The organism is Photorhabdus noenieputensis (assembly GCF_018448935.1).
In the GTDB taxonomy this organism is placed as follows: domain Bacteria; phylum Pseudomonadota; class Gammaproteobacteria; order Enterobacterales; family Enterobacteriaceae; genus Photorhabdus; species Photorhabdus noenieputensis.
On sequence record NZ_RCWC01000008.1, the window covers coordinates 115344 to 158149 of the forward strand.

General features: G+C 42.6%; 45 protein-coding genes and 2 pseudogenes (1 of these 47 only partly in view). 19 read left to right on the forward strand and 28 right to left on the reverse strand.

Translation table 11 applies throughout. The features are described 5' to 3' along the window. Window positions 1-1528, reverse strand: partial view of a YdbH family protein gene (locus EAE91_RS08370; RefSeq protein WP_214088087.1) — the 5' portion only. The gene continues 1100 nt to the left of window position 1, outside the view; only the first 1528 of its 2628 coding nucleotides appear in the window; its start codon is at window positions 1526-1528; its stop codon lies off the left edge, out of view. Between the two features lie 241 nt (window positions 1529-1769). Between EAE91_RS08370 and EAE91_RS08375 the strand changes: the two genes are divergently transcribed. The 3 genes from EAE91_RS08375 to EAE91_RS08385 all read left to right on the forward strand — a co-directional run bounded on the left by EAE91_RS08375 (window position 1770) and on the right by EAE91_RS08385 (window position 4160). Continuing rightward, window positions 1770-2774, forward strand: coding sequence for a 2-hydroxyacid dehydrogenase (locus tag EAE91_RS08375; protein ID WP_214088088.1), 1005 nt, complete (start codon window positions 1770-1772; stop codon window positions 2772-2774). A 21-nt stretch (window positions 2775-2795) separates the two neighbouring features. Then, window positions 2796-3212 carry a heat shock protein HslJ gene (hslJ, locus tag EAE91_RS08380; RefSeq protein WP_214088089.1) on the forward strand — a complete coding sequence of 139 codons (417 nt, stop codon included), beginning with the start codon at window positions 2796-2798 and terminating at the stop codon, window positions 3210-3212. A 327-nt stretch (window positions 3213-3539) separates the two neighbouring features. Beyond that, window positions 3540-4160, forward strand: coding sequence for a hypothetical protein (locus tag EAE91_RS08385; protein ID WP_214088090.1), 621 nt, complete (start codon window positions 3540-3542; stop codon window positions 4158-4160). A 68-nt stretch (window positions 4161-4228) separates the two neighbouring features. Here the strand turns inward: EAE91_RS08385 and EAE91_RS08390 are convergent, their stop codons facing one another. From EAE91_RS08390 to EAE91_RS08405, 4 genes are all read right to left on the reverse strand, one after another. Next, window positions 4229-4870 (reverse strand): hypothetical protein, encoded by a 642-nt coding sequence (locus EAE91_RS08390; protein ID WP_214088091.1) that lies wholly within the window; start codon window positions 4868-4870, stop codon window positions 4229-4231. Window positions 4871-5050: 180 nt separating this feature from the next. Next, window positions 5051-5482, reverse strand: a complete 432-nt coding sequence (locus EAE91_RS08395) for a YcgN family cysteine cluster protein (RefSeq protein ID WP_214088092.1) — start codon at window positions 5480-5482, stop codon at window positions 5051-5053. A gap of 24 nt (window positions 5483-5506) precedes the next feature. Further along, entirely contained in the window at window positions 5507-6163 is a 657-nt protein-coding gene (locus tag EAE91_RS08400) for a fumarylacetoacetate hydrolase family protein (RefSeq protein ID WP_214088093.1), read from the reverse strand. A 263-nt stretch (window positions 6164-6426) separates the two neighbouring features. Beyond that, window positions 6427-6699: a YcgL domain-containing protein gene (locus EAE91_RS08405; protein ID WP_214088094.1), complete on the reverse strand. Its 273-nt coding sequence runs from the start codon at window positions 6697-6699 to the stop codon at window positions 6427-6429. A gap of 140 nt (window positions 6700-6839) precedes the next feature. Between EAE91_RS08405 and minC the strand changes: the two genes are divergently transcribed. From minC to minE, 3 genes are read left to right on the forward strand one after another with little or no spacing between them, the layout of a single operon-like run. After that, window positions 6840-7523, forward strand: coding sequence for a septum site-determining protein MinC (gene minC, locus EAE91_RS08410; RefSeq protein ID WP_214088095.1), 684 nt, complete (start codon window positions 6840-6842; stop codon window positions 7521-7523). A gap of 23 nt (window positions 7524-7546) precedes the next feature. Beyond that, on the forward strand, window positions 7547-8359 hold the full coding sequence (gene minD, locus EAE91_RS08415) for a septum site-determining protein MinD (RefSeq protein ID WP_214088096.1): 813 nt from the start codon (window positions 7547-7549) through the stop codon (window positions 8357-8359). A gap of 3 nt (window positions 8360-8362) precedes the next feature. Next, entirely contained in the window at window positions 8363-8632 is a 270-nt protein-coding gene (minE, locus tag EAE91_RS08420) for a cell division topological specificity factor MinE (RefSeq protein WP_036775580.1), read from the forward strand. Window positions 8633-8771: 139 nt separating this feature from the next. Here the strand turns inward: minE and rnd are convergent, their stop codons facing one another. Further along, entirely contained in the window at window positions 8772-9899 is a 1128-nt protein-coding gene (gene rnd / locus EAE91_RS08425; RefSeq protein WP_214088131.1) for a ribonuclease D, read from the reverse strand. A gap of 91 nt (window positions 9900-9990) precedes the next feature. Next, entirely contained in the window at window positions 9991-11679 is a 1689-nt protein-coding gene (gene fadD / locus EAE91_RS08430) for a long-chain-fatty-acid--CoA ligase FadD (protein ID WP_214088097.1), read from the reverse strand. 353 nt (window positions 11680-12032) lie between these two features. Between fadD and EAE91_RS08435 the strand changes: the two genes are divergently transcribed. Continuing rightward, window positions 12033-12566 carry a GNAT family N-acetyltransferase gene (locus EAE91_RS08435; protein ID WP_214088098.1) on the forward strand — a complete coding sequence of 178 codons (534 nt, stop codon included), beginning with the start codon at window positions 12033-12035 and terminating at the stop codon, window positions 12564-12566. 76 nt (window positions 12567-12642) lie between these two features. Here EAE91_RS08435 and EAE91_RS08440 read toward each other — a convergent pair whose 3' ends face one another. The 3 genes from EAE91_RS08440 to yoaA all read right to left on the reverse strand — a co-directional run bounded on the left by EAE91_RS08440 (window position 12643) and on the right by yoaA (window position 15993). Next, on the reverse strand, window positions 12643-13224 hold the full coding sequence (locus EAE91_RS08440; protein ID WP_214088099.1) for a Slp family lipoprotein: 582 nt from the start codon (window positions 13222-13224) through the stop codon (window positions 12643-12645). A gap of 95 nt (window positions 13225-13319) precedes the next feature. Then, window positions 13320-14015 (reverse strand): tRNA (adenosine(37)-N6)-threonylcarbamoyltransferase complex dimerization subunit type 1 TsaB, encoded by a 696-nt coding sequence (gene tsaB / locus EAE91_RS08445; RefSeq protein WP_214088100.1) that lies wholly within the window; start codon window positions 14013-14015, stop codon window positions 13320-13322. Window positions 14016-14082: 67 nt separating this feature from the next. Then, entirely contained in the window at window positions 14083-15993 is a 1911-nt protein-coding gene (yoaA, locus tag EAE91_RS08450; RefSeq protein WP_214088101.1) for a DNA repair helicase YoaA, read from the reverse strand. Window positions 15994-16093: 100 nt separating this feature from the next. Here yoaA and EAE91_RS08455 point away from each other — a divergent pair, with 100 nt between their 5' ends. Beyond that, window positions 16094-16438, forward strand: coding sequence for a RidA family protein (locus EAE91_RS08455; RefSeq protein WP_040150513.1), 345 nt, complete (start codon window positions 16094-16096; stop codon window positions 16436-16438). A 676-nt stretch (window positions 16439-17114) separates the two neighbouring features. After that, entirely contained in the window at window positions 17115-17351 is a 237-nt protein-coding gene (locus EAE91_RS08460; RefSeq protein ID WP_214088102.1) for a hypothetical protein, read from the forward strand. A gap of 274 nt (window positions 17352-17625) precedes the next feature. Here EAE91_RS08460 and mdtI read toward each other — a convergent pair whose 3' ends face one another. The 3 genes from mdtI to zwf all read right to left on the reverse strand — a co-directional run bounded on the left by mdtI (window position 17626) and on the right by zwf (window position 20475). Next, a complete protein-coding gene (mdtI, locus tag EAE91_RS08465; protein ID WP_280520273.1) occupies window positions 17626-17958 on the reverse strand; it encodes a multidrug/spermidine efflux SMR transporter subunit MdtI in 333 nt (110 codons plus the stop codon). A 1-nt stretch (window position 17959) separates the two neighbouring features. Next, the gene (gene mdtJ / locus EAE91_RS08470; RefSeq protein ID WP_214088103.1) at window positions 17960-18376 is read right to left on the reverse strand and encodes a multidrug/spermidine efflux SMR transporter subunit MdtJ; all 417 of its coding nucleotides are present in this window, start codon (window positions 18374-18376) and stop codon (window positions 17960-17962) included. 623 nt (window positions 18377-18999) lie between these two features. Further along, a complete protein-coding gene (gene zwf, locus EAE91_RS08475; RefSeq protein ID WP_214053727.1) occupies window positions 19000-20475 on the reverse strand; it encodes a glucose-6-phosphate dehydrogenase in 1476 nt (491 codons plus the stop codon). A gap of 343 nt (window positions 20476-20818) precedes the next feature. Between zwf and EAE91_RS08480 the strand changes: the two genes are divergently transcribed. The 3 genes from EAE91_RS08480 (at window position 20819) to pyk (ending at window position 25191) form a co-directional block, all read left to right on the forward strand. After that, window positions 20819-21679 carry a MurR/RpiR family transcriptional regulator gene (locus tag EAE91_RS08480; RefSeq protein ID WP_214088104.1) on the forward strand — a complete coding sequence of 287 codons (861 nt, stop codon included), beginning with the start codon at window positions 20819-20821 and terminating at the stop codon, window positions 21677-21679. A 467-nt stretch (window positions 21680-22146) separates the two neighbouring features. Continuing rightward, entirely contained in the window at window positions 22147-23160 is a 1014-nt protein-coding gene (locus EAE91_RS08485) for a tail fiber protein (RefSeq protein ID WP_214088105.1), read from the forward strand. A gap of 588 nt (window positions 23161-23748) precedes the next feature. Beyond that, window positions 23749-25191, forward strand: coding sequence for a pyruvate kinase (pyk, locus tag EAE91_RS08490; protein WP_214088106.1), 1443 nt, complete (start codon window positions 23749-23751; stop codon window positions 25189-25191). 643 nt (window positions 25192-25834) lie between these two features. On the opposite strand, the gene lpxM is transcribed toward pyk, so the two are convergent. The 3 genes from lpxM to znuA form a co-directional block, all read right to left on the reverse strand. Next, the gene (lpxM, locus tag EAE91_RS08495) at window positions 25835-26803 is read right to left on the reverse strand and encodes a lauroyl-Kdo(2)-lipid IV(A) myristoyltransferase (protein WP_214088107.1); all 969 of its coding nucleotides are present in this window, start codon (window positions 26801-26803) and stop codon (window positions 25835-25837) included. Between the two features lie 145 nt (window positions 26804-26948). Beyond that, window positions 26949-28259, reverse strand: coding sequence for a murein DD-endopeptidase MepM (gene mepM / locus EAE91_RS08500; RefSeq protein WP_214088108.1), 1311 nt, complete (start codon window positions 28257-28259; stop codon window positions 26949-26951). 20 nt (window positions 28260-28279) lie between these two features. After that, window positions 28280-29227 (reverse strand): zinc ABC transporter substrate-binding protein ZnuA, encoded by a 948-nt coding sequence (gene znuA / locus EAE91_RS08505; protein WP_214088109.1) that lies wholly within the window; start codon window positions 29225-29227, stop codon window positions 28280-28282. Between the two features lie 76 nt (window positions 29228-29303). Between znuA and znuC the strand changes: the two genes are divergently transcribed. Both znuC and znuB read left to right on the forward strand, forming a co-directional pair. Continuing rightward, window positions 29304-30068: a zinc ABC transporter ATP-binding protein ZnuC gene (gene znuC, locus EAE91_RS08510; RefSeq protein ID WP_214088110.1), complete on the forward strand. Its 765-nt coding sequence runs from the start codon at window positions 29304-29306 to the stop codon at window positions 30066-30068. After that, window positions 30065-30850 (forward strand): zinc ABC transporter permease subunit ZnuB, encoded by a 786-nt coding sequence (znuB, locus tag EAE91_RS08515; protein WP_214088111.1) that lies wholly within the window; start codon window positions 30065-30067, stop codon window positions 30848-30850. Before znuC ends, znuB begins: the two co-directional genes overlap by 4 nt. A gap of 81 nt (window positions 30851-30931) precedes the next feature. Here znuB and ruvB read toward each other — a convergent pair whose 3' ends face one another. The 6 genes from ruvB to aspS form a co-directional block, all read right to left on the reverse strand. After that, window positions 30932-31939, reverse strand: coding sequence for a Holliday junction branch migration DNA helicase RuvB (gene ruvB, locus EAE91_RS08520; protein ID WP_214088112.1), 1008 nt, complete (start codon window positions 31937-31939; stop codon window positions 30932-30934). A 16-nt stretch (window positions 31940-31955) separates the two neighbouring features. Next, on the reverse strand, window positions 31956-32573 hold the full coding sequence (gene ruvA, locus EAE91_RS08525; protein WP_214088113.1) for a Holliday junction branch migration protein RuvA: 618 nt from the start codon (window positions 32571-32573) through the stop codon (window positions 31956-31958). Window positions 32574-32651: 78 nt separating this feature from the next. Beyond that, window positions 32652-33173, reverse strand: a complete 522-nt coding sequence (gene ruvC / locus EAE91_RS08530) for a crossover junction endodeoxyribonuclease RuvC (protein ID WP_214088114.1) — start codon at window positions 33171-33173, stop codon at window positions 32652-32654. A gap of 143 nt (window positions 33174-33316) precedes the next feature. Continuing rightward, on the reverse strand, window positions 33317-34060 hold the full coding sequence (locus EAE91_RS08535; RefSeq protein ID WP_162120258.1) for a YebC/PmpR family DNA-binding transcriptional regulator: 744 nt from the start codon (window positions 34058-34060) through the stop codon (window positions 33317-33319). Between the two features lie 29 nt (window positions 34061-34089). After that, window positions 34090-34527, reverse strand: a complete 438-nt coding sequence (nudB, locus tag EAE91_RS08540; protein ID WP_214088115.1) for a dihydroneopterin triphosphate diphosphatase — start codon at window positions 34525-34527, stop codon at window positions 34090-34092. Then, window positions 34527-36299, reverse strand: a complete 1773-nt coding sequence (gene aspS, locus EAE91_RS08545) for an aspartate--tRNA ligase (protein ID WP_214088116.1) — start codon at window positions 36297-36299, stop codon at window positions 34527-34529. The genes nudB and aspS overlap by 1 nt, the downstream gene beginning before the upstream one ends. 231 nt (window positions 36300-36530) lie before the next feature. On the opposite strand from aspS, the gene EAE91_RS08550 reads away from it, so the two are divergent. After that, window positions 36531-36926 carry an MAPEG family protein gene (locus EAE91_RS08550; RefSeq protein ID WP_214088117.1) on the forward strand — a complete coding sequence of 132 codons (396 nt, stop codon included), beginning with the start codon at window positions 36531-36533 and terminating at the stop codon, window positions 36924-36926. Window positions 36927-37057: 131 nt separating this feature from the next. On the opposite strand, the gene EAE91_RS08555 is transcribed toward EAE91_RS08550, so the two are convergent. Continuing rightward, window positions 37058-37309 (reverse strand): type II toxin-antitoxin system Phd/YefM family antitoxin, encoded by a 252-nt coding sequence (locus EAE91_RS08555; protein WP_214088118.1) that lies wholly within the window; start codon window positions 37307-37309, stop codon window positions 37058-37060. A gap of 181 nt (window positions 37310-37490) precedes the next feature. On the opposite strand from EAE91_RS08555, the gene cmoA reads away from it, so the two are divergent. Next, a complete protein-coding gene (gene cmoA / locus EAE91_RS08560; protein WP_214088119.1) occupies window positions 37491-38249 on the forward strand; it encodes a carboxy-S-adenosyl-L-methionine synthase CmoA in 759 nt (252 codons plus the stop codon). Further along, the gene (gene cmoB / locus EAE91_RS08565) at window positions 38246-39217 is read left to right on the forward strand and encodes a tRNA 5-methoxyuridine(34)/uridine 5-oxyacetic acid(34) synthase CmoB (protein ID WP_214088120.1); all 972 of its coding nucleotides are present in this window, start codon (window positions 38246-38248) and stop codon (window positions 39215-39217) included. The genes cmoA and cmoB overlap by 4 nt, the downstream gene beginning before the upstream one ends. 28 nt (window positions 39218-39245) lie before the next feature. Here the strand turns inward: cmoB and cutC are convergent, their stop codons facing one another. Next, window positions 39246-39992 carry a copper homeostasis protein CutC gene (cutC, locus tag EAE91_RS08570; protein ID WP_214088121.1) on the reverse strand — a complete coding sequence of 249 codons (747 nt, stop codon included), beginning with the start codon at window positions 39990-39992 and terminating at the stop codon, window positions 39246-39248. A 137-nt stretch (window positions 39993-40129) separates the two neighbouring features. Continuing rightward, window positions 40130-40288: pseudogene (locus EAE91_RS08575) on the reverse strand (VOC family protein); the annotation flags it as partial. Window positions 40289-40341: 53 nt separating this feature from the next. Between EAE91_RS08575 and EAE91_RS08580 the strand changes: the two are divergent. Further along, window positions 40342-40518: a hypothetical protein gene (locus tag EAE91_RS08580; RefSeq protein WP_376744759.1), complete on the forward strand. Its 177-nt coding sequence runs from the start codon at window positions 40342-40344 to the stop codon at window positions 40516-40518. After that, the gene (locus tag EAE91_RS08585) at window positions 40519-40833 is read left to right on the forward strand and encodes a helix-turn-helix domain-containing protein (RefSeq protein WP_214088122.1); all 315 of its coding nucleotides are present in this window, start codon (window positions 40519-40521) and stop codon (window positions 40831-40833) included. Window positions 40834-40848: 15 nt separating this feature from the next. On the opposite strand, the gene EAE91_RS08590 is transcribed toward EAE91_RS08585, so the two are convergent. The 3 genes and pseudogenes from EAE91_RS08590 to EAE91_RS08600 form a co-directional block, all read right to left on the reverse strand. Beyond that, a complete protein-coding gene (locus EAE91_RS08590) occupies window positions 40849-41412 on the reverse strand; it encodes a VOC family protein (protein WP_214088123.1) in 564 nt (187 codons plus the stop codon). A gap of 187 nt (window positions 41413-41599) precedes the next feature. Next, entirely contained in the window at window positions 41600-42379 is a 780-nt protein-coding gene (locus EAE91_RS08595) for a DUF4123 domain-containing protein (protein WP_214088124.1), read from the reverse strand. Beyond that, window positions 42376-42806: pseudogene (locus EAE91_RS08600) on the reverse strand (DUF2345 domain-containing protein); the annotation flags it as partial. The pseudogene EAE91_RS08600 and the gene EAE91_RS08595, both read right to left, overlap by 4 nt.

The window sequence follows — 42806 nt, forward strand, 5'->3', positions numbered from 1 at the left end:
TAAAGGTGGGAGATTTCTCTGAACGTTGCCACTCCAATGGTTTTGTTAACTGTAAACGCGGCGTATCCACCCGAATCATACCGTGTTTAATAACATTAAAGCCGGTAGCCATTTCGTTGATGCTAATCAATGTGTCACGCCAGCGCCCTTTTCCGACAATATCCCATTTAGCCTGTAGTGACGGCAAATCGCCATCTCCCCAATAGTTCCAACGCCAATAGCCTCTATCCGGCATAAAATTCTCGGCATGACCATCAAGATGCAAACGGAATTTTCCCCAGTCACGGTGTTGTGCATTAACAATTGCTTGTAACCGACCAGTAAAACCTTCACGTGTCAGATAAGTTCCCGCTAACGGTGATCGGACATCTTTAATAATCAACTCATCAGACAAACGTCCCCAAGCCCGAAACAACGAACCTGACAGGAAAGTCATTTTCGGATTAACCAGCGGACCATTAATTACCGCAGGCAATGACATAGCCATCATCATATCATGTACATTAATCTGACCGGTTAATTGAAAAGGAAGTTGCGTATTTAACGAGCTTATCCGACCCGGTTTTATCGTTAACACAATATTGGCTTTACCACGTTTGCCCTGCGTGACCAAATTTATACGCCCACTAATTAGCAGGTTATCCAATCCTTGTTGCCAATGAGCAATCTTAATATTCACTCCACCCGCAAGAGGTTGTTCCGCACTCGTCCAGTGCCATTTACCATCAGTAATATCAAACTGGTCTTGGTTAAACTGCCAAGGCAATTCAGCCAAAGGTACTGTTGTCCCCTCTTCGCTGATAATAAGTTTGCCGGATTTCTCTTGCCAACCTAACTTGATATTTATCGGACGCACATATTGCCTGGCAATAATTTTACCTTTTACTTCACCATGAGGAGGCAGTTTGTCCACATTAAGTGGTAAAGTCATTTCACCATTAAGGCTGATTTCCTGTTCTGGTAATTTAATTGCCAGTTGGTCAATAATTAGCGATTCCTTACCATAAATATGTGCTGACAATTTAACATTCTTTCCCTGATAACTCAGTTTTTGCCCCTGAGGAGAGGAACTGAATTTTAGTTTTCCGGCAAAATCTTGCCAGGGATAGAAAGAAAGATTTTCCACGGACAAACTTCCTTGTGGAATAAGCGCTAAAATATCAGCAACAGACAATGGAGCAAGGCCCTGAGTAGATTCGGGTAACTGATTTAGACAATTGATATCTCCATTAATATCTGCTGCATTTAATTGCCAATGATAACTGTTATCTATCTCTGAATATGGATAACTAACAGATAATCGAGATACACGAATAAGCCTGCATCCCTTCACTTGTAATGAAATATCAGCCAGTTGCAACGCCCCATTTTTCCATTCTGGTTGTTTCAATGAAACAACCATACCTGGAGGTAACCAGCGACCGGTGACCTTAGGTAACCAATGAGGAATAGAAAACCATCCCGCCGCTATCAGCAATACCAACAACATTAGTACGGTAATGAATATTTTTAACCCTTTGGCTATCAACTCCTTGCCTCTCCTTATTAAGCCTTAGATCGGTTACTTCTATTGTTATTCCATAATTTAGCAGACACACCTTAAACTAAGACATTGATTATTAAGCAAATTATGTAGAACATATAGGGGAACAACAAGCAATACACTTATAGAGTTAATTAATTTATTGGTTTATTTAACCCTTTACGTCAGCAATAATTTAAGCCTAAAACAATTTATTAGCTACTTAAATTATAGCGGAGATAATCCCATGAAATTAGTCGTTTACAGTACCAAACAGTATGACCATAAACATCTGGAGCAGGTCAATAAAAAGCTCGGTTTTGGTTACGATTTCGAATTTTTCGATTTCCCTCTCAGTTCAAAAACTGCCAAAAACGCTATTGGTGCAGATGCTGTTTGTATTTTCGTCAACGATAATGCTGACCGTGAAGTGCTTGAAGAATTAGCTGGAATGAATATAAAAATCCTCGCATTACGTTGTGCAGGTTTTAATAATGTTGATCTAGATGCGGCCGAAGAATTAGGTATTCAGGTTGTACGGGTTCCAGCCTATTCTCCTGAAGCTGTTGCTGAACATGCCATCGGATTAATGTTGTGCTTAAACCGCCGTATTCACCGAGCTTATCAACGTACCCGTGACGCCAATTTCTCTCTTGAAGGCTTAATTGGTTTCAATATGCACAACCGTACAGTAGGAATTATCGGAACCGGTAAGATTGGTATTGCTACCTTACGTATTCTTAACGGATTTGGTATGCGTCTTCTAGCTCATGATCCCTACCCCAATCAAGCTGTTTTGGATCTCGGTGCTGAATATGTCGATTTGGATACGCTGTATGCACAATCCGATGTCATATCTCTTCATTGTCCGTTAACACCAGAAAACCATCATCTACTGAATGAAGTTGCTTTCAGCAAAATGAAAAACGGCGTAATGATCATCAATACTAGCCGAGGAGCCCTAATTGATTCCGTGGCAGCCATTAATGCATTAAAACAACAAAAGATTGGCGCTCTGGGTATGGATGTTTACGAGAATGAACGCGATCTCTTCTTTGAAGACAAATCTAATGACGTAATTCAGGATGATATTTTTCGTCGCTTGTCTTCATGTCATAACGTGCTGTTTACCGGTCATCAGGCATTTCTGACAGAAGAAGCCTTAACCAGTATCAGTGAAATTACGCTGGGAAATATCCAGCAATTATTCAACGGGGAAAATTGCCCGAACATTGTTAGTAAGTACCCTTAAAATAATATATAGGAGATAAACATGAAAAAAATACTACCTTTGGCAACAGCAACTTTATTGTTAGCCACATTCCAAGCTTCAGCGACGGAGAACGTGTCAGTTGATGATTTACAACATCACAAATTTGTCCTGGTGAGCGTTAACGGCGAAGGCACGCAAAATCAAGATGGCCGCGTACCAACTCTTGAATTCGGTGAGAAAATGCATATTTCTGGTTCCATGTGTAATCTCTTTATGGGTCAAGGCAAACTGAAAAATGGTGTACTAACTGTTAAAAACCTGGCCAGCACTCAGATGCTTTGTGCTGATGATAAGTTGAATCAATGGGATTACCTGATTGGTAAAGTATTAGCTGATGGCGTTAAAGTGAAGTTGAAAGGTCAAAAACTGACACTATCTCACACCGATAATACATTGGTTTATAAACTGAAAGATTAAGTTCAGTAATTAAAAAACTCATTTATAAAGTTAGCATTAAACATTTAGCAGAGTGAAATTCCTTGAATGGACTCAAGATTAAACTCTGTTTGTCCAAGTGTTTTATTTAGGTGCCGGAAAATACTTTTCGGCACCTTTAGATATAAGATTTAAGCAATAAATTTATCACTGACATTAAACTTTTAAATATTATAGGAGAGCCAAATCGACATAAATAGATACAGGTAATGTAATTTATTTTTAACTTATTTCTTCCAATTTAAATAAAGAGTTATGCACTTTTACATTTAATAAATAGTTTACTAACTAAATAAAAGGAAATAATTTATGTCTAATATTACATCGACAGATATTAAATTTATCGACCTCATGAACGAAATGCGTCAACACGCAAAACGTGTGTTAAATGATTCTAAAACTGAACAATTCGTGCCATCGACACCTGAACTCCAGGCATACGCAAATATGCTTGGGGAACAATACGAAAGTATAGATATTATCGAAAATAAGGAAGTAGATGGTATTATTAATCAATTGAAAGATTCAGTGAAATCTGGTGCTAATTCAACAACAAACGTTTCCAAGGCAAGTGTAACTGATAGCACACAGAAATATCAGGAAGCAATTGCCGCTGATCCAGACAACGCAGACCAAGACTGGATCGATAACATGAATAAATCTCGTCAAAGAACCAAAGATGAGAACAACAGACAAATTGATGTAAGTTACGATAAAGCTATTCAATTTGGGTTACAATTTCCTAACGCCAGAGCAGCAATCCAAAGTTTTATGGAAAAAACTAATGCATTCTTCTCCAGTTTGTTTGGCAGACTTTCAAATTTTATACTTGATGCAGCCAGGCAGCTCTCTGAATGGATAAGCAGAGCATGGGAATCAATTAAATCGTTCTATGATAAAATTAATGCTTGGGTTTCAGGTGCTTTGTAATTAATTAATAATGGTTCGAGTTAGTTCGAACCATTATATTCATGCCAGATATAACCTGGCAAAATTAATTACTTATTAGGTAGTTTGATCCTGGAAATAATCGCCAGTCTATCCATGTAATATTCCGCATTACCCCACAACCAACTCTGCTCTTTACCGACATCATCTTCAACTAAAATATTTCTTAACTCACAGGTCATAACATCATAACCGTAAACATAAAGCCCAAATTGTAAAGCCTCATACATTCTGGCTTGCCAAAAAGAGGTGCCTTCTATTATTTGACTTATATTTGAAGCGACAACATCATAGGTTTTAATCAGATAATGGAAAAAGATTTTAGCGGCCAAATCACCTAATGCCGCTTTATGTTGTGGCTTCCTCGTTCGCCACACAAGTATCTGCGAAGCAGGACGACAGTTAAGCACCAAGTCACTTATTACAATCACTTTGTTGTAATAAACCACCTCTTTTGTTTCGTCACTAAGTAACGCTAATTCAAAGTAGGGCTCATCTATATCATCCAAATCTAACCTGTTATCAACCCTGATCAACCGGTAACTTGGCGGAAAAATGAGTTCATCCACATCATGCACAATGCTAGTACCAGAGGAATCAAGAGCATCATACAGAACACGATTGAACTCTAATTCACTCAATTGGATGAAATCATTGGTAATCTTTTCTATGTTTCCCACATGTATTGGCATACTTTATGCCTCCTATAATAGACCACAGGTTCAATTACCTAATGGTAATAGTATAGATGCAATTATATACAATCAACCTTTAGTTTATTCTTGGCGGATACCCCCGTTGGATAGCTTAGCTCTGGAGCAAGCTCCAACGGGGGAAACACAGAAAATAAATTATAGTTAGTTAAATCATTATCAAGGTTTATTAATAATATGATCTTCCCATTCCACAACATCAATTTCCCGTACAGCGATATGCCTAACTGAAATTCTTTCGCTATGCATTGCTAATTTGGAACCTTTAATCAGAGGATGCCACGGTAACAATGACTTCCCTTCTTCAAGCAAACGATATGCACAAGTCTTTGGCAACCATTCGAAAGTCGGCAAATTATAACGGGTTAACTTGATACAATCTGGCTCATATCTGAAACGATCTTCGTAATTTTTGCATTGGCACGTTTTTATATTGAGTTGATTGCAAGCAACATTAGTAAAATAAATTTCATCGGTATCATCATCCATCAATTTATGTAAGCAACACTGCCCACAACCATCACATAATGACTCCCATTCTTCATCTGTCATCTGATCGAGGGTTTTTACCTGCCAGAAAGGTTGAGACATAACTTCTACTATTCCTTATATTCTTCAAATTACCCTGGTAGCGAGTGAATTATCATTCAGAGTAACCTTTAACACATCACCGGCTTCCAGTGCTCCAACACCTTCCGGTGTGCCAGTGAGAATCACATCTCCCGGCCGCAAAGTGAAAAAGTGCGACATATGGCTGATCAGAGGAACGATCGGTGTCAACATATCACTGCTATTACCGTTCTGCCATAGCTCATCATTGACTGTCAGTGAAAACTGGACATTCTGCGGATCACCAAAATGACTTATTTGAATAAACCCAGATATCGGGCAAGAGCCATCAAACGCCTTACTTTTTTCCCACGGTTGACCCGCTTGCTTGAATTTAGATTGCAAATCACGCAAAGTGAGATCCAATGCAACAGCAAAACCGGCGATAGCGGCACTAACTCGCTCTTCACTTGCCTGTTTCAACGGTGTACCAATCAGCACAGCCAGTTCAATTTCATGGTGAACGGCACCAAAATCTTTTGGAATTGCAATTGGCTGATGTATATCACACAGTGCAGTTTCCGGCTTAATAAAAACGACCGGCTCTTCCGCTGGCTGAGCTCCCATCTCTTTAATATGTTTAGCGTAATTACTACCAACGCAAACCACTTTATTGACAGGAAGATCCAGTAATGCCCCCTGCCAGTCTCTGTGTTGATACATATTCGTTCCTCACTCTGGTTTATTAGGCAACACACTTTAATTATAGCACTTATTGCCACATCTCATCGGCCACCACGCCAAGGCTAATCGCCAAATAAGAAGCCTAGGAAATGGAAAGAGGTTACAGTCATTCAAAGGAAATTTTTCCTCTGAGATGCAAACCTGATTGTTTTCCCTTAAAAGCACAACTCACTGTGAATATTGTGGTGGTTAATAAAACCGCGATAACGGTTAATTTTGCCCATCGAGTTCTTGGATTCCTCTTATTTTTCCATCTGGCTCAGATGCGCATTCATTAAGTTTTCAACCGGAGGCGGGATTTGCAGGTAAAAACCCTGCTCAATTAACGATATTTTTACCTTTTCTATATCGGCACCTGCCAGCTTCTTTCTGTCTGCCAGAGAGATCATCATTGTATATTGAGGCTGACCAAAACTTTTCAGTAACTCTTCGGGAACACGAGAGAAATTATCTCTTTTTTCAACATAAAGATATGTTTGTTCTCTTTTCGGGCTTCTGTAGATCGCACAAATCATTATAATAAACTCTTTTAAATTCAGGTCACAACTTGCTTGAATAATTCAGTAATTATAACATGTTTATTGTATTTCAAAATATCGTATCCCAGAGGTTGTTCTGGGGTGATCTCAAATTTGCTGAATCTGAGTCAGGATAGATGTCACAGTCGCCAATTGAGCTAAAAGGCAGTAATTTTACGCTTTCGGTTGTTCATTTACACAGTGACCAACCAGAAATCATTCTACAGGCCCTACAGGAAAAAGTGGAACAGGCACCGGATTTCCTGAAAAATGCGCCTGTTGTCATTAATATTTCCGCTCTGCCGACAGACGCTGATCTGAAAGCGCTGCATCACGCTATTGATTCAGCAGGATTCCGTATTGTCGGAATGAGCGGTTGTCGCGATGAGCAACAACGCAGAGCAGTAATAAAAGCCTCCTTACCACTACTAAGTGAAGGCAAAAAACAAAAAGCCTCGGTAAAGGAAAGTAAACCGGCAGAACCCGAGATTAAAAGAACCCGCGTAATTAATTTACCTGTTCGCTCAGGTCAAAGAATTTATGCCCAAGGCAGTGATCTTATTGTTACCAGCAATGTAAGCGCCGGTGCCGAATTGATTGCCGACGGCAATATTCACATCTACGGTATGATGCGTGGTCGGGCATTAGCCGGTGCATCCGGTGATCAGGAATGTCTGGTTTTTTGCACCCATTTAAATGCAGAACTTGTCTCTATCGCAGGGCAATATTGGCTCGGCGATAAAATCCCGACTGAATTAGCAGGAAAAGCCGCGAAACTTAGCCTGGTAAATAATGAATTAACTATTGAACCTTTAATCTAGCCCTTTTAATAAGGAATCACTTCATGGCACGCATTATTGTTGTTACATCAGGTAAAGGTGGCGTTGGCAAAACCACTTCAAGCGCGGCCATTGCTACCGGCCTTGCTCAAAGAGGTAAAAAGACCGTCGTTATCGATTTTGATATCGGCCTGCGTAACCTCGATCTGATTATGGGATGTGAACGCCGCGTAGTTTATGACTTCGTGAACGTTATTCAAGGTGACGTCTCGCTTAATCAGGCATTAATTAAAGACAAACGTACTGAGAATCTTTATATCCTGCCTGCATCACAAACCCGCGATAAAGACGCTCTCACCTCTGAAGGCGTTGAGAAAGTTTTGGTTGATCTGGATAAACAAGGTTTCGATTTTATTATCTGCGACTCCCCGGCCGGGATTGAAAGTGGCGCATTGATAGCACTCTATTTTGCTGACGAAGCGATCATCACAACCAATCCTGAGGTCTCTTCCGTACGTGATTCGGACCGAATTCTGGGTATTCTGGCTTCTAAATCTCGACGAGCTGAACGGGGGGAAGATCCCATTAAAGAACACCTGCTATTAACTCGCTATAACCCAGGCCGTGTAAGTCGTGGTGATATGCTAAGCATGGAAGACGTTCTGGAAATTTTATGCATTCCTTTAATCGGTGTTATTCCAGAAGATCAATCTGTACTGCGTTCATCTAACCAGGGAGAGCCAGTTATTCTGGATACAGAATCCGACGCAGGAAAAGCGTATGCAGACACTGTTGAACGTTTATTAGGAGAAGAACGTCCTTTCCGTTTCATTGAAGAAGAGAAAAAGGGCTTCTTAAAACGCCTATTTGGGGGGTAAAACATGGCCTTGTTAGATTTCTTTCTGTCGAGAAAAAAAACGACAGCAAATATCGCTAAAGAGCGGTTGCAAATCATCGTGGCAGAGCGTCGCCGCGGTGATTCTGAGCCTGCTTATCTGCCTGATATGAAACGAGATATTTTGGCGGTAATCTGTAAGTACATACAGGTAGATCCAGATATGCTCTCTGTGCAATTTGAACAGAAAGGTGATGATATTTCCGTACTAGAGCTTAATATAACATTACCTGAGACAGAAGAAGCTCAAAAATAATACAGATAGACAGGCTGTTTTATCATTACCGCCATCAAAGTAACCAAGCTCATTATATGGCAGTCTGAGATGGGGTAACCCTAACGGGAACCCCTTTCTCGTGCTTTAGCCTGACGCCAGGCTAAGGCTCTGATATGGATTAATCAGGATAGTTCGCCAGAATCTCTGCAACAGGTTCAGCCAACAACTCTCCCCGCCATCCACTAAGCAGCTCAGGTTTGCCATTTAATTGTTTTAATTTCCAATGAACACTAAGTAATTGATTAATCTGACGACGAGATGCCAATAATTCAGAATTAAATCTATGCTGCTCACTTACCTGATGGATCAGTGCCTTAATATCCTTAAACGCTTTACGATAACCAGGTTGATCAATCAAGTTCGTCACTGGCGGCGGACATTCGTTTTCAGGGATATTTCCACTTTCAGCGACCATTGCCAATAGACGACGACCATGACAACGGATCTCCTGCCCACTTAACCCTAACGCATCCAACTCTGCCAAAGAAGTTGGCATATAACGCGCTACCTGCCATAGGTTTTCTTCACGAATGACGAAGTTCACAGCTAAATCGCGTTCTCTGGCTTGATTCAAACGCCATGCAGCCAGCTTTTTCAAACACGCAAGCTGTTGGGGACGTAATTGACAGAGATTGCCTATCTGTTTATAAGCAGATTCTGGTTCTAATATCTCTTTACGGCGTCGGCTGATAAGCTGACACTCACCCATCGCAGCCTCCATATATCCGGCCTGCGCTGTCGCAGTCATCAGGATATCCGCCAAAGGCAACAGATAATACACATCCGCTGCCGCATATTCGCACTGTTTTTCACTTAATGGGCGGGCCAGCCAATCAGTTCGGGATTCACTTTTATCCAGCTCGACATGAATATATTCAGCCACCAGCGCGGCAAAGCCACATGAAAGCGGATGGCCAATAAAAGCCGCCAGAACCTGAGTATCAATCATCGGTTCCGGCAAGCATTGAAAAGCATTCAAAAAAACTTCCAAATCTTCACTGCCAGCATGCAACAGCTTCAATACTTGAGGACAAGTAATTAACTCGCGGAAAGGTTGCCAGTTGGTGATATTAAGCGGATCAATCAGAGAAAGTTGTTCGCCATCATACAGTTGTATCAAACCTAATTGTGGGTAATACGTCCGTGTGCGTACAAATTCAGTATCCAATGCTACTTTTGAGTATTTTTTTGCCCTTTCGCAAACCTGTTGCAACTGGGCATCTGTGGTGATCAACTGATAATTCAAAACAATAGTTCTCTTAGCCATTCATGGAATAAGCACGACAACGCCGGCTGATACCGGCGTTGTCGTGCTTATCAATATTATGAAGAGGATCTCAGGCTACAGCTACATTCCTGACCTTTTCCTCTTCATCACGCAGTTCCCTGCGAAGAATTTTACCTACATTAGACTTAGGCAATTCATCCCGGAACTCAATGATCTTCGGTACTTTATACCCGGTTAGATAACGACGGCAATGGGTTCTAAGCTCATCCTCGGTCAAACTAGGATCTATCCGAACCACAAACACTTTGACAGTTTCACCGGAACTTTCGCTTGATACACCTATTGCTGCTGACTCTAGCACTTTAGGGTGAGCTGATACAACATCTTCAACTTCATTAGGATACACATTGAAACCAGAAACCAAAATCATATCTTTTTTACGATCTACGATATGAATGGAACCTTGTTCATTAACATTCGCAATATCCCCCGTTGCTACCCAACCATCTTGCAATACTTCTTCTGTTGCATCAGGGCGATTCCAATAACCAACCATCACCTGTGGACCACGTATCCACAATTCCCCCTGCTGGCCCATCTCTACCTCATTACCATCATCATCCACAAGTTTGATTTCTGTTGAAGAGACCGGGAAACCAATACTACCAGTATAATGTTTCGAGTTATAAGGATTACAGGAAACCAAAGGTGAACATTCCGTCAGACCATAACCTTCAAGCAGATTGGTACCTGTCACTTTTGCCCATTTCTCAGCAACCGCTTTCTGTACCGGCATACCACCACCAACAACCAGACGCAGCGTAGAAAAATCAAGCTTCTTAAATTCTTCATTATTCAACCAGGCGTTAAACAACGTATTTACCCCAGTGACAGAAGTGAACGGATAACGACCTAATTCTTTAGCTGTACCCGTAATATCACGCGGGTTAGTGATCAGAAGATTGCACCCACCCAAGTAAATAAGTAACAAGCAATTCACCATTAACGCAAATATGTGATAGAGAGGCAACGCCGTAACAATCAGCTCTTGGCCTGCACGTAATAATGGAGAATAAACCGCTTTTGCCTGTTCAAGATTTGCCAATATATTACGGTGAGTTAGCATAGCTCCCTTAGCCACGCCGGTAGTGCCGCCGGTATATTGCAGAAAAGCCAAATCATTACCGTTAATCTCTGGTTTTACATATTGCATGCGATAACCCTTCTGTATCGCACAACGGAATGAAATAGCATCAGGCAAATTATACTTCGGTACCAACCGCTTAATATATTTCACCGCGAAATCAACCAACGTACCTTTAGGACGAGATAGTTGGTCACCCATGCGCGTCAAAATAACATGCTTAACTTTAGTATTAAAAACGATCTTTTCCAATGTATGGGCAAAATTGGAGACGATCACAATAGCGGAAGTGCCGCTATCATTAAGCTGATGTTCAAGCTCGCGTGGCGTATACAGCGGGTTTACATTTACGACAATCATACCTGCACGCAGAGCGCCAAACAGTGCAACGGGATATTGCAGCAGGTTTGGCATCATCAGCGCAACGCGATCTCCTTTACTTAATCCCAAACTATTTTGCAAATATGCTGCAAATGCCCGACTACGCTCTTCCAACTTACGGAAGGTCATAATCTCACCCATATTGATAAATGCAGGTTGATCTGCGTAGTGCGCTACGGCATTTTCAAACATCTCAACCAATGATGCATAACGATCCGGGTCAATTTCCGCAGGAACATCCGCCGGATAGTGTTTTAGCCAGACTTTCTCCAAGGTAGTACTCCTGAAATTTTAATTGCTATGTTATCACTCGCCTAATAAATAACGCACGCCTTGATTTAACAAATTATTAACTCAGCGTACCAGTTTAAAAAAGAAACATTGTTCAGGTTGAGATACACATCACTAATTTCATGTTAATCCTTATACATAAAAACAAAGAGAATTGTGTCGTCTGTGAATTATTTTTAATTATCAGTATATTATTGCTATAGTTAATATTTAACTTAGTAGCTATTGGTTATACATTGACCTACTTATTTTTTGCTTAAGATAGCATTTTTGAAATAGCATTTATTGCTTTCGTCTATTCCAATACGCTATTAAAAATATAATGGTAATAAAAAATGGTTATAAATAACATTACAGTCAGAAGGGCAACCTATGAAGATATCGCAATCATCAGCGATATAGAACGCCAAGCAGCTTCTCTTTTTCCGGAAAAACTCTTACCAAAAGTACTCGGTGACCAAACCCTACCCACATATGAAATTGAATCAGGTATTCAGAAACAGCAACTTTGGATCGCTGAAAGTGATCAAAAGTTGGTTGGATTTGCGCTAATCCGCCGTTTAAATCAATTAATGCTGCTAGCTGAGATTGATGTGTTGCCAAAATATCATGGCCAAGGTATTGCCAGTACCCTACTGAGCTTAATCATTGAGCAATTAGAGCAGAACAGGGAAACCACTCTTTATCTCACAACTTTTCGTGATTTTATGCCAAGCCGTAAATTATATGACAAATTCGGTTTCGTCATACTGCAATCGGATGATATTCCTGATGAACTACGGAAAATTCTGGCAGAAGAGATGGCTGCGGGTTTAGGTGCAAGAATTGCAATGAAATTAACGATTAATCCAAAGATAGATAGGAAATAATAGATAAATTACCGCCACATATTATTGCGGCGGCCCAAGCTGGAAATAAAGTTACAATGTCACAAAGTAGATAACTCTATCTGGTCAAAATAGTCTCAACCGGTGCGGGGTCAGGGTAATACCAATTCCATCCCCAACCTGAATAATATGGATAACCATAATAATTCCAAGGCCCCGGGCCATAAGGCATCAATACTCGCTGAACAACTTTCCAGCGTTGATAGCCCATCGCATTAATCACAACATAATCGTAATCCGCACAACCAATTTTTCCCTTTTTCAATCCCACTATCGGACCTACGACAGTGACGTAATTTCCTTTAAAATCGGCAGGATCAAGGAAATCATTAATATAAACATAGATACGGCCAAGGGAAGGCTCATCTAATTCTGGACTGGCATCCGATGCTAATGGCAATGACGATATTTCCAGACGAGTACGGTGATTTTCATTCACAACACCAAGTACCTTGCCGCCGAATCGTCCTTCCTGACCGATAAACAACTCAGGCGTACTCTTAACAGCAAGCAGATCTTGAACAGGCGTTGGTGACGTTCCTTTTACTGAATCAGGAACGGTGATACAGCCTGTAAGCATTACTGCACCTAACAAGATTAGCGCTTTAACACTCGTCCGGTAGTTTATTACTCTTAACATAACCACCTTCTCCTGAAAATTGTCCCAATCATTATCTTTAACATAACTCTGTCTATTTGATACTTTCTTTTACTACAAGTTTCATCAATAGATACTTAACGGCCTGGTAATTTTTTCCAAGTAACTTCATTACGCAAGTATACCGGTTCAGCATGTTCTACAGCCGTCACCTCACCGTTTTGCCACATCTGTATCGCCATAGGTAACATATCTTCAGCATGAGGTAATGTGATGCTACTATCAGTTAGCGTTAAATGACTTGCCATCAACTGAGGATAAGCCTGCCAACCAGTGCCAGCAACTACCCAATCGCCACTCAATGAAGCCATGAATGCCTGTACCTGTTCCGGCTTCAACACAGCTTCTGTTTCACTTCCTTGCCATTCACCTTGTTGATTACGGATATATTGCCCCCAGTAAACCTCGCCCATCCGGGCATCAATGGCGGTTAATACCTGAGTTACACCTAACAGACGAAAAACACCTTGAGCCATTGCATTGAGCGTTGACACACCTATCACCGGCAGTTCAGCCCCCAAAGCCAAACCCTGAGCAATACCAACACCAATACGCACACCGGTAAAACTACCCGGCCCACGGCCAAAAGCTAAAGCATCAAGCTGCTGTAAACTCATCCCGGCTTCTGCCAGAACAGATTGAACCATAGGTAAAATACGTTGCGTGTGTTCACGTGGAGAAATTTCAAACTGTGCCAAAACGGCACCATCATTCCAAAGAGCAACAGAACAGGCTTCCGTTGCAGTATCAATAGCCAGAATTCGTACAGGCATGCCTTAAGCACCTCGGCAAGAAATATAATCCAAAATAAGGCGCTATTTTATCATAGCCCAGTCGATTTTACCCAGATTGCCGGGCTTGCAGGAAAGCGACCGCTTTCGTTAAATCTCGGGTTCGTGGTGAAGGTGGCAAACTATTCAAAAACACTTCACCATATGGACGCATCACTAAACGATTATCACAAATGACAACAACGCCATAATCATCAATATCACGAATAAGCCGCCCGACACCTTGTTTTAAGCTAATAACCGCGTCCGGCAACTGAACTTCATTAAATGCATCACCACCTCTCAGTTGGCAATCTTCAATACGGGCTTTTAGCAAGGGATCATCCGGTGCCGTAAAGGGCAATTTATCGATAATGACACAGGAAAGCGCCTCGCCGCGCACATCGACACCTTCCCAAAAACTGCTGGTTGCCACCAATAAAGCGTTGCCGGCAGCAATAAATTGCGAAAGTAACTGACCTTTGCTGGTTTCACCCTGAACCAAAACCGGCAATGTCATGTTGGCACGGAACGCTTCCGCCAGATTGCGCATCATTTGGTGTGAAGTACATAAAAAGAAACATCGACCTTTATTGGCTTCAATGAGTGGCTTGAGCATCTCTGCCAACCATTTTGCACTACCAAGCTGATTTGGTGATGGTAAATGACGAGGAACACAAAGTAGTGTCTGACTTTGATAATCAAATGGACTTGGCAGTAATAAGGTTTTCGCCTCTTTTAAACCTAGCCGTTCAGTGAAATGGGAAAGTTGCTCGTTAACAGAGAGTGTCGCTGAGGTGAACACCCAACAACCTGATTGCTCATTAATTATCTCACTAAATTTATCGGCAACAGACAGCGGTGTGAGTGCTAAAAGAAAATGGCGACCATAACTTTCAAACCAATAGCTATAACCGGGGATAGTCACCTCTTTCAAGCGTTTAAGACGATTACGATACATTGTTGCCCTTTCAAACGCCGCATCCAACATGACTGAACGCCCTAAAGATAATTTCATCACGTCATAACAAAGCTCAAGCGCATCATCAAGCAATACCAATGCCCGCTGCACTTGTGGATTCTGCAATAACTGCCGCAAATTACCCCGATAACCGTTCTCTCCCAACGCTAGCCGGAAATCTTGTGTACTCTGGCTTAAACGATCTGCGCTCTTTTGTAATTGAACTTGATCCCGGATTTCCGTGCGATACGCCATAGTGATGTCTCTGGAGAGATCCATCAGTTGGCGGCTACTTAATTGCTGACCAAAATATTGACTGGCAATATCAGGGATTTGATGTGCCTCATCAAATATTTTGACTTCCGCTTGCGGGATCAACTCACCAAATCCTGTTTCTTTCACTACCATATCCGCCATAAACAGGTGATGGTTAACAACAATAACATCCGCCTCCATTGCTCGACGGCGAGCTTTGAGAACAAAACATTCCTGATAACGCGGACAATCACTACCCAGGCAGTTATCGTTCGTACTAGTGACCAACGGCCAAACCTGGCTATCTTCCGCCACTTGGTGACAAGTACTGATATCACCCTCTTCAGTTTGTGAAGACCAGCCTCTTAGCCGAACAATATCTGACAAAATTTCTGCTTCCAATTGTCCGCCCCCAAAAGAGTGCTGTTCCAACCGTTCCAAGCACAGATAATTTGCACGGCCTTTCAACAACGCCAATTTACCGGTGAAATTAATTGCGTCAGCGACTGTCGGTAAATCACGATTATAGAGCTGATCCTGTAATGCCTTAGAACCTGTGGAAATGATAACTTTCTGCCCAGAACGCAACGCGGGTGCTAAATAGGCAAATGTCTTACCTGTTCCCGTGCCTGCTTCTACGACCAATTGTTGATGGTTTTTAATCGCACACTCAATAGCCATTGCCATTTCTCTTTGAGCATCACGGGGTTTAAAACCTGTTATTGCTTTAGCAAGGGCACCATTTTTCGCAAAATCGTCTGACACAAACCGTCTCTTTCAATAGAATGGATGGAGATTATGCCAATAGTATGTTCTGATCACCACCCAAAATCAGGCAGATAATCATTCACAGGAAGGAGTATCCATGACAATTGAACGTATTGATCCTCAAGATCGCTGGTCCGAAGCGGTGGTTTACAATAAAACCATTTACTACACCGCCGTACCGGAAAATCTGGATGGTGATATTACTGAGCAAACAGCGAATACACTGGCTGCTATTGATATTATGTTACAGCGTCTCGGTTCTGATAAAAGCAAAATTATCGATGCCACTATTTTTCTGGCTGATGGAAAAGAGTTTGCTGGCATGAATGCCGCCTGGGATGCATGGGTTGTTGCAGGAAATGCCCCAGTACGCTGCACCGTTGAAGCTAAGCTAATGAACCCCAAATACAAAGTCGAAATAAAAATTATCGCAGGTATTTAATATTAATTTTGGGATATTCTCTATCGCCTGCATTTATATTTTAATTAATATGGCGGTTATTCAGAATATCCCAATATACCCGTTATCTTTCAAGTTGCTTCTTTGTTGGCTGCACTCGCTCACCCCGGTCACATAGTTTGCTATGCTCCCGGGGATTCACTCCCTTGCCGTCGCGATGTACCTTGAAATCCATATATTAATAATCCAAGATAATTGGAAAAATATCTGTGAAGAAGCTGAATTAAGTAAAATAGATAAAAAGTTGTTCTGGCATAGACAATTTTTAAATCCATTCTCCATAATTTTTTGAGAACTTTAAAACCTGGACATAAACTTATTGTAAACCCATCTTATGGGCCAAAATACCTATTCTATTTCAGCAATGGCCCTTAATAATTCATTTTAGAAATATATGTTATGTTTGAACCGCTGATAATACTCTGATGATCAATGTAAATAAAATAATTTCCAATATTGCTTATCACAAACAGCGTTAATTTCATCTGGTAGAGTTAACTTACCAAATGGATTTTCTATTATTTACCTGTTTAATGTTGAATTATACTTATACGTAGTCCATACTTTCTAATAAGCACATCAGTGTTTGGCCACTGTTTAGTGAATATAAACATGGCCTAATCTTCAATAACTTTTATCACTTGGTATGGAGCATTCTATGGATGTTTGTTCAGGTTGTCATGAGCCCCTTCATGATTCCGTTGTTGCGGAAGTAGAAGGCAAGATCTATAAAAGTTGCCCATCTTGTTCCTCCTCAATGGGTCAACATGTTTTTTATCGTTATAAAGACTTTGACATGAAGGAGATGGGGAATGGCCGCTATATTGTTCAGTCTTGTTGTCCTGGTTGTTGCGTGAAAGATGGTCATAAACCAGACGTCTGTTTTACCTGTTAAAAGTCACTTTTATTCATATCTGCTGGTTATTATGCAAAACAGTTGCATGCCAGCAGATAATATAAGAAATAAACAATAAAATTCGTTATTTAAAAACCTAAACGCTAATAATGCATCTTTATCCTGATTTTCAAAGTTAAAGCGGGAGAAGTTATACAGTATTTAATCAAAATACCTGAGCAGAGAAAAAAAATAGTTATAAGTGCATCAGGAACGCCAAAATTAAAACAATCTCTGTGAATCATACTTCCCCCAGATTGGGCTACTCCACGGCTTAAGCCATCTTGATCATCACCATGCCCAACAGCAACAAGGCAATTCCACCCCAACCTTTACAATTCAAACGCTGATTAAACATAACCCAGCCAGCAGCAACCGTCGCGATAATACCGAAAGCGCCCCATAAGGCATAAGCAATGGAAAGCTCAATGCCCTTCACTGCCTGAGCAAGCGCACTGAACGCCCCAAGGACGGCAATAAGCGAGAGAATACTCATCCAAGGACGTCTAAAACCATTAGAAAGTTTCAGTAAAATATTCGCTAAAATATCCAACGTGACAGCAAGGAATAAGAACGCCGCATGCCACCATTCAAATTGCTGCAACATGTTACGCCTCCTTTATTTTACTGTTTTTAGTTGCTGCGACACTGACAGCCTTATTTGCCATCTGTTTCACCACCTCTGCCGATTTTTTAACTGCCGCTTTTCTAGTACCGGATTTAATCAACATAATTCCTGTTATCAGCAGAGCTAAACCACCTACTTTCATCAATGACAATGATTCATCAAACCACATGACACTAAAAACAGTAATAAATAGAATGCCAATCCCTTCCCACAAAGCATACGCAACGCCCAAGGCAACCTTTTTCACCGCCATTGCCAGCAAAATATAGGATATGGCGATCATAATGTACATAACGGCCATGCCAACTACACCACCGGAAACGCTGGCATGTTTCATCGATAAGGTACCGATAACTTCGGTAACAATTGCCATTGCAAGGAATAACCAATAAATCATTTTCTTTCTCCTGACCACGTAAATACGCACGTCAAGACGCAAGCTAATAATCGATCTAACCCACCTATAATATGAGATGAGAAATAATAACCTGACGTTTTGACGAAATAGAAACACCGGTTGAGAACCGGTTAACAGGAGTCAGACGCTATAATGCACCGCACCAGTAATGCTCACTGGATAAAATGGCAGAAAGGAAAAGCACATGGGTGGAACTTTGAAACTTGACGCTTTTGGCGCTGTTCATGATATCTCATTCTTTCATCGCACTGATATTCCGCGCGATATACTAAGAATCCTCATAAATAGTGTTAATGTTTCTATTACTTCTACCATACGAAATAATAGAAAGCAACCACTCAATTTTGCTTATTTTTCATCTGATCAACAGAGTTGAATCAAAAAAACAGAATTGATATCAATATATACCTTATAGATTTCAAGATGCATCGCGACGGCAGAGGAGCGAATCCCCGGAAGCATAGCAAACGATGTGACCGGGGTGAGTGAGCGCAGCCAACAAAGAGGCAACTTGAAAGATGACGGGTATAAGCTGATACCTTGTTGATAACAACCCAAGCCGCTTACAACGCGGCTTGAGCCTCAACAGAAAAGTTTGTTAATTATTCAAATTCATTCCACGAACGACCATCTCGGGTAATCATAGCAACAGAAGCGACCGGCCCCCACGTTCCCGCCTGATAAGGCTTAGGCGCATCATTATCCGCCGCCCATGCATTCATAATAGAATCAACCCATTTCCAAGCTTCTTCCACCTCATCACGACGAACGAATAGCGCCTGAATACCCCTCATAGCTTCCAGCAACAATCTCTCATAAGCATCTGCTAATGGAATATGGTTAAACGTTTCAGAGAAACTCAGATCCAACTTAGTCGTTTGCAGACGATGCTTGTGTTCCAGTCCTGGGGCTTTATTCAGAACTTCAATATCAATACCTTCATCCGGTTGCAGACGAATCGTCAGTTTGTTCTGCGGTAGTTGTTGATAAGATTCAGAGAACAAATTCAGCGCCGGCTTTTTGAAATAAACTACCACCTCGGAACATTTCGTTGGCAGACGTTTACCGGTTCTCAGATAGAAAGGAACCCCGGCCCAACGCCAGTCATCAATATCCACACGAATAGAGACAAAAGTTTCCGTCCGGCTGGATTGGTTCGCCCCCTCTTCTTCCAGATACCCCGGTACCTTATGCCCCTGAACAAAACCAGCCGTGTATTGACCGCGTACTGTTTTCTCCCGCACATTCGTGTGGTCAATACGACGCAGAGAACGCAATACTTTTACTTTTTCATCACGGATACGGTCTGTTGTCAGATCTGCCGGAGGAGACATAGCAATCATGGTCAATATTTGCAATAGGTGATTCTGAATCATATCGCGCATTTGACCGGCTTGGTCAAAATAACCCCAACGGCCTTCAATACCGACTTCTTCAGCTACTGTAATTTGTACATGATCAATTGTCCGGTGATCCCAGTTATTGACAAACAGGGAGTTGGCAAACCGCAGCGCTAATAGATTCAATACAGTTTCTTTACCCAGATAATGATCGATACGATAAACCTGACGCTCATTGAAATATTTTGCCACTTCATCATTAATCGTTCTGGATGATTCAAGATCGGTGCCTAAAGGTTTTTCCATCACAACCCGGTTTGGCTCCTTATTTAACCCGGCAAGGCCCAACCCATGACAAACCGAGCCAAAAGTACTTGGCGGCATCGCAAAATAGTGAATTGCAGGCTGATGCTCCTGCTTAAGAATTGCCTTTAATTTGGCAAAATCTTCCTTTTGATTAACATCCAGATTGCAAAACGCCAAACGCTCACTCAATGTCTTCCATAGCTTTGGATCTAATTTTTCCGGCAAAAACGTATTTAAAGCTTCTTCAACAACCTTGGTATAAGCTTTTTTATCCCAATCAGCCCGGCCAACACCGATAATCCGGGTTTCTGGGTGGATATAACCCGCTTTCTCAAGCTGATAAAGGGAAGGCAACAATTTCCGGCGTGCCAAATCCCCTTTAGCGCCAAAAATGACTAAATCACAAGCCTGAGCTGTAGAAGCAACCGCCATATGTCTCTCCTCATTGCGGGATATTGTAATTTTGTTACAGCATTAACCAATAATGTACTCTTTTGGCTATGGCGCGTAAACAGTGATAACGAATAACCATGACCTTTTGTTGGCAATATGTTTTATTTCTGATAATAATGTGATAAATTTATGTAATTTTACAACGTTTATGAAAGATAATTACCAATATGAAAGTTAGACACTTGTCATACTTTTATGAAAAACATTAAATTATTGTGACTTCCTACTGCCAGCTTCAATTTGCTAATAGTATATTTTCATAAAAATTTATATAGATTTCTTCTCTGAATGAAATCGTCAAAACCACAGGTAACTGCGTTTTATGAATACACTGGAACGGGTACAAAACAGTATCGAATTTTTGAGTAAGTCAGAAAAAAAAGTGGCGCAGACAATCCTGGCTTCACCGCAAACTGCGATTCATGCCAGTATCGCAACGCTGGCGAAAATGGCGGAAGTTAGTGAACCTACGGTTAACCGTTTTTGCCGCCGTCTGGATACTAAAGGTTTTCCCGATTTCAAACTCCATCTAGCCCAAAGTCTTGCCAATGGCACGCCTTATGTAAATCGCAATGTTGAAGAAAGTGATACAGTTAGTGCCTACACCAATAAGATATTTGAATCGGTAATGGCAACTCTAGATACCGTCAAAAACAATTTGGATATTACAGCCATTAACCGAGCTGTTGATTTACTAACTCAAGCCCGGAAAATCTCATTTTTTGGCTTAGGGGCTTCTGCTGCTGTCGCCCATGACGCAATGAATAAATTTTTCCGGTTCAACATCCCCGTTATCTATTTTGATGACATTGTGATGCAACGGATGAGCTGTATTAACAGTGCCGAAGGTGATGTCGTCGTACTCATTTCCCATACCGGCAGGACTAAAAGTTTGGTTGAAGCAGCACAACTTGCGCGAGAAAATGATGCGGCAGTTATCGCAATTACCTCCCAAGATTCTCCCCTCGCCCACGAAGCAACACTCGCTATTCTTCTGGACGTCCCGGAAGATACAGATATTTATATGCCAATGGTCTCAAGAATCGCTCAATTAACTGTTATTGATGTTTTAGCTACGGGTTTTACCCTGCGCCGTGGTTCAACATTCAGAGATAACTTGAAAAGAGTCAAAGAAGCACTACGAAATTCACGCTTTGATAAAATTGACTTTCCCTCAACCTGAAAATAGTCCTCTCACTATTAGGCTGACTCGCAACCATTGCGTAGTCAGCGATCGTCTATAACTCATTGAGCATCGATGAATAATCTGTGCCAGCCAAGATAAGCGAAGAATTATTGAATTATGCCAAGAAATTCCCATATTATTTAGTTAACTCAATAAAATAATGAATTTTTTAAAATTAAAACACAGGATATTATATAAAAGAATTACCAAAAGAAATAGAAATCAGGAAGATAAAATAACTTTCAAATATTAAATATAAATTGTTTAGATATTTACCCGATCAACAGTTTCACATTTATTATTTCCACCCATTATACAAAAACCATTATCCCTCTAAGCCATAAGAATATTTTATCATATTTTTTTCAAGCTAAACTATTATTGACATATATTGTATAGAATGACTTTTATAATAATTCAACATATTGACTACAAAATCAAATTATTTAATTCCAGGAGAGAACATGAGTAAAAAAAATGATTTTAAAGCCTTTTCCATTAGTAGTAATGCTAATGTAATTAGCCAAGAAAGATATGAACAAGATCAGGGTTTGAAGACTGGGTTTCCACCAGAAAATATTACTACTCATTTGCTAAATAAGGTATTACGTCAGTCATCAACCATATCCTCTGTTATCGCTGATTTTATCGCGACCCAATCTGGTAATGATGTTTTAGATGATGGAGATATAGCTAAACTCACCACCCAATTAAATAGAGCGTTAGAGCAAAAAATCACAACAAAAGTACCAAGCGCCTCATTGACACAACAAGGTGTTATTCAACTCACAGACCAAACAGGCGACAGTAATACCCTTGCGGCAACGCAGAAGCTTGTTTCTGATGTCAATCAGAATGCAAATAACCGTCTGGAAAAAAACCAAAACGGCGCAGACATTCCTGATAAAAATACGTTTGTGAAGAATCTTGGCTTAATAGAAACCATTATTAATACCCAATATCCTGTAGGAATTGTGATTTGGTTCGCTCAAAATAAAAACCCCAATGTGCTATTTCCGGGTACTACATGGGAATATATTGGTGAAAATAAAACCATTCGATTAGCTAGCGCCAATGGCTCCGATATTTTATCAACCGGTGGCAATGATTTGATAAGCCTGACAGCGGCACAAATGCCAGCACATAATCATACATTTTTTGGGACAACGAGCACATTTGATTATGGTACCAAAACCACCAATATCGCCGGAGAGCATTATCATGATAGTGGGTGGGGTGAAACTACTGGTGGGCGTTATGGTCATTTCGACGGTTCTAAGAACAATCAGGGATCAAAATCTACAGATTGGAACAATGCCAAATTTAACACTAGCACTAATGGTGCCCACTCTCATACGGTACCAATAGGGTCACACAACCATACAGTTTCAGGTAATACCGGAGATTCTGGAGCCAATGCCGCGATTACAATTACTAATTCATATGTTAAGTTGATGGGATGGTATCGAAAAGCATAAGACCCCTGCCTCCCCCAGACTGCTCACAAACCTTACACAAATAAATAACTGTCTCTTGAGCATAAGTCTGACTTAAGAGACAGTTCCAACTCTTCCTTCCCAAAGAGAACTTATCATTTGTATACTTTCCAGCCCTCAAGTGTTGCTAAATCCCAGTAAATTTCAGGTTACGGATAAAACCATTTTAAAAATGAGAGATGCCTTCGCCTCATTGAAAATTTCAGAAGGTTTGCATCAGACTCGCACGGTAAGATGGGGAACAGTCACATTATTGATAAATCGGGAACAAATCGTGGTAGGATAGAAATACGGCAATAAATATCCGTTAAAAAGGGTTAGCTGATTCGCTAGGGCATAGCGATTGTGTAAAACGTTCCCCCTGTCGTTCCCCTATAGCTGACACTGGCCGATAGGCACTACAGCGAAAAGTATCATGATAAGTTGATATGGGTCACAAAAGTAATCTATAAACAGCCTTGATAGTTGGATTGCCGAAGAGTTTTTTTACTCGTTTTATAGGATAATTAATAGATTATTGATTATTTTTATATAACCAATACCAATACTCACAGGTCAACGGAGTAACACATGTCCAGACGGCTCAGAAGAACTAAGATTGTTACTACACTTGGTCCGGCTACTGACCGCGATAATAATCTTGAAAAGATTATTGCTGCGGGTGCAAACGTAGTCCGCCTTAACTTTTCCCACGGTACCACCGAAGATCATCTCCAGCGCGCCAACAAAGTCCGCGAGATCGCAGCCCGCCTGGGATGCCATGTCGCTATTCTTGGCGATCTTCAAGGACCTAAAATCCGCGTATCAACGTTTAAAGAGGGCAAAATTTTCCTGAATGTCGGAGATAAATTTCTACTTGATGCCAATCTTGGTAAAGGCGAAGGCGACAAGGAGAAAGTCGGTATCGATTACAAAGGATTACCCACGGATGTTATACCGGGCGATATTTTGTTGCTGGATGACGGACGTGTTCAACTCAAAGTATTAGACGTTCAGGGAATGAAAGTCTTCACAGAAGTCACTGTAGGCGGCCCGCTATCTAACAATAAGGGCATTAACAAACTGGGTGGTGGATTATCCGCGGAAGCCCTAACTGAAAAAGATAAAGAAGATATTATTACGGCGGCCAGAATCGGCGTTGATTATCTTGCCGTCTCTTTCCCTCGCACCGGTGAAGATCTTAACTATGCTCGCCGTCTGGCGCGAGACGCGGGTTGTGAAACGCAGATCGTGGCAAAAGTTGAACGCGCAGAAGCCGTTAGCAGTGATAAAACCATTGATGAAATCATTCTGGCTTCTGATGTCGTCATGGTTGCCCGTGGTGACCTTGGCGTAGAAATCGGCGATCCAGAGTTAGTTGGCGTTCAGAAAAAATTAATTCGCCGTGCCCGCCAGCTAAATCGTGTAGTTATTACCGCGACCCAGATGATGGAATCTATGATCACCAATCCAATGCCCACCCGTGCAGAAGTGATGGATGTGGCAAATGCCGTTCTCGACGGTACTGACGCCGTAATGCTCTCCGCTGAAACCGCAGCGGGCCAATACCCTGCCGAAACGGTTGCCGCAATGGCACGAGTCTGCCTCGGAGCAGAAAAAATGCCTGGTCTCAACGTATCAAAACATCGGCTAGACACAATTTTTGACAGTATTGAAGAAGCCATTGCGATGTCTACCATGTACGCGGCAAACCACCTAAATGGGGTTAAAGCCATTATTGCAATGACCGAATCAGGCCGCACCACTCGCATCATGTCTCGCATCAGTTCCGGTCTCCCTATATTCTCTATGTCTCGCCATGAAAAAACCTTAAACCAAACGGCACTTTACCGTGGCGTTACACCGGTTTATTGCAGTAGTCATACTGACGGCATTACAGCGGCTAATGAAGCGGTCAATCGTCTGCGTGATAAAGGTTATCTAGTTTCTGGTGACCTTGTGCTGGTTACTCAGGGCGATCAGATGGGGACCATTGGCAGCACTAACACTTGCCGTATTCTTGAAGTGGAATAAACATTACAACATTTTAGCGCCAAGTTTTCGATAATCAGGTAAATAAGAAGACTGGCGCGTTTCACTTATCCAACAGCAACCCGACGGTAAAAATAAATTCTTACCGTCTCTTATTTCACTCAACTGATTGGTTAATAAGGATTGAATAAAATGATTAGTATGATGAATATCTGTAAATCATATATACCCGTTATGCTTCAAGTTGCCTCTTTGTTGGCTGCGCTCACTCACCCGGTCATATAGTTATCTATGCTCCCAGGGATTCACTCCCTTGCCGTCGCGATCCATCTTGAAATCCATAGTATAGATAAAGGTGAATGTATCTCCTCCACAACAGCCCATCTGGGTATTGGCATGTTTGACACGATCAATAGCGGTCAATTCACACTGAACAAGTGTAATATTTTAACCATGAAATATTCCGAAAAAATATCATTAAAATAATAATTTATTGGATATATTTTTCAATCATTCAATTTATTACCCAATCTAATTGTATTTAAAAATATAGAACCGCCATTGAACTAATATATCAAAGCACAAGTAATATGTTTTTTCACACAACCCCCTAATATGCTCAATATTAGGGGGACAATACAAACTTTCAAACCGTGATAATAACTCTACATCTTTGCAACGAAAATCACAGGTCTTCTCTCTCATATGGCCCAATATCACCCGCTTTCCGAGTCTTAAGTAATTTAAGTATCCAGGTATATTGTTCAGGGTTAGGTCGTACCAATTGCTCCAACTCTTCATTCATCCGGCGAGCAATAAAAGCATCATCTTTGCCATCAATATCATCCATTGGTGGACGAATATAAATATCAAGCTGATGAGTACGGTAATTATAAACCGGAAACAGTGGCACAATAGCGGCACGACAAACCTTCATCAATCGCCCAATGGCTGGCAATGTCGCTTTATAAGTTGCGAAAAAATCAACAAACTCACTGTGTTCCTCACCATGATCTTGATCAGGCAGATAATATCCCCAGAAACCCTGGCGAACAGTAGCAATAAACGGTTTAATTCCCGCATCACGGGAATGTAAACGACCACCAAAGTAATGGCGAACTTTATTCCACAGATAATCTGAAACCGGGTTTTTCTGGTGATGGAACATGGCTGATATTTTCTGTCCACCCTCAGACAGTAATATCGCTGGAATATCCACAGCCCAACCATGAGGCACCATAAAAATAACGTTTTTCCCCTGAGCTTTCAGTTGAAGAATAATCTCTTCCCCATGCCACTGCGTCCGGCTTAACGTTGATTTTGTACCACGTAAACAAAGTTCTGCCAACATAACAAAAGGTTGAGGTGCGGTAGAAAACATCTCATCAATCAATGCTTCACGCTGTTGCTCCGTCAGTTCCGGCATACAGTAACATAGATTTATCCTTGCTCTGCGACGTGCCCCTTTCGCAAGCTTACCCGCCAAGCAGCCTATTTTAGCCAGCAAAGGATCTCGCACTTTAACCGGCAGGTAAGCCAGCCCGGTCAATACACCAACACCTAACCATAATCCCCAGTAACGAGGATGCAAGTAGGATTTATGAAATGTCGGTATATAACCAACTTTACTGTCTGTATCTGTTTCTTTATACATGAGTTAACTCTTCAAAACAAAAGATCATTGTTCATTTCACATGTACAGGGGGCTATATCAACGCACCTTTTTCTGAACATAGACAAAACGACAGCGGATGATAGCAATCATCCGCTTTAAAGTCTGTATTAATGAACAAGTAAACTCAATCTAACAGAAGCTGAGGCGTTACCTCTTTTACCGTTGCCAGGAATTCTGAGCGTTCTTTACCACTCAAACCACCAGAACGCGGCAATTTCGCCGTTAATGGGTTTACCGCCTGCTGATTGATCCAGAATTCATAATGCAAATGTGGGCCCGTAGAACGACCGGAGCTACCGGACAGCGCGATACGATCACCCCGTTTTATCTTCTGCCCTGGTTTTACCAACAGCTTTCTCAGGTGCATATAACGCGTGGTATATTGGCGGCCATGACGAATGGCGATAAAGTTACCTGCTGCTCCGTTATATTTGGAAACAATCACCTCACCGTCACCCACCGCCAAAACAGGCGTTCCCACAGGCATAGCAAAATCTACCCCTTTGTGTGGCGCAACCCGACCGGTGACTGGATTCACACGCCGAGGATTAAATTGGGAAGATACCCGAAATTGCTTGGTAGTTGGAAAGCGCAAAAATCCGCGCTCCAGACCGGAACCTTGACGATCATAAAAACGCCCATCCTCTGCCCGGATAGCATAATAATCTTTACCACCACTATTTAGGCGAACACCAAGCAATTGGCTCTGTTCACTGTGACCATCCAACATTTCACGAGACAGTAATACAGAGAAACGATCACCTTCATGTAATTTACGCAAATCAATTTGCCATTGCAGTGCCTTGGTAACTTCACGTGCTTCACTGCTGGTTAAACCGGCATTTAAAGCACTGCTGGTAAAGTTACTATCAACAACGCCAACGACGACACTGTTTTTCCACTCCCCTTTCTGAAACTCTTTTGTTTCTTTAAACAGATCGCCTTCACGGGTATAAATACGCGTTTCACGGCGGGAAACACCCCAAGTCAGAGTTTGCAAATCACCCGCCTCATTTACTGTCCATGACAATGGCTGGCCAATGTTCAGCCCCCGTAACACTTTATGCTGACTTGCGAGTAACGCGACATCAGAAGAGTCGATACCAAATTGAGTCAAAATATTACTAAGGGTGTCACCGTCGGAGACAATATATTCATGCGGAGTTGGAGCCGTGACCTCTGAGTTCGTCTCTTCATCAGGAATACCCTCGTCCGGTAGCTGTTCACTGCTATCTGCAATAATCTCATCACTATCTACGGGAGGATTGATGGCAACGCTGCCGACTGTGGTTTCTTCTTGTTGTTCATGATGATAAGCAATAGGTTGCCACATAGTGACAACCAATGTTGCTACAGTCAGCGAACCCAACATAATTTTATGCGGTCGCGGTAACTCCTTATACACCAGAACGATAGTTTTAACTATCTGTTGCACTCATTGAATTCCTTATTACTTTAATTCAGGCAACCGGCGTACTGTTCCGACAACTGAGTTATAAATTTCATATAGCTGTCTTTATCCAATACAATGTGGCTTCCTAACGGGTCCAAGGTACCCATACGCACTCCCGTATCCTTCGCCACAGCATTAATAACGGTCGGCCTGAATTGTGGCTCAGCAAAAATACAAATTGCTTTCTGCTCAACCAATTGTGTTCGTATATGATGTAATTTTTGTGCGCCAGGTTGTATTTCAGGATTAATCGTAAAATGTCCTAATGGAGTCAAGCCATAATGCTGCTCGAAATAGCCATAAGCATCGTGAAAAACGAAATACCCCTTACCACGCACCGGCTTAAGAATATTAGCAATATTTTTGTCAGTTTGCGCAAGTTGAGCATTGAATTTACGTAGGTTTACGTCCAGCGCCGCTTTTTTCTGCGGATAACGCACTTTTAATTGGTCATGAATCCCCTGTGCAACCTGTTTTGCTATTTCTGGTGATAACCAGATGTGCATATTATATTCACCATGAGAATGATGTTCATGACCTTCTTCATGTTTATGCTGATCCGGTTCGGATAAATCTTCATCATTTTTCAGCAATAATGGCTTAATCGTTGGCAATTGTGCTAAAGCTAACTGTTTATTTTGTGAAACTTTGGCTAACGGTTTAGACAAAAAGATTTCCATCTCAGGTCCAACCCACACAACTAAATCTGCCTGGTTAATTCTCTTAAGATCAGACGGTTTCAACGCATAATCATGCGGTGACGCCCCATCAGGTAACAGAACCTGCGTATCAGTTACACCATCAGTTATTGCCGCAGCAATAAAACCTAACGGACGGATTGATGTCACAACATCAGCATTAACCGATTGTATCGTCCCTGACATGAAAACAGCAGTAATCACGGCCTTACAGAGAAACTTGTGCGCTAGTTTATATGATTTGTGTAACATAATGTAAATATCTCGTGGACAGAAGCAAGAATTGTTATATTATAACATCTCAATGTTCACGCAAGATATATTTAGCATGCCAACACTCATCACTTTAAAAAATGTTGCTGTTACTTTCGACAACCGTCAGGTATTAAACAATATCTCTCTTAGTTTACAACGAGGGAATATTCTGACTTTGCTAGGTCCCAATGGTGCCGGTAAATCAACTTTAGTTCGTGTTGTTTTGGGGCTTGTCGAACCATCATCCGGCACAATTGAACATACCGCTGGGTTGAGAATCGGCTACGTTCCACAAAAGTTGTATCTTGATCCCACTCTACCATTAACAGTCAAACGCTTTATGATGCTAAAACCCGGTGTAAAATCTGCCGATATATTGCCAGCACTGGAGCGAGTGAATGCTGCTCATCTATTACAGCAACCCATGCAAAAATTATCCGGCGGGGAAAACCAACGGGTTTTATTAGCCAGAGCACTATTAAATCAGCCCCAGTTATTAGTCCTTGATGAACCAACACAAGGGGTCGATGTTAATGGTCAGTTAGCACTTTATGATCTAATCAATCAAATTAGAACCGAATTGCATTGTGCTGTATTGATGGTATCCCATGATTTACATCTGGTTATGGCAAAAACAGACGAAGTTTTATGTCTTAATCAACATATTTGCTGTTCCGGCACACCTGAAGTTGTTTCAACTCATCCTGAATTTATCGCTATGTTTGGTCATCATGGTGCTGAACAATTGGCAATATATCGCCATCAACACGATCACCATCATCACCATGATCTGAAAGGGAAAATTGTCTTAGAAAATAACAGGGAATGCCACTCATGATTGAATTATTATTCCCCGGTTGGTTGGCCGGCATATTATTGTCTATTGCTGCCGGGCCATTAGGTTCATTTGTTGTCTGGCGCAGAATGTCCTATTTTGGCGATACTCTGGCTCATGCTTCATTACTGGGCGTTGCTTTCGGATTATTGCTAAGTATTAGTCCTTTTTACGCGATTATCGCTGTCACTTTGATCCTGGCAATGATGTTGGTTTGGTTGGAGAAACGCCCTCAACTGGCAATCGATACTTTGTTGGGGATTATGGCTCACAGCGCACTATCATTAGGGCTGGTCGTTGTCAGTTTAATGTCTAATGTGCGAGTTGATTTGATGGCTTATCTGTTTGGTGATTTGTTGTCAGTCACCTATGAAGATATTTGGTTGATTGCCATCGGTGTCACCATTGTCACCACACTTCTGTTCTGGCAATGGAACGCTCTGCTCTCTGTCACCGTCAGTCAGGAAATGGCTTTTGTGGATGGTATTAAAATACAGCGGTTAAGAGTACTGTTAATGCTGGTAACAGCGTTGACAATCGGCCTGGCAATGAAGTTTGTCGGCGCACTGATTATCACCTCCCTGCTCATTATCCCGGCAGCCACTGCTCGCCGTTTTGCCCGGACGCCGGAGCAAATGGCCGGTATTGCTATTGCGGTTGGTATGCTTGCCGTTACCGGCGGATTAGCGTTCTCCGCTATTTACGATACACCAGCAGGACCCTCTGTCGTGCTATGTGCTGCGATGATGTTTATTATCAGCCTGATCAGTAAAGCAAAAAATTGATCCACTGAGTGGATACCAAAAAAACGGGATAGGCTTCCCTTGCAGGAGTACCCATCCCGATTTTTCAGGCAATTAAACAGGTCATTCCTGATCTCTGACCATGCCAAAATGGCGATAAGCATGTTCGGTGGCAATTCGTCCACGTGAAGTACGTTGAATAAAACCCTGTTGGATCAAAAAGGGTTCCAGCACATCCTCAATCGTTTCCCGTTCTTCACCAATGGCCGCGGCAAGGTTATCTACCCCAACCGGCCCGCCCATAAATTTATCAATGATAGCAATCAGTAATTTACGATCCAGATAATCAAAACCGGCAGCATCTACGCTCAACATATCCAGTGCTCTGGCGGCAATATCGCCATCAATCGCGCCATTCCCTTTCACTTGAGCAAAATCACGCACCCGGCGCAGTAAACGGTTTGTAATCCTCGGCGTTCCACGAGAACGCATGGCAACCTGCCGAGCCCCATCGTCAGTAATCTCTACCCCCATAAAACGGGCGCTGCGGGAGACGATACTTTGCAAATCGTCCACATTATAAAATTCAAGGCGCTGCACAATACCAAACCGATCACGCAGTGGAGAAGTCAAAGAACCTGCCCGAGTGGTAGCGCCAATCAGAGTAAAAGGTGGCAAATCAATTTTGATCGAACGGGCTGCCGGTCCCTCGCCAATCATAATATCCAGTTGATAATCTTCCATTGCCGGATAGAGAATTTCTTCCACCACCGGCGACAAGCGGTGGATTTCATCGATAAACAGCACATCATGCGGTTCAAGATTGGTCAGCATTGCCGCCAGATCGCCCGCCTTTTCTAAAACCGGGCCAGAAGTTGTACGGAGATTGACGCCCATCTCATTGGCAACAATATTCGCCAGCGTTGTTTTCCCCAATCCCGGCGGACCAAAAATCAGCAGGTGGTCAAGGGCATCACCACGCTGTCTGGCAGCCTGAATAAAAATCTCCATCTGCTCACAGACTTGCGGCTGCCCAACATATTCAGACAACAATTTAGGTCTGATTGCGCGATCAATGGCTTCATCGTCTTGCAAAACTTCCGCAGAAACCAGACGGTCAGCTTCAATCATGGCTTACCCCTGTAACTTAAAGAGCGGCGCGAAGTGCTTCGCGGATAAGTGTTTCACAATCAGCACCCGGTTTAGCGACTTTACTTATCATGCGGCTAGCCTCTTGCGGCTTGTAACCCAGAGAGACTAATGCCGCAGCGGCTTCTGCTTCGCTATCAGCGTCAGAAGTTGTCTGTTTGGCCGTTGCCGGCAAATTAATATCACTGCTCTGATTGAAGAGATCGCCATTAAGCCCTTTAAAGCGATCTTTCATTTCAACCACCAGCCGTTCAGCAGTTTTCTTACCCACGCCCGGCAGTTTAACCAGAGAAGCGATTGCCTCTTGTTCAATAGCAGAAACAAATTGCGGCGCAGACATGCCCGAAAGAATAGCCAACGCCAATTTAGGCCCTACGCCATTCACTTTAATTAATTCTCGGAATAATGCCCGCTCCTGCTTATCATTAAAACCATAAAGTAATTGCGCATCTTCACGCACCACAAAGTGAGTAAACAGAACAGTCTCCTGTCCGGCATCAGGCAATTCATAAAAACAGGTCATCGGCATATGGACTTCATAACCCACGCCATTCGTTTCCAGTAAAACCAAGGGTGGTTGTTTTTCCAACACAATTCCTCTGAGACGCCCTATCACTCGTTTACCCCCTAAAAATAAAACTAACTGTTCTACTTATGGTTATAACATAAAAAAAGCTGGATGCATATCCAGCCGTTATCTTAAACGTCCACGCGCCAAGATTAATCTGGGATCACCAACCCGCAAAAGATTCTGATTAAAGTGACAGTGGGTTATCGCAATAGCCAATGCATCTGCCGCATCGGATTGTGGGTTAGCAGACAATTTCAACACCGAACGCACCATGTGCTGAACTTGACTTTTTTCAGCCGCGCCGGTTCCGACAACTGTTTGTTTGACCTGCCGAGCAGCATATTCAAAAACCGGTATAGATTGATTAACGGCGGCAAGAATCGCAACGCCCCGCGCTTGCCCTAATTTCAGCGCTGAATCGGCGTTTTTTGCCATAAAGACCTGCTCGATGGCAAAAGCATCGGGTTGAAATTGTGTAATAATTTCAAGGATACCCGCATAAATACGCTGTAATCGGCTAGGCAGATCATCAACTTTTGTTCGGATACAACCACTACCAAGGTAGCTCAAATGACGCCCCTGCTGACGGATCACTCCATAACCAGTGACGCGGGAACCTGGGTCGATACCTAAGATAATCGCCATATTTTGTTTTATTCGCCTTTGATTATCACCTTAATAAAGGAGATAAAAACGTTAGAGAAAGTGTCCTGCTCCACAGCACACTTTCTCTACGCTATATACCCGTTATCCTTTTGAAATCCATAGGGTATACAACCCAATTGAAATTACAGCAAAGCAGCAACTTCATCAGAGATTTCACCGTTATGGTAAACCTCTTGTACATCGTCTGAATCTTCCAACATATCAATCAAGCGCAATAATTTAGGTGCGGTTTCCGCATCCAGCTCCGCTTTAGTGGAAGGGATCATTGAAACTTCTGCTGATTCAGCCACAAAACCCGCTGCATCTAATGCATCTTTCACGTCACCAAACGTTTCTGGCGTAGTGTAAACATCAATCGCGCCATCATCATAGGTTTCTACATCATCAGCACCGGCTTCCAACGCCGCTTCCATAACTGCATCTTCATCCAGTCCTGGCGCGTAAGAAATCACCCCTTTCTTGGTGAACAAATAAGCAACCGAGCCATCAGTACCCAGATTACCACCAGTTTTAGTGAAAGCATGACGGACGTCAGAAACAGTACGATTACGGTTGTCGCTCAAACACTCAACCATCACCGCCGTTCCTCCCGGACCATAACCTTCATAAATGATGGTTTCCATGTTATCCGCTTCATCATTGCCGACACCACGGGCGATAGCACGGTTCAACGTATCGCGGGTCATGTTGTTGGACAGTGCCTTATCAATCGCGGCACGCAGACGTGGGTTAGATGCCGGATCTCCACCACCCAGACGGGCTGCCGTTACCAGCTCCCGGATAATTTTGGTGAAAATCTTACCGCGTTTCGCATCCTGCGCAGCTTTGCGGTGCTTGGTGTTGGCCCATTTACTATGACCTGCCATAAGGTTCTCCGATAAAACGTCTAATAATCTTATTCAATAACAAACTCTTCAATCGCCTGTCGATTGCTCCACGACTTAGTGAGCTTTACTGCTTTATCTGCATCCAGCCACTTATAAGCCTGATGTTCAGTCAACAAGCACTCTCGCTCTTCAGGCAATGCCAGACAGAACCAGTACTCTTTATTACGGGTGACTCCCGGAGCATAGCGATGGCGCAAGTGGGTAAAAATCTCAAAATAGAGAGAACGTCGGCAATCTATCAATTCAAGATTTTCACCTATGATATCAATACCAACTTCTTCTTGCACTTCGCGCAATGCTGTCTCACGCGGCGTTTCGTCTCCATCAAGGCTGCCAGTCACAGACTGCCAAAAACCAGGATCGTCCCGCCGCTGTAACATCAGCACCCGTCGGCTGGAAAACGCATAAATAACCACCAGCACAGACTCAGGGCGCTTATAAACCATTATTCACTCTCTTTTCTAGCAACAACAGAGATTGATAACTCTTCGAGTGCCGCCGAATTAGCATAACTTGGCGCTTCCGTCATTAAACAAGCAGCGGCGGTGGTTTTAGGGAAGGCGATAACATCACGAATATTATCCGTTCCTGTCAGCAACATCACCAAACGGTCAAGACCAAATGCCAAACCTGCATGAGGCGGCGTACCAAATTTCAATGCATCCAACAAGAAGCCAAATTTCTCCTGCTGTTCTTGCTCATTAATACCCAGAATACGGAACACCGCCTGTTGCATTTCGTTACGGTGAATACGCACCGAGCCGCCACCCACTTCGTAGCCATTAATCACCATATCGTAAGCATTGGCAATGGCCGAAACCGGCTCTTGCTCCAACTCCCCCGCTGACATATTACACGGTGAAGTAAATGGATGATGCATGGCGGTCAGACCTCCTTCCCCATCATCTTCGAACATAGGGAAGTCGATAACCCACAGTGGCCGCCAGCTATCCAATTTTGTCAGGTTCAGATCGCGCCCTAATTTCAGACGTAACGCTCCCAAGGCATCAGTGACCACTTTTACACTGCCAGCACCGAAGAACAAAATATCGCCATCCTGTGCACCGGTGCGGGAAAGCAAGCCTTCAATCACCTCTGCATTCAGGAATTTGGCTATCGGACTTTGAACCCCTTCCAGACCGGCTGCACGTGCATTAACTTTTATCCACGCCAGCCCTTTTGCACCATAAATCCCAACGAATTTGCCATATTCATCAATCTGCTTACGGCTCAGTTCAGCACCACCTGGTACCCGAATCACAGCTACTCGGCCTTTACTGTCATTCGCCGGTTCAGCAAACACACTGAATTCTACCTCTTTAACCAGATCAGCAACATCAACCAACTCTAATGGGTTACGCAGATCAGGTTTATCAGAACCGAAACGACGCATCACTTCCGCAAACGTCATCACCGGGAAATGCCCCAGATCAACACCGTCAATTTCAAGCCACAATTCGCGGATCATCATTTCCATCATTCCCCTTACCTGCTCAGCAGTCATAAAGGAAGTTTCCACGTCGATCTGGGTAAATTCTGGCTGGCGATCCGCACGCAAATCTTCATCACGGAAGCATTTAACAATTTGATAATAACGGTCAAAACCGGACATCATCAGCAATTGTTTAAATAACTGCGGGGATTGAGGCAAGGCATAAAATTTGCCTTTATGGACACGACTTGGCACCAAATAATCACGGGCACCTTCGGGTGTTGCTTTAGTCAACATTGGCGTTTCAATATCCAGGAAACCCTGATTATCCATGAAACGACGAACAAAACTGGTGATTTTAGCGCGTGTTTTCAAGCGATTTGCCATTTCAGGCCGACGCAGATCAATATAGCGATATTTCAGACGCTGCTCTTCACTGTTCGTCTGATTGCTATCCAAAGGCAGAGGTTCGGAACGGTTAATGATATTTAAACTTTCCGCAAAAACCTCTATTTCACCGGTGGCCATATCTCTATTGATTTGACTGTCAGGACGGGCGCGTACAGTACCGGTGATTTGAATGCAGAATTCATTACGCAGTTCAGCAGCCTGAGAAAATGCGGCTTGCTGATCCGGGTCAAAAAATACCTGAACGATTCCTTCACGGTCACGCATATCAATAAAAATCAAGCCACCCAGATCACGGCGGCGGTTTACCCAACCACAAAGAGTCACCTTCTGGCCTTCATGGGTCAGGTTCAACTGCCCACAATAATCAGTACGCATACAATATCCTTTTACTCGGCTGTTGTGCTGTTGCTGCGGAAAAAAGGCCGCCATTATAATAGAAATTCTACCCAGAGATAAGGGCAGGCAATATCCCGATGCAATACCATTGCTTGATGTCTGATAATCAGGCAATTTATTTTCAATTCCCAGCTATTTATAGCGACAGTTTTATTTTTGCGGTTTATCATAACTTAATTGGCCAATTTCGGTTAGGCAATGGAGTTAAAAATGGTTAGCTCGCTTTATGTTGTGTTGGGCGCACTATTATTGATTAAGCTGTCTTTTGATGTGGTTAAGTTAAGAACACAATATCGTGTCTCATATGGAGATGGTGGTTTTTACGAACTACAAACAGCAATCCGCATCCACGGCAACGCCGTGGAATATATCCCCATCTCTATGTTATTGCTGGTCATGATGGAGATGAACGGCTCAAATGTCTGGGTGATACATGTCTGTGGTTTGATTCTGCTCACCGGCAGAATCTTGCATTATTATGGCCTGCACCACCGTGAATTCCACTGGCGACGTTCAGGCATGGTAGCAACTTATCTTTCCATCGTATTAATGGTGATGACGAATATTTACTACCTGCCTTGGGAACAAATATTTTCTCTCTACTAACGAAACGAATAGCACTGGCACTAAAATAACAGGCAGCAAACTCGGCTGCCTATTATTCTAACCATAGCTGTTCCCCATGTAAGGAAGACTTTCCGACGTTGATACGCAAAGCGAGCAAGTCAAATTCCAGGCTATAGATCACCTAGGTTCACACTAACAAATTCAGCATCTTCTAAACGCTCATCTGCAATTTTGTTTAGTTCGGTATCCTCTGCCAGCTCCTGATAATAGGCGAATAATTCAGGAGGCACACAATAAAACACAGGTTCATTCCGATTCAGGATTGCAACCGCCTCACCTTCCCCCTGCAAATATGTCCCCATTGGGTTACGTTTCAAATCGGTAATACTTGCCGCTAAGTTTGTTAAGATTTGATATGCCATACACCACCTCACTCTTTTACGTAAGCAAACATCACACCATAATATGATTTTTGTACAACACTTAAGTTCCTTAAATATTTCCATTATTCACTATTGTTAAGCACAGAGAAAACTGGTTCAAGGTCAAGCTTTACATCTGTTAGAATGCCACCTTCTATTTTTTCCGATAATTAATGCTGTTATGTCAAATCAAGATCCTTACCATCAAAGGGATAGCCTGTTTGCCACGCCCATTGCCAATCTGGGAGACTGGCGTTTCGATGAACGGGTAGCCGAAGTTTTCCCTGATATGATCCAACGCTCCGTGCCAGGTTATTCAAATATTGTTTCCATGATTGGTATGCTGGCCGGTCGTTTTGTGACATCAAACAGTCAAATTTATGACCTGGGTTGTTCTCTAGGCGCATCAACCCTGGCAATGCGCCGCAATATTGCCGCTGAAAACTGCAAAATTATCGCCGTTGATAATTCCCCGGCAATGGTGAAACGCTGTCGTCGCCATATTGACGCTTTCCGGGCACAAACACCGGTTGAAGTCATTGAAGCCGATATTCTTGATATTGATATTCAAAATGCTTCGATGGTCGTGTTGAATTTCACTTTACAATTCCTCAACCCGCAAGATCGACAAGGTTTACTTAACCGGATTTATCAGGGATTACGTCCCGGTGGTGTTTTAGTTTTATCAGAGAAATTCAGCCTTGAAGATCAACAAATCGGTGAGTTGTTGTTTGATATGCACCACGATTTCAAGCGTGCTAACGGATATAGCGAGCTGGAAATCAGCCAAAAACGCAGCATGCTTGAAAATGTCATGCTGACTGATTCTGTAGAAACACATAAATCCCGTCTCCATCAATCCGGTTTTAACCATGTTGAAGTCTGGTTTCAGTGTTTCAACTTTGGTTCATTGCTGGCGATAAAAGGAGCCGATAAATGATCGATTTCGGTAATTTTTATCAACTTATTGCCAACAATAACCTCCAGCATTGGCTTAATTGCCTTCCTGCTCAACTGCATGAATGGCAAAAAGCAGCCCTGCACGGCAGTTTTAAATCATGGGTAAAAACGCTGGAAAACCTGCCCGTAATTTCACCAACCCAATTAGACCTGAAAAATGGCGTGATCGCAGAACGTGATCCTCCCCTATCCGCAGGCGAAAAAGTTTGCATTACCAATATATTGCGGGTATTCATGCCGTGGCGCAAAGGCCCATTCTCTCTCTATGATGTAAATATCGATACTGAATGGCGTTCAGATTGGAAGTGGGATCGGGTACTGCCTCATATTTCTCCACTAACCGGCCGGACAATTCTTGATGTTGGTTGCGGCAGCGGCTATCACCTGTGGCGGATGGTGGGTGAAGGGGCTGAACTTGCCGTTGGTATCGATCCAACTCAACTCTTCCTCTGCCAGTTTGAAGCCGTTAGAAAGTTACTTGGCAATGATCAACGCGCTCATCTTTTACCTCTGGGCATTGAACAATTACCCGCACTGGCCGCTTTCGATACGGTCTTTTCGATGGGCGTTCTCTATCACCGCCGCTCTCCTCTTGACCATCTCTGGCAATTGAAAAATCAACTGGTACCCGATGGTGAATTGGTCTTGGAAAGTCTGGTGGTTGAAGGAGATGAGCATACCTGTTTAATCCCTGGTGAACGTTATGCTCAAATGCGCAACGTCTACTTCATTCCTTCGGCAAAAATGCTGAAAATCTGGCTGGAAAAGTGCGGTTTTATCGATGTGAAAATTGTCGATCAGGCAGCCACAACCACAGAAGAGCAACGTCGTACAGCCTGGATGAAAACTGAATCATTATCTGATTTTCTTGATCCTACTGATAGCAGTAAAACCATTGAGGGTTATCCCGCCCCTCTACGGGCGGTACTGATCGCCCGTAAGCCCTGATTTTATGAACTGGCCCAACATTGGGCCATTATTCAAACAAAGTCAGACTCAACATCCCTTTCATAACCTCTACTACACCACCATCAACACAATAATGTGAAAACTCATCCACTTCATTGTCCGCGCTCATCGTCACCCCCGCTTTGCGGTAAGTCATGGTAGAGGGCATAATCCGACTTGCCGAACTGTGAACTTCCGTTAATCCGATATCGATAAATTTATGAATATTACTCATACGAACACCCGCACCTGCCATAATAATTGGCCCCTGACTGGCTTGATGCAGTTCTTTCAATAAGGGTAATCCCAATTCAGCGTTCTGTTGTTGGCCGGAAGTCAATATTCGTTTAACGCCAAGCTGAGTAAGCTGATCCAGTGCCACATAAGGATTAAAACACATATCAAACGCACGGTGAAAAGTGACGGCCATATCGCCAGACAGTGCCATCAATTGTTGCATGCGAGGCAAATCGATATGCCCTTCTTCATCTAACACACCAAAAACGACGCCCATAAATCCCATATCACGGATCTGAGCAACATCATTTTTCATCACCTCAAAATCTGAGTGACCGTAGCAAAAATCACCACCTCTTGGACGTACAATGGGATGTACAGGAATAGTTAATTGCTCAATAGCCTGTTTCAATGTACCAAAACTCGGTGTTAATCCCCCTTCCGCCGAACTGGCGCATAACTCTATCCGGTCAGCACCAGCCTGTTGTGCGATTAATGCGCAACCTACGCTAAAACAACAAATTTCTAACTTTGTCATCAGAAGTTCCTTGGACACCCAGTCATTAACGAGCAATCAATGAATCTAAGCGATTCAGTAATTCAATTCACTAACTATGACATCTAATTATTGCCGATGATTTGTAGGAAATCACAAGGTCAGAACTTTTATCTGGATCACAAGGACGAAAAAGTTAATTTTGCTGACTGGTGCTCATTTTTAACAATTTCACGCAATGTAAATGGGTGAAACTTGACGGTGATCTCACCATCAGTGATAGCTAAGGTCGGATTAGGCAACTGCTCTTGCTCCCCTTTAGGTTGACTCTGTTTGACTATCCCCAACTTGGGTGTATATTATCCTCAAGTTGGGGATAGATGGATAAGTGATGGAAGCTGTTTTTATTGAACTACCACCTTTTGAACGTTACCGTCATAACTACCTGAGTGATGAGGAGTTTAGAACCTTCCAAAATATTCTGCTGAAAAATCCAACAGCAGGAGACGTTATCCAACACACGGGCGGATTACGTAAAATGTTAGACATGAGAAAAAAGGGAGCATAAATGAACCGTGATCTATTTGCAGAATTCAATGAAGGAATGAAAGCTTGGGAAGAGGCTAATGAAGGCAAACTCACATTGAAAACTCACAAAAGGAGGTTAAAAAATGATATCTCCATCAATCCGGATGAGTTGAAATCCATCCGGAGTAAACTGAATATTTCTCAGGCTGTTTTTGCCCAGTACCTGCATACCGGTGAAACAACATACCAAAACTGGGAACAGGGACGGGCTAAGCCGAATAAACAAGCTGTATTGCTGATTAAAATAGTGGAGCGCCACCCGCAGGCACTAGAATTTCTTGCCAGCCTCACATAACGATATCACTTTAACTTATGTAGACAGGCATTCACTTTTAACAATTTCACGCAATGTAAATGGGTGAAACTTGACGGTGATCTCACCATCAGTGATAGCTAAGGTCGGATTAGGCAACTGCTCTTGTTCCCCTTTGGGTTGACTCTGTTTGACAGAAAAACCTACCGGTAAAGGTTGCGGTAATAATGCTTTTGCTGCTGCTGATAAGAGCTCAGGTGCCACCGGCAGCACCAGCTCCACATGTTCCCATCCCTGATGCAAGTAAGTTTTCTTGCCAGGATAAGGCAATTCTACACAATCAATTTGCCAATTAAGCACCGCGATTGGGTGCTCTAAATCAAACAGACAGATTGGACGTCCATTAATGATACTTTCTGACATCAAACTGCCACATTGTAAAAAACCTTTACGCCAGCGCTCAGCTACAGAGATATCGTGGCAACGTAAGGAGATATGATCGGCTTGATATTGTTCAACATTCAAATTAAGCCGCTGTTTGAACCGTGCCAATTTTTGCTCAAATATTGCCAGATCAGCCACTAAATCCTGTAATTCAACAATAGAAGAAAAATGTGTCATATTATCCCAGTTAAGATTATAGATTGGCCCTTCCCTTGGCCCCCAGCAGCCCAAGAGTTTTAAAGGCTTGCCGCCGTTTCAAGCCTCGAATGATACTCTCGATTTGTAATAATTGAAATTTGCTAGCGCCGACACAATTACTCTTTCAATAACCGCCATAAATCCGCAAGATGTTAACCATCACACACTATCCAGTGGTCGTATATTGTTCATCAAGCTTCTGCAAATAGTCTGCACTGGTCAGGTTACTAATATCACCTCCGTTTTCTAAACACGTTTTTAGCCAATTAATAATCTGTTCCTCTAACCGTCCCTCTGGCTCATTCAGTCTTTCAGCTAATTTACCGTGGTTTTCCCATACATCACTACTGATCACAAATGCCTTCCCTTTCAGAGCATAATCGGAATGGTGCCAGGCATGCAGCAAATGACTCCCCAGAACAAAGGGTTGCTCACTCCCACCATGACCACAATTTTCAGGCCGACAATAAATCTGAGGTTCTGGTATATCGATCATTAACTCACTCACCGGTGTTAGAAACGCTGACCAATCGCTGACACTCATTACCGGTAATAACTGACCGAGAATTCGCGGGTCCATACTGCGCAAAATCACTTGCCTCTCCCGCAATATCACCTGCTGGCGTGAGCGCCAATGATTAAGCTGCTGCACCCATAAATCCTCACTGCGATAAGCCCACCCCCAACTGTTATCGCTCAGAGTTTGGCTATCAAGCAGATGACCGATTACTGACAGGCAACCTGACTTAGGCTGAACCAACCAAGGGCCTTGCCCCAATATGTGATCCATCGGAGTACCGCTATACAGCGGAAAAGCCTGCTCTACCCAGTCGTTGCTATAAAAAAGTGCCACGGGGTTAGGCTCTGCCAGTGAATTCAGCATAAAGAAAACAGGCGGCTTATTAGGCGTAGTCAGCCATTGTTGCCAGTTTATGGAAGTGTTCATTCATCCTCCTGGTTATTAATAGTTAGATTAACTTCTCTCTGAGCTTGCAAAGCACAAACCGGTTTAACTGGAGATTTCACATCAGGCAGTGGTTCTACACCCTCTGGTAGTTGTAGTGATAGGCCCCGCCCGGTACCGGCAGAACCTTGCCCGACTGATAAATTCGGGGAGGTCAGAATACCGCCGGGAGTTAACCGGATAAAATGACCGCCGACTTTTAAGGTAATCTCTGACGCTGCTTCCAACACCATTTTACCGCCGCTTTTTAGATGTGTTTCCTGACCACTTTCAGCCACCAATGCATCTCCGGTCTGTAAATGTTGACTGCCTGAGATACGGTGTGAAACATCTCCATCGGTGCTGTATTTCCCCGATCCCCTGATATGTTGATGATCATCCACTGAAATTTCGCTATAGCGGTTATTAT

Coding starts and splice junctions, on each gene's coding strand:
- EAE91_RS08485 (WP_214088105.1), top strand. CDS start 22,147: ATGAGTAAAAAAAATGATTTTAAAGCCTTTTCCATTAGTAGTAATGCT.
- lpxM (WP_214088107.1), bottom strand. CDS start 26,803: ATGTATAAAGAAACAGATACAGACAGTAAAGTTGGTTATATACCGACA.
- minE (WP_036775580.1), top strand. CDS start 8,363: ATGGCCTTGTTAGATTTCTTTCTGTCGAGAAAAAAAACGACAGCAAAT.
- hslJ (WP_214088089.1), top strand. CDS start 2,796: ATGAAAAAAATACTACCTTTGGCAACAGCAACTTTATTGTTAGCCACA.
- EAE91_RS08550 (WP_214088117.1), top strand. CDS start 36,531: ATGGTTAGCTCGCTTTATGTTGTGTTGGGCGCACTATTATTGATTAAG.
- zwf (WP_214053727.1), bottom strand. CDS start 20,475: ATGGCGGTTGCTTCTACAGCTCAGGCTTGTGATTTAGTCATTTTTGGC.
- cmoA (WP_214088119.1), top strand. CDS start 37,491: ATGTCAAATCAAGATCCTTACCATCAAAGGGATAGCCTGTTTGCCACG.
- pyk (WP_214088106.1), top strand. CDS start 23,749: ATGTCCAGACGGCTCAGAAGAACTAAGATTGTTACTACACTTGGTCCG.
- EAE91_RS08555 (WP_214088118.1), bottom strand. CDS start 37,309: ATGGCATATCAAATCTTAACAAACTTAGCGGCAAGTATTACCGATTTG.
- cmoB (WP_214088120.1), top strand. CDS start 38,246: ATGATCGATTTCGGTAATTTTTATCAACTTATTGCCAACAATAACCTC.
- tsaB (WP_214088100.1), bottom strand. CDS start 14,015: ATGCCTGTACGAATTCTGGCTATTGATACTGCAACGGAAGCCTGTTCT.
- nudB (WP_214088115.1), bottom strand. CDS start 34,527: ATGGTTTATAAGCGCCCTGAGTCTGTGCTGGTGGTTATTTATGCGTTT.
- EAE91_RS08390 (WP_214088091.1), bottom strand. CDS start 4,870: ATGCCAATACATGTGGGAAACATAGAAAAGATTACCAATGATTTCATC.
- EAE91_RS08460 (WP_214088102.1), top strand. CDS start 17,115: ATGGATGTTTGTTCAGGTTGTCATGAGCCCCTTCATGATTCCGTTGTT.
- EAE91_RS08405 (WP_214088094.1), bottom strand. CDS start 6,699: ATGATTTGTGCGATCTACAGAAGCCCGAAAAGAGAACAAACATATCTT.
- EAE91_RS08375 (WP_214088088.1), top strand. CDS start 1,770: ATGAAATTAGTCGTTTACAGTACCAAACAGTATGACCATAAACATCTG.
- EAE91_RS08585 (WP_214088122.1), top strand. CDS start 40,519: ATGAACCGTGATCTATTTGCAGAATTCAATGAAGGAATGAAAGCTTGG.
- EAE91_RS08595 (WP_214088124.1), bottom strand. CDS start 42,379: ATGAACACTTCCATAAACTGGCAACAATGGCTGACTACGCCTAATAAG.
- EAE91_RS08440 (WP_214088099.1), bottom strand. CDS start 13,224: ATGTTAAGAGTAATAAACTACCGGACGAGTGTTAAAGCGCTAATCTTG.
- EAE91_RS08455 (WP_040150513.1), top strand. CDS start 16,094: ATGACAATTGAACGTATTGATCCTCAAGATCGCTGGTCCGAAGCGGTG.
- znuB (WP_214088111.1), top strand. CDS start 30,065: ATGATTGAATTATTATTCCCCGGTTGGTTGGCCGGCATATTATTGTCT.
- znuC (WP_214088110.1), top strand. CDS start 29,304: ATGCCAACACTCATCACTTTAAAAAATGTTGCTGTTACTTTCGACAAC.
- EAE91_RS08400 (WP_214088093.1), bottom strand. CDS start 6,163: ATGTATCAACACAGAGACTGGCAGGGGGCATTACTGGATCTTCCTGTC.
- EAE91_RS08395 (WP_214088092.1), bottom strand. CDS start 5,482: ATGTCTCAACCTTTCTGGCAGGTAAAAACCCTCGATCAGATGACAGAT.
- minC (WP_214088095.1), top strand. CDS start 6,840: ATGTCACAGTCGCCAATTGAGCTAAAAGGCAGTAATTTTACGCTTTCG.
- EAE91_RS08535 (WP_162120258.1), bottom strand. CDS start 34,060: ATGGCAGGTCATAGTAAATGGGCCAACACCAAGCACCGCAAAGCTGCG.
- mdtI (WP_280520273.1), bottom strand. CDS start 17,958: ATGTTGCAGCAATTTGAATGGTGGCATGCGGCGTTCTTATTCCTTGCT.
- ruvB (WP_214088112.1), bottom strand. CDS start 31,939: ATGATTGAAGCTGACCGTCTGGTTTCTGCGGAAGTTTTGCAAGACGAT.
- aspS (WP_214088116.1), bottom strand. CDS start 36,299: ATGCGTACTGATTATTGTGGGCAGTTGAACCTGACCCATGAAGGCCAG.
- EAE91_RS08590 (WP_214088123.1), bottom strand. CDS start 41,412: ATGACACATTTTTCTTCTATTGTTGAATTACAGGATTTAGTGGCTGAT.
- EAE91_RS08435 (WP_214088098.1), top strand. CDS start 12,033: ATGGTTATAAATAACATTACAGTCAGAAGGGCAACCTATGAAGATATC.
- minD (WP_214088096.1), top strand. CDS start 7,547: ATGGCACGCATTATTGTTGTTACATCAGGTAAAGGTGGCGTTGGCAAA.
- znuA (WP_214088109.1), bottom strand. CDS start 29,227: ATGTTACACAAATCATATAAACTAGCGCACAAGTTTCTCTGTAAGGCC.
- ruvC (WP_214088114.1), bottom strand. CDS start 33,173: ATGGCGATTATCTTAGGTATCGACCCAGGTTCCCGCGTCACTGGTTAT.
- EAE91_RS08580 (WP_376744759.1), top strand. CDS start 40,342: ATGGAAGCTGTTTTTATTGAACTACCACCTTTTGAACGTTACCGTCAT.
- EAE91_RS08480 (WP_214088104.1), top strand. CDS start 20,819: ATGAATACACTGGAACGGGTACAAAACAGTATCGAATTTTTGAGTAAG.
- mdtJ (WP_214088103.1), bottom strand. CDS start 18,376: ATGATTTATTGGTTATTCCTTGCAATGGCAATTGTTACCGAAGTTATC.
- EAE91_RS08385 (WP_214088090.1), top strand. CDS start 3,540: ATGTCTAATATTACATCGACAGATATTAAATTTATCGACCTCATGAAC.
- cutC (WP_214088121.1), bottom strand. CDS start 39,992: ATGACAAAGTTAGAAATTTGTTGTTTTAGCGTAGGTTGCGCATTAATC.